The organism is Pseudoalteromonas sp. SR45-1 (assembly GCF_014163655.1).
GTDB lineage: Bacteria > Pseudomonadota > Gammaproteobacteria > Enterobacterales > Alteromonadaceae > Pseudoalteromonas > Pseudoalteromonas distincta.
Window position 1 is genome coordinate 230686 of record NZ_JACJDR010000003.1, and the last position, 57671, is coordinate 288356.

Consider the following 57671-nt stretch of genomic DNA (forward strand, 5'->3'; position numbering starts at 1 on the left):
GTAGCAGGGCGAATTTGGTTACGCTCTTGCACAAACAAAATGTTGTCGTCGGTTTCGGGGCTATTAACAAACTGGCGGAATCGTTTGGCAGCATCTGGGCTTTCAATCGCTTTTTTCCATTCACACGCATAGGTTTGTGTAATTAATTCCATTTGCGCTTCTAGCTCGTCGCAAATGCCTAAGCTGTCGTCAATTACTACGCTTTTAAGGTAGTCTAAACCGCCTTCAAGGTTTTCCATCCATACCGACGTACGCTGCAATTTGTCAGCCGTTTTAATGTAAAACATAATTACGCGGTCTATGTATTTAATTAGTGTTGGCGTGTCTAAATCGGTCGCAAATAAATCAGCATGGCGAGGGCGCATACCGCCATTACCACACACGTATAAGTTCCAGCCATTTTCGGTGGCTATAATGCCAATATCTTTACTTTGTGCTTCGGCGCATTCGCGGGTACAACCCGATACCGCCATTTTAAATTTATGCGGTGCGCGTAACCCTTTGTAGCGGTTTTCAATTTCTATTGCGTGTCCAACGCTATCTTGCACACCATAACGACACCACGTACTACCCACACACGATTTAACAGTTCTAAGAGACTTACCATAGGCATGACCGGTCTCAAATCCGGCTTCTATAAGTCGCTCCCAAATAACAGGAAGCTCTTCTAAACGCGCACCAAATAAATCGATACGCTGACCACCAGTGACTTTGCAGTACAGGTTAAAGTCTTTGGCTACTTGTCCAATTACAATGAGTTTGTCGGGTGTTATTTCGCCGCCAGCAATACGCGGTACCACAGAGTACGAACCATCTTTTTGCATATTTGCTAGGTACGTATCGTTAGTGTCTTGCAAACCAACATGAGCGGGCTCTAAAATAAAGTCGTTCCATGTTGAGGCTAAAATAGAGCCAATGGCAGGTTTACATATTTCACAGCCATGACCGCTGCCGTGTTTAGTTAGTAAGTCATCAAACGTTTTAATGCTTTCTACTTTTACCATGTGCAATAGTTCTTGGCGTGAATACGCAAAGTGCTCACATACATGGTTGATAACTTCAACACCACGACTTGCTAATTCGTTATCAACAACTGATTTTAGTAACGCAGCACAACCGCCACAGCCGCTTGCTGCTTTAGTGCATGATTTTACCGAGGCTAAATCGCATGAGCCGCGATCGATTGCACCTACAATGTCGCCTTTACTCACATTGTGACACGAACAAATAGTGGCGGTGTCGGGTAGGGCACTGCCAGATAACGACGACGCGCCGCCGCTATCTGGTAAAATTAAACACTCAGGGTTTTCTGGTAAGTCCATGTCGTTAAGTATGTACTGCAATAAAGTATCGTAGTCGCTGGTATCGCCAACTAGTACAGCGCCCAGTAATTTATCGCCTTTTTCACTTAGTATGATTTTTTTATAACAGCCGCGAATAGCGTCTTGGTATATAAGCTCTTTACAGTCAGGCGTTTTTGCATGAGCGTCGCCAATTGAGCCTACTTCTACGCCTAACAACTTAAGTTTAGTGCTCATGTCGGCACCTAAAAACTCAAGCTCGCCACCACTTAATTGGCTCGCTGCAACGCGCGCCATGTTGTAACCCGGTGCGACTAAGCCAAATAGTTTTTTGTCCCACAGGGCGCATTCCCCAATGGCTAAAATATCAGGATCAGATGTTTGGCATTGGTTATTAATAATAATACCGCCGCGCTCACCGAGTTCTAAATCAGCAATTTTGCCGAGTTGGTCATACGGGCGAATACCAGCAGAAAACAAAATTAGGTCTGTTTCTAAAAATGACTCATCCGAAAAATTTAATCTAAAGCGACTGGTTTCGCCTTTTACTATTTCACTGGTTGCCTTTGATGTGTGTACCGTTACGCCAAGTTCTTCTATTTTATTTTTTAGAAGCGTACCGCCTTGTCCATCAAGCTGAACAGCCATAAGCTGCGGTGCAAATTCAACTACGTGGGTATCAAGTCCTAGTTGCTTAATCGCATTTGCGGCTTCAAGCCCTAACAAACCACCGCCAATAACTACACCACTTTTACTTACAGCTGCACTGGCTTTTATTTGTTCTAAATCTTCTAATGTGCGATACACCAAACAATGGGGTTGGTCGTTACCTTTTATAGGCGGCACAAATGGGAACGAACCTGTAGCGAGTATAAGTTTGTCGTACGGGTATTGCTCACCGGTTAATGTGGTCACTATTTTTGCTGATCTATCAATGTCTTCAACCCATTGGCTGGTATGCACATTAATATTTAGTTGTTTATAGTTGTCGTGAGTGGTAAGTGCTAAATCGGCGGCTGTTTTGCCATCAAATACACTTGATAAATACACGCGATCGTATGCAAGATTTGCTTCTCCGCAAAGTACGGTAATGTCTGCGTTGGCATCGCTTTGGCGCATTTGCTCAACAAAGTGGTGTCCGACCATACCATTACCAATAATGAGTATTTTTTGCGAGGTTTGCATATGGCATTCCTTAAAGTGACGGTTTAAATACAAATAACAAAAAAGCCCGCCACAAATACGCATTAAGCATAATTGTGTGCGGGCTTCTTTGCCGATGGTTGCTAATAGCTATAGTGCCAACAACCTAAATTTTTGCCGTAAATAAAACTGGCTTGTTAATAGAGTGTTTGCAAAAACATAGCCAGTTTTTTAAGTTGTTGTTTAAATAGTATTTAATGTTTTTTTAGAGTGAATGAAAAACCCGTTTTGACATATGTTGGTGCGCGCCTAGCACTAAGAGGGTGCAAGTATTGTCATTGTATTGTGCATTATCAGTCTATAAAACACCCATTATCATTCATTGTGTATTGAGTTAAATTTAGCCCATAAAATACGCACACGAATTACAAGCAAAATGATAAACACAAATTCAATAGATGATTCCCCTTTTCACGAAGGCGAGTTGGCAATACAAGACAAACTCGGTAAACGAAAAATAATGGCAACATTTAGCAAACGTGGCGTGCGCTCATTTATGCCAGAGCAGCATAGTAAGTTTGTGGCTCAAAAGGTTACGTCGTTTATTCAGTTTTTATTTGAAAAGTTTGAAGCTAAGCCAAAAACAAAAAAGCCTAAAATTAGTTAAGTGATTTTAGGCTTTTTGGTGCAGGTTATTAAATTTATTTTAAAATAACCACAGGCACATCGCTGTTCTCGAGCATTTTAATGGTGTTACTGCCCACAAAAAACTGCCTTAGTTTAGAGTGCCCAAATGCACCCATTACAATTAGTTCTACATTATTTTGTTCTTTATATTGCATTAACGAGTCGAAAATATTGCCCTCTAAAAAGCTTGCCGACACTTCGAAGTCCATACTGATAAGCTTGTGCTGTGCATTAACAAATTTTTCTTCAAGGTCTTTTTCGTTGTTTTTAATACTCACTAAATGACAATGCAAACCATGTAACAAGCCGCCATCAATAACTTGTTGTAGCGCTTTGTCGGCTGTTTCGCGGCCGTCGTACGCAATCATAAATGATTTAGGTTGTTTAAATGTTTCAGGAATAAGCAAAATAGGTTGTGTTGCATTACGCACTAAGGTTTCTATATGTGAGCCCAGCACCGCAAAGCTATTACTATGTCCAGCACCATTTTGGCCAATAACAATAAGGCGTGTATCGTCTTTTAAGTCTATAACGGTATCGAGCAAATCACCGTGGCGCTTAATTAGTTCAAAATTAGTAACACCTGCCGATTTAGCATGCTCACTTACTGAATTTAATAATTCGTCAGCCATTTTTAAACTTACTTTGCAGCGTTGTTCGTCAAGCTTAGTCATTTCATCAAGAAGTGTTGACTGTGCACCAAGCCCAATACTACCAGAGTAGTCGCCGATATTAGTTTGCTGCGTTTTTTCAATTGTATACACAAAGCTAATTGGTTTATTTAGCTTTTTTGAAGCCCAAATAGCAGCATCGGTTACATTTTTAGTAATGGCTGAGCCATCTACATAGGTAATTATTTTAGTCATTGCATTCTCCTTAATGTCCGCCAAGTAGTTTTTCGACTTCTTCAGGGTTGTTATGCACACCAAATTTATCAATTACAGTTTCGGTTGCGCTATTCATACCAATAATACTAACCGTTGCGCCTTCACGCCTAAATTTAATAACCACCTTGTCGAGTGACGATACACCAGTTATATCCCAAAAATGTGCATGGGTTAAATCAATTACCACGTTAGAAACCGCATTTTTAAAATCGAACGATGCAATAAATTGCTCAGCTGAGGCAAAAAATACTTGGCCAACGACTTCATAGGTTATTTTATCGTTGCTTTCATCATGCTTGGTTTTAACCACCATAAAGCGACCAATTTTATTGGCAAAAAACAACGTAGCTAACAACACACCAACTAAAACGCCAATGGCTAGGTTATGCGTGGCAACAACCACAATAACGGTGGAAATCATCACAACATTTGATGAAAGCGGGTTCTTTCTTAAATCCTTAACAGATGTCCACGAAAACGTACCAATCGATACCATAATCATTACCGCAACTAATGCTGCCATAGGAATTAAACGCAGCCATTCATCTAAAAACACCACCATGATGATTAAAAATAAACCTGCAATAAAGGTAGAAAGCCTGCCGCGACCGCCCGATTTAACATTAATAATTGATTGCCCAATCATAGCGCAACCCGCCATACCACCAAATAAGCCTGCGCCAATATTAGCAATACCTTGGCCCTTACATTCTTTATTACGATCGCTCGTTGTATCAGTTAAGTCATCAACAATAGTGGCGGTCATCATTGACTCAAGTAAGCCCACAACAGCAAGACCAATTGAATACGGTAATACAATTTGCAGTGTTTCGAGTGTTAGCGGTACATCGGGCCATAAAAATATAGGTAGAGTGTCTGGCAGTTCGCCCATGTCGCCAACGGTTCTTATATCAAGACCCAAAAATATTGAAATCAGTGTAATAACAACAATACACACTAAAGGAGAGGGAAGTATTTTGCCAATAGTTGGAATATACGGAAATAAGTAAATAATACCTAAGCCCGCTGCGGTCATCGCATAAACATGCCAAGTAACATTAGTCAGCTCAGGTAACTGCGCCATAAATATTAAAATCGCCAGCGCGTTTACAAACCCTGTTACAACAGAGCGCGATACAAAGCGCATTAATTCACCGAGCTTTAAAAAGCCTGCAAATATTTGTAGTACACCAGTAAGTAAGGTGGCAACCAGTAAGTATTCCAAACCATGGTCTTTAACTAGCGTCACCATTAACAGTGCCATTGCACCGGTGGCCGCCGATATCATGCCAGGACGTCCGCCTACAAAGGCAATAATAACCGCAATACAAAATGAGGCGTATAAACCTACTTTTGGATCAACACCGGCAATAATAGAAAAGGCAATCGCTTCAGGTATTAGGGCAAGCGCCACAACAATACCAGCAAGCACATCGCCACGAACATTAGAGAGCCAATCTCTTTTTACGTGATCAAACATGTAATAAACCTAATTAGTTAGTTTCCCAAAGTATAGGGGAGTATTTTATTTAAATAACAGTGATTCTCGCGCAGGCGGCGATTAAGGTTGCACGTAACGTGCTGATGAAAAAGGGGAGTGGTTGCCTAGGGCGGCGTAAGTTTCAAGAAAAAAGCTCCTTTTGATTAGTTTATATTAATAATGTGGACGAATTATAAACATCACATATATATTAGCAATATGTTATTTGGCCTTAAAGACCAAACATTAATTTAATTATGCATTTGCTTATTTAAAACTCAAATGTAAAACCAAACTCTCTTAGTTTTTCGTATACGTTTATATCAAAACGGTACAAAGTAGCAGCTCGGTGAGCTACGTTGGTTTGTTTTTCTTTGCAGTTTATTAGTAAGTTCATTTTTTGGAACTTACGTCTAAAGTTAGGCTTATCGAGTGATTTATTTAAAATCGACTCGTAAATTCCTTGTAGCTCAAGCAAGGTAAACTTTTCAGGGAGCAGGCTAAAACCAATCGGCTCGTGCCTTACTTTATAGCGTAAGTAATCTAAGCCACTTTTTAAAATGTCGGCGTGGTCAAACATTAAAGGGAGAACGTTATTTACATCAAACCATTCACATTCTAAAGCATTGTCGCCGCTCACAAGATTGGTTTCTTCAAAGCGTACGAGCGAATAGTAAACAATGGTTATAATACGTCTAGCAGGGTAGCGGTCAACGTTACCAAACGCACCTAACTGATCTAAATAAAGGTTTTCAACACCAGTCGTACTTTTAACAACACGCAGAGCTGCTAACTAATGGTGACTTTGAAGCCGGTCTTGATTCATGGCAATCACGAGGCAGTGCTACTACTTCACTTGAAACAACCCAAGCTCACAGCGGGCAAAACCTATAATGTATCTGCGTGGGTTAAGTTATCTGACGATAACACAGCGGTATCGCCAGGAATTAAACTTACACTGCAAATTGAGCATGCGAGCACTGAATACCTCGAGCTAACCACTGTTACAAACGTAGTTGCAGGCGATTGGGTAAAGCTTTCGGGCACTTATACCCATTCAATAACAACCGAGGAAAGTGCGGCTTTACTTTATGTGGAGTCAAACGAACTGACTGCTGATTTTCATGCAGACGACGTATCGGTCATTTTGGTAGAACAATAAACCAAACTAAAAGTAATTAACCCCACATTTGATAGTCTGTATTTTTATACAGACTATCAAATGTGGGGTTTCATAAAAAGAAGTGCACTATGCTTTTATATAGTAATGAGTATCGCTTTAAAGCGACATATACCGTCATTATAAATACATTAGCACGATAACGCCGGTGCGTGAAAAGCTATATTAGTTTGACTCAAATGACGAAAGTTTCTTTTGAACGTTATTTCGCAATACATCGTCTATGTACTCATTAAATGCCTTATTACCGGTTATCACGGGGTTTCGTTGATCAGATTTACGATTTTTTAATGTATTAATTTGATTAATTAGATCATGTGAAAACGGGTGGTTTGAGATACTTCCATCAACATCGTTTTTGTTTGCAATTTTTTGAAAATAATTTAAAGAGTGCAAATAAGTTTGATTTGCTTCTTTAGTATCCGGTAAACCGGTACCTCCCCAAAGTGCAACTGTATGAGGTATGCCATTATCTGTAACAGGTATTATCAAAGACAACCCACCAGGCGTATGTCCTGGTGTAGCAAGTACAGTTAAATTAGTTTTACCTAAACTTATTTTTTCGCCATCGATAACTTGGGTGTAAGTGCTAGGTAATGGTATTTCGGTAGAAAAGTTACCGAAAGGATCAGTTAATACAGGTGCATTTGGATTATGGATGTAGTCCCACTCATTTTTTCTCATTAAAATTTTAGCGCCATAATGTGATTCAAAGTAGTGAGCGCCGCCATAATGGTCGCTGTGGCCGTGAGTAACTATTACGTATTTAATATCTTCAGGATTTAAGCCTAACTCTTTTAGTCCAGGAACAATCACATGTTTGGCATCGTGCGGAGTCCACATGGTATCGATTAAAATAATGCCCTCAGTTGTAGTGATAACAAAAGTGCCTACGCTGATATATCCTACAAAATAAAGGTTATCAAATAGCTGAGTGGGTTCAACAACAGTGGTATTGAACAAATCACTAGAGGTTAGCGAGGAAGGTAATTTATTTAATCTAGTACTTATTTTATCTTCACTCAATTTTGTAATATTACCGTTATTTGATGTTGTGCAGCCGCTCAGTAAGTAAGTTATTACTGTAATCGAGAAAATGCCTAAAAATGTTTTTTTCATATTTTACACCTTAGTTAATTAGGCATATTAAAAGCCCAAGTAATAAACTTTCGTACGCCGTTTATTTAATTATTAAATACAGGGTATGAACTCAAAATTAAAATTTAATGGATAAAACAACCTTAGCCTTTGTTTGTTTAGAGATCGAGTTTGTTATCTTTATCCTAAATGAGAGATGCGAAAGCATTAGTCATTTTGTAAATGAGGGTTTGAATAACGATAGAAGCGAATATATCGTTATTCATTGTATTTAAAATAGCTCTAGGTTACTTACTATCCTAGGCGTTTATATCATTGACTCGGTTAATTATGATATTAATTAAAAAAGCACATAAAATAACGGCAGGTATTGCATTGGCAACACTGTCGTAAACTACATGAAAAAATGTTGCACCAGCCATAATAACTAACAAACCACTTGCAGCTATAATGCTTAGTTTTTTTATCCAAATAGCAACAGCACCTGCAAGTTCACTTGCACCAATAAAATAGCCAAACCAAGCAGGTAAACCCATGAGTGCAAAAGATAAGTGCATTTGCTCAACTCCTGCTAGTTTTGCAGAGCCTGCAGCTATAAAGGCAAGTGTTGTTAATCCTAGTGATGTATACATAAAAATTCTTTTTACTTTTGTGCTCATGTTATTCCCAACTTTAATAAGAGTGATTTAAGCAGATGCTTAGCTTTTGACGTTAGAATAATCACAGTTCTTATTAATTAATATTGAATGTTTTTTTATAAGATATAAACTTTAGCTTTACATGTTTGGCGTAAATTATGAAATTAGAACAGCTTAGTATGTTTGTTACTGTTGCTCAGGTTGGATCATTGAGTGAAGCAAGTGCTCTTTTACACAAAACTCAACCAGCTATAAGCCAAGGTATTAAGCAACTAGAAAATACCCTTAACTTTGCCTTATTTAGTCGTAATGGTTATCGGTTAGAGCTTACCAGTGCAGGAAAAACTATGTTTCATAAGGCTATGAAATTGCTAGATGATGCAGCACAACTTAAACAAGTTGCACACCACATAGCACAGGGGAACGAGGTAAGTATAACGATTGCAATTGAAGCATCATTTAATTTAAAAGGTATTTTACCATTACTAAAAAATATGCAAAATCAGTTCCCTGAAACTCAAATAATAATCAGGCAAGAGTACATAACAGGTGCAATTGAAGCCTTACTTGATGGCTGTGCCGATCTGTGTATAACACCAACAATGGAATTTTCTGCACAAGAAGAGAAAATTGAAAAGCATTTGTTAAATAGCGGCTCATTAATCAATGTAGCTTCCCCTTTGTTGTTAAAGCGAAATCCAAACCTAAGGCAAGCCACTGATTTGTTGAACGAATACCAAATAATTGTGCAGGACTCAGGCACTGGTTCAAAAAACATAGAGTGGGGTGTACAGCAAGGTCAGCGACGATGGTATGTAAATGACTTTCCAACTAAAAAAATGCTTATCGAAAGTGCAATGGGTTGGGGCAAATTACCAGGTTATTTAGCTGATGAAGGTATTGCAAATAATACTCTGAAAATGCTGTCACTTAGTGATGTGCAAAATATAACGCCTCTAAAATATTACACTATTAAGAAAAGGGGAGAAGTGTTGGGACCTGTAGGAGAGGCCGTGTGGGAGCAATTTAAAAACTATCAGATATAACAATTACATATATGTGAAAAACGTATTTAAGTGTTTATATTGAGGTAATTTTGCAGCTTGTAAAATTAACGAAGGATTGGTTGTTGCATCAACCGGTTGTAGGGCTTTGATTGACTCTACATCGCCACTGTCGGCAACGACCGTGGTTACTTTTTTGAGTTGTTCTAACAAGTTCATAATGATGTACGCCTCGGCTTTAAAACCGAGGCGATGTCCTTATACGTAGCGGTTAACAATATTCTCAAGCAGCTCTTGTCGGCCAGAAACTTGCTTAGGATAGATGTCGTTTTCGTGTACTAACGCAGCAAGGCTCTCAAGTGATTGTTCACCTTTTAAAATGCTTTGGCCTAGGTCTTCTTTCCAACCTGCGTAACGTTTTTCTACAAAGTCAGAAAGCTCGCCGCCTTCAATCATTGCTGCTGCATTGAGTAATGCTTTTGCCATCGTATCCATACCACCAATGTGACCGATGAATAAATCATCGCGTTCACACGATTGACGACGAAGTTTAGTATCAAAGTTAAAGCCACCGGTTGTAAAACCGCCATTCTTTAAAATTTCGTAAACGACAAGTGTTCACTCAGCTACATCGTTAGGGAATTGATCTGTATCCCATCCGTTTTGCATATCACCACGGTTAGCATCAATACTACCCATAATACCTTTAGCGCAAGCAACGGCAATTTCGTGGTGGAAGCTATGACCTGCAAGTGTTGCGTGGTTTGCTTCAATGTTTACTTTAATTTCGTCTTGTAAGCCGTGCTTGTGTAAAAAGCCTGCAACCGTTGCTGTATCGTAATCGTACTGGTGCTTAGTTGGCTCTTGTGGTTTTGGCTCAATTAATAATGTGCCTTTAAAACCAATTTTTTTCTTGTGTTCTACAACCATTTTCAAAAAGCGTGCGTATTGCTCGCTTTCTTGCGCAAGGTCTGTATTTAGTAGTGTGTCGTAACCTTCACGACCACCCCAAAGTACGTAGTTTTCGCCGCCTAAACGATGCGTAATTTCCATTGCATGTTTAACTTGCGCTGCTGCATATGCATACGTATTAGGATTAGGGTTTGTTGCACCACCGGCACAAAAACGTTTGTTTGAGAACAAGTTAGCAGTACCCCACAGTGGCTTTACACCAGTGCGTTGCATTTCTTTTTAGATAATGTTAGCTATGTGCGTTACGTAATCGAGGCTTTCTTGTAGTGTTTTGCCTTCAGGGGCAATATCAACATCATGAAAAATATTTGTATTTAAGTTTTTACACGAAACCAAAGGCAAAGAGCTTGAACAAATGAAAGGGTAAATATTACCCCTTTAATAAGCGCCAAAACTATTGTAATAGTTTGGCGCTTATTTTATTTATTTTCATATCTACAATGAAAAAGAGTGCTTATATTCATTTTTATTTTTCTATAAAAGACTCCTAATAGATAAAGTTATATTTAGGAGTCATTAATTTTCTAACTTGCACCGCAATAGTACCTTACATAAATTATGCTGGCTAAGTGGCCTTAATAATAGTTACCCTATTTGTATGGTTGTTTTAGCAAATTTAAGAGGTTGTAATTTAGGTTTTGCAAAACAATAAGCAAATGTCAGTGGACCTACTCTGCCAATCAGCATAAGTAAAATTATTATTAGCTGGCTTGGCATACTTAAATTACTAGTAAAATCACGAGATAGCCCTACAGTGCTCAATGCCGAAATTACTTCAAAAGTAATATCTAAAAGAGACGCTTGCTCGATTTTACTCATAATCATGATGCTTAAAAAAGCCGTAAATAAGTATAAAATTACAACACTCAATGCTTTTATCACAAGTTTGTCGCTTAGCTCTCTGTTAAATATGGTTACCTGTGGTTTTTGGCGTAAATAACTATACATAGCAAGTAGTAAAATAACAAAAGTTCCTATTTTAATGCCGCTTGCTGTACTTACCGAACCGCCACCTATTACCATTAATAACAATGTAAGCAATGTCGAGTCGGAACTGAGCTGGCTAATAGGTAAAGTATTAAAGCCTGCAGTACGTGGTGTAACTGCTTGAAACCAAGCAGCAATTACTTGCTCGTTAATAGGTAGGTTGGCAAGTGTGGCTGGATTTGAATATTCAAATAAAAAAATAAGCAAAAATGCACTGCAATTTATTACAGCACTTGCAATTAATACAATACGTGTATTAGTTGCTAATTTATGCCAGCGACGTTGTTGATATATATCTATTAAAACGGTAAACCCTAAGCCACCGATTATAAATAATGCACTGATAATAAGATTAACAGATACATCACTTTTAAAAGCCATTAAGCTATTACTATCGAGTGCAAACCCGGCATTGTTAAAAGCCGAAATAGTATAAAATAGACTTTGATAGGCGCTACCCGCAATACCATAGTCATCTACCCAGCTAATAAAAAGTAAGCAAAATGCTATAGTCTGAATTATTAGCGAGTAAGTTATTACACATCTAGCTACATGGATCACTCCATTTAAATCGCTTGTATCGAATGCTTGGCTTGCAAGTAAACGTTGTTTTAATCCTAAGTTTTTACCAATACTTAAAAATGAAATAACGGCTACGGTCATAAAGCCGATTCCTCCAATTTGAATAAGTACCATAACAACACATTGCCCAAATGTGGTTAGCGCAGTACCTGTATCAATAACAACTAAGCCTGTAACTGTAACCGCAGAGGATGCAGTAAAAAAAGCTTGAATAAAGCTAAGCGATTCAACACTTGCAAAAGGTAATAGTAATAAGCAAGTGCCTAAAATAATGAGAGCAAAAAAACCAGCAGTTAAAATTAAAGGGGGGTTAACAGGCCTTTTGAAATTTTTTAAACGGCGATTAAATTGCTTTGGAAGTACGTGTGCTTGCCAGTTAATCATAAAGCTTTAAACCGTTTGGTGAGTTTTGTTAGGTAATGTTTAGAGCCCAGTAATACAAGGCTATCACCATGGCGTAACTCGGTGTCGAGTGTTAGGTCTGTATTAAAATTATCATCTCGGCGTAAGGTGAGCGGTTTTATATCTGAGTTACGGTCTTTTAAAAGCCAGCCAATATTGCGCCCTGATAAATGTAAATCTATGGCAAGCTCAACAATAAATGTAGATTGTGTAAGCGCAAAATACTGGTTAACCATAGGGTAGTTAAGTGCATGTGCTACTCTGATACCCATTTCTTCTTCGGGGTGAATAATACGGGATACGCCAAGTTTACTTAAAATTTGATGGTGACTTTTAGAGCACGCCTTAACCCATATTTGTTTAACACCAAGGTTTTTTAAATGCAGCACGCATAAAATACTCGCTTCTATGTTTTCACCAATTGCAACTAATACAGCTTGGCAGCTGGTTAAGTCGAGTCGAGCAAGCTGTGTTTCATCACTAGCATCTAAAATGACAGTGTAATTTAACTGATTAGCAAACGTGTTAATGGTGCTTTCGCTTATATCGGCTGCGCAAACGTGATGCCCCTGATTAGCAAGCTCAAGCGAGGCGGTAACACCAAAACTACCTAATCCAATTACTGCAAACTGTGCCATGTGTGTTCCTATTAAAAAATACGACATAGCAAAGACTATGGAATTTTAAAAAAGAGTCACCCCATATCAATTAAGCTTTATAAACATTTAACACTACAGCCAAAAATCTTTATAAAAACTTTATACACAACGTATTAAAAAGCAGTAACCTATAAAAAGAGAATTTTATGGGAGTGCACAAATGGGTATTAATAAATGGCTTAAGCCGCTTTTATTAACAACAATTGCGCCTATTTTTATTGTGCTGGCTATTTTTCCAGTTCGAGAGTGGCTAACGACCACCGACATTGTCATGTTGCAATTACTTTGGGTGGCATGGGTTGCGGTGCGTCAAAATGCAGCCTTAGCGGGGATTACAACGTTAGTTAGTGTGGCATGTACCGACTGGTTTTTTGTACTGCCGTACTTTACATTTCATATCGAAAAAATTGAATACTTAGTCACTTTTACTGTCATGCTTATAGTTGGCTTGATGATAAGCAAATTGGCGGGCGAGCTAAGTAAAAACGTTCGTGATACTCAGTTACATGCCAGCAATACACGATGTTTATATGAGTTAGCTAAGGCGCTTAATGGGCTTGATGATATAAACGCTCAGCGCCAAGTATTTACAATATCGATTAAAAACCATCTAGATATTACACTTCGTTGGAACAATAATACAATGGATAATGGAGAGTACTTTAATATCGAACAAAACACACAATGGGGCGGCTTTATTGCAGATGCCGAACTTAGTCCTGAAAACCGTGCATTTATAGATACGGCACTGTCTTTGTTGTTTCAGGTCCACGAAAACTCAAATCTTAGAAACCAGTCGGCATCGATGAAAGTACAAGCAGAGTTAGAACGTGCTAAAAATGCATTGCTGCGTAGTTTATCTCATGATCTACGCACGCCTTTGGCTACTATTATGGGCTCATCAAGCATGTTAGCTGACGAAAATATTGAGCTGAGTAAGGCATCAATTACAGAACAAGCAAAAAATATTTATGAGCAAAGTGAAATCTTAAATCAGCATTTTAATAAAGTGATGGAGCTTAGCCGGGTAAATAAAATAGGAGAGCAGCTAGCATGGCAAGCTATAAACGTACATACACTTATTACTGAGGCTAAAGCACGCAGGCAGCAGCAATTAAGTGGTTTTAACTTAGCGTTAGTCTTTGATAAAGCCACTTGTTGTATAGGTGATATAACACTTTTAGAAATCGCGCTTGCGAATATATTCGAAAACGCGGCACGTTACGGTGATGGAGCGGCGACAGTGGACTTTAATACTGAGCGAATTGCTAATATAACACACTATAAAATAGCCGTAAGCAATCTCATAGTTACTCATCCAAGCAGTTCGGATGAAGGAGTTGGGCTTGGTAGCGTAATTTGCGATGTAGTTGCTCAGTTTCATCAAGGCGAATTTGTATTAGCTATTGATGAGCTGACCCAAGTAGCCACAGCAATACTTAGCTGGAGTGCAAAGAATGATTAATGTATTGGTGCTAGAAGACTCACCTGCATTGCAAAGTTTTTTAAAAACATTACTAGGTGCCAGTGGCTATAACGTATCAATTAGTGCGAAAGGGCTTGATGGTTTTTCATTAATGAGTGAGCAAAGCTTTGACTTAGTGTTACTTGATTTGGGATTGCTTGATATGGATGGACAAGCTTGGTTACTTGAAGTACGACAATGGAGCCAAATACCAATATTAGTGCTTTCGGCTCGCGATGGCGAGGTGGAAAAGGTTACAGCCCTTGATAATGGGGCAAACGATTATATAACCAAACCTTTTAGTGCAAACGAACTTCTGGCAAGAATGCGTGTGCTACTAAGAGTAAATACACAGCCGAGTTTGGCACTGCAATGCGGTAGCATCATTATAGATCCGCATAAGCACACAGTTACGCTTAACAGTAGCGATGTAAAGCTCACTAATAAAGAATATAAAATTTTGCTTATGTTATTTCAAAATAAAGATAAAGTGCTTACTCATAATGCTATTTTAAGTCAGGTATGGGGGGAGCAATACATTAATAGACCTGAGTATATTCGTGTACATGTAGCGCAACTAAGACAAAAGCTTGAAGTAAACCCTGCAAGCCCTATTCATATCTTAACTGAGCCAGCGGTAGGTTATAGATTAGTTGGGTAGGCACTAAAAAATTATCGTCCTAAATTTAGCTATTTAGGACGATAAAGTTACACGTTTTCTAGTTTCGTTCCTTTGGTTTCTGTTACTAAGTAAATAACAAAAAGCACCGATATTAATGCGAAAAATGCATAGAGCGAATATGCGAGTACAAGCCCTCCAGCGGCTAGCAATATGGGAAAGGTAATAGTGACTAAAAAATTAGCCAGCCATTGAGCAAGCCCTGCAACTCCTAAGCCTAATCCTCTCATGCTATTTGGAAATATCTCGCCGAGCATTACCCACATTACGGGACTCCATTAAAGGTTAAAAAAGAATACATATAAGTTGGCCTTTACAAGAAAACCAAAGCAGCAAAATCTTGATTCCATACAAAAAATTAGTAATAACCGCTCATGGACATAGCCGAAGTTGATATAAAAGCTGAACATTCAGCTAACCCAATACAAAGCGAATTAAACCTGCTCTACAGAGTAGTGCTCTTTTTATTTCAGTGTGAGATACCCAAGTTAGTAATACTTATATAATGCGGCTTTTTCATGTGGCTGCATTAATCAATAAGCAATTGCTTAATAAGGCAACCTGCTTAATTCAGGAATTTAATATGAATACCTTAAAACGAATTCGCTTTATCATTGCAATGTTTATGAGCATAAGTATTTGTGCGAACGGGCAAGACTCAGCTGAACTTAATGAGCAAGCAAAAGCCACACATAATGTGATTGCAAAAACACAATTAGGGCTTGTTAAAGGGGGGTCTGTACTAGATACAAAAATGCCAGTTAATAAATTTTTGGGGATCCCTTATGCACAAGCACCTATTGCTAATTTACGCTGGCAGGGACCTAAAAGTGCGACTCAGTGGCGAGACGTGCTTGATGCAACTCAATATACCCCTGACTGTATGCAAACCACATTTCCTGGTGATTCGGCGCCCCTAAAAGGCTCATTGAGTGAAGACTGCCTTTACTTAAATATATGGGCACCAGCACAAGATATCACTCAAAAGCGCCCAGTTATGGTGTGGATACACGGTGGAGGCTTTGTCAATGGTGGTTCGTCAGCGGCTATTTATAGTGGTCAGTCGTTTGCCGAATCGGGCGTTGTATTTGTTAGTTTTAACTACAGGTTAGGGCGTTTTGGTTTCTTTGCTCATCCTGGGTTGAGTGAACAAAGCAAAAATACACCGCTTGGAAATTACGGCTTAATGGATCAAATCGCGGCCCTAAAATGGGTTAAAAATAACATTACCCATTTTGGTGGAGACGCTGATAATGTAACACTTTTTGGTGAGTCAGCTGGTGGTCGCTCGGTGAATTTTCATATGTTATCGCCCCAATCTAAAGGGCTTTTTCACAAAGCGATTGTGCAATCAGGGGGTGGTAGAAGTGATTCGACAGAGACGGTCGTATACTTAAATAAAAAAGGCACTAAAGGTAACCCTTCAGCTGAGGATGCTGGCATTCAATTTGCTAGAAGTGTGGGAATTAATACCAATGATATAAAAGCACTCGCAAAACTACGTGCTTTACCTGCAGAAAAGGTATTGAGCGGTTTGAATATGATGAACGCAAATACGCCTACTTACAGCGGGCCTATGATTGACTCATCTATTGTATTAACAAGTGACGAGGAGGGGTTTGCTCAAGCTCTACAAACAAAAGTTCCACTTTTTATTGGCAGTACGGATTTTGAGTGGGGATTTTTAAAAGACTACAATCCGAAAGGTGCTATTGCAATAGCCACAGAAACGCTCGAATCAGTGAACAATAAAGCTCAGTTTACTAAAGCGTATGCGCCATTTGTGCTAGCTAAAAATGGGGAGTTAAATTATCCACTGCTAGGCTCTATGATATTCGGTGATAAGCGTTTTGTAGAACCTGCGCGCTATATTGCAAGCAAAGCGAGTATGAGTGAACAGCCTACATGGCTTTATCGTTTTAATTACGTCCCTAGCCACTTAAAAGGCAAAGTTGATGGCGCATACCATGCCACTGAAATACCTTTTGTATTTAATACTCTTGCGCAAAATCCGTTAACATCGCAAAACGATTTTAAAATTGCCAGTGCAATGCACGCTGCATGGGTAAGGTTTGCTAAATACAGCAACCCGTCACCTAAGCAAGGCATTGCTTGGCCTAATTACAATGCTAAAGATAATAGAATAATTGAATTTAACGAGAACGGAAGTGAGGTAAAACAAGACCCACTTGAGAATCGCTTAAATGAGATAACCAATCTAATTAGCCAATAAACATTTATAGAGCCCGTATATATACGGGCTTTTATTGGCATAAATATTAAATTTTCATAACTAAAATTTATATTTTTAGAGCGTGTTGATATGTGTTTATTAAAAAATTAAACAAAGCATGTTTAGTGCATTTTAAGCATGATATTAGATTTTAATGTATTAACCATTTGGTCCGTCTGTTAGGCTGATTCAGTATGCTAAAAGCTGCATATGTGCCATTTAAATTAAACTCAAATACCACACAATAGCATTAAATCAAGGCGCAAACCCTGACCAAAGCGTTGCTGTTTACTTTTTAATTATTACGAAAAATTTCATTGATTCAGTAAAATTGCAGCTAGGTAAGCCGTATTTATTGGGTAGCAGACATGGCCTTAACGATTCAAATACATAGCTTATAGCTTAAAAGGAAAAGTTTAGGAGGCATATTATACAACTTGAATTCAATTGTTTTGATTCTGTGAAAGTTAAATTTCAGCAGCAAATCACCTCCAGATAAAATGTTGCCACTGAAATGTATGTTGCTTGGGTTAAATTTGTTACATATGGCAACCCATCACCTTATTTTACTCAAAATTTGCCACTACTTTCAGCGATAAAGAATGAAATTATTGAATTTAATCAGTTTTGGTAAGCTATCAAAAACGATCAGATAGTTAAGCGTTTAAACGATATAACTAAGTTAGTTAACTAATCGTATATATTAATAAATAAAGCCCATGTTACTAATATCATATGAGCTTATTATTTTAAGGGAACTTGTTTAAATTTTCTCGTATGGCATTCCCACATATTGGATTGCTATTACTTTTTTACCTTCTTCATAATTTAGATGAAAATCAAGGTCGGATGCCATGAATCGTTCAAGCGTTTTAGTCTCGTTTTCATTCATGTTGTCATCATCGTATTCATGCAGCATGTTTGACATCCACCATGAGAATCGCTCGGCGTGCCATACTCTTTTTAATGCTATTTCGGAGTATTTGGCTACCGCATCAGGTTCCTCACCATTGTATGTCTTATCTAGCAATTTGCTGAGGGTGGATACATCAGATGCTGCCAGATTAAGACCTTTAGCGCCTGTAGGTGGTACAATGTGAGCGGCATCGCCAACTAAAAATAAGCGTCCATCTTGCATTGGTTCACATACAAAGCTACGCAGAGGGGCAATACTTTTTTCAATGCTGGGGCCGGTAATCAGCATCTCAGCTACGTCTTCAGGTAAGCGTTTTTTAAGCTCAGTCCAAAATTCATCATCAGACCAATCTTCAATTTTATCAGTTAATGGCACCTGTAAATAATAACGTGAACGGGTTGAAGAGCGCATACTAGCTAAAGCAAAGCCTCGTTTAGTTTTACAGTAAATAAGCTCATCAGCAACGGGGGGAGTATCGCTAAGTAACCCAAGCCAGCCAAAAGGATAAATACGTTCAAATTCGTTACGTTTTTCTTTAGGGATAGATTGTCGAGAAACGCCATGAAAGCCATCGCATCCAGCAATATAATCACAGTCTAATTTATATTCAATACCATTTTGTGTAAACGTTACAAATGGGGAGTTTGAACTTTGCTCATGAATGGCAACATCACTAGACTCATAATAAGTCGTTGCCCCTATGTTTTGGCGCGCTTGCATTAAATCACGGGTAACTTCTGTTTGCCCGTAACACATAACGGTGCTGCCATTTGTAAGTGCCTTTATATCGATTCGATGACGTTGACCATAATGTGCTATTTCAAAGCCATCGTGAATGTGGCCTTCCTTTTTCATTCGCTCATCTACACCAGCTTCTGCTAGTAGACTCACTAATCCTTGTTCTAAAATACCTGCACGAATACGACCTAAAATATATTCGCCTGATGCGCGCTCTATAATTATGTTATCGATCCCCTTTTTAGCTAGAAGTTGACCGAGTAACAATCCAGAGGGCCCAGCGCCAATGATTGCTATTTTAGTTTTTAATGATTGCATTTTTATACTCGTTGAAAACATCGTGTTCTTTTATATTGCTCATTAGTTAATGTTTAAACCATTCACAATTGATGTCATCTGTTGTACTTTTGAGTCAAAGTTAATTTGAGTACACGTGCACATGAATAAAAAAATTCCATTTTATGACCTATACGGAGAGCCGTTTATTCGCCAAGAGCCAGGTGCTGTTCATGTTGAAGATATAGCTTATCGAAGCAGTGAGCTTAAATGGGAGATATCACCACATCGTCATAATAAGTTAGTTCAAATTGTAATTGTTTTTAATAACTCTTGGGCTGCGAGGTTAGATGAAAGAGAGTATCAACTGAATGGGGATTGGGGGGTAATTATTCCGGCTGGTGTTGTACATGGCTTTCATTTTAAACCACGCACACAAGGCTTTGTAATTTCAATAGACGACAGTTTTTTAGTAAGCAATTATGGTGAGACTAGCCTGAATCAATTGTTATTAAAGCCATTAACGGTTGAGTTTGAAAATGCAGCACGTTTAGTGCATTTAAAGCACTACATAGAGCTGCTAATGTATGAAATTAATTATAATGAATTAGGTGCGCCTATTGCCGTTGAGCAATTGCTAAAATTGATATTATTAAATATTTTTAGGCAAAAAAACACTACTCTTTTGGCAAGTAACGCCCGCAGTCGAGAAACAGAAATAGTCGTTAATTTTAGAAGCTTAATTGAGCTAAATTATACCTCACATATGACTATTCCTGACTACGCTGAGAAGCTACATATATCTACTTCAAAGTTAAACCGTATTTGTAAAAGTTTATTAAATGATTCTCCCAAAGCAATTGCTCATCAACGTCTGATCACTGAGGCAAAGCGACGTTTAATCTATACTACACAAACAATCGACGAAATAGCGCTTCATTTAGGATTTAAAGATAGCGCGTATTTTTGCCGTTTTTTTAAGTTAGCCACTAATACAACTCCAACATTATTCAAGCAACAGTCGAATATTAACTAGCTCGATTAAAGCATGCGCGTATTGTTTTTAATTATTGTTAAAAAACGCGATTGCATTTGGGTAGGCTGCCAGTCTTTTCGTATCGTCAGTCCTATACTACGATCAGTATCGGGCAGTGTCATCGGGCAGATAGCTAATATTCCTGTTTGTACTTCTATTTCAACTTGCTTGGCTGGTAACAAGGCCGCTCGAGAACTGTTTAATAAAATACCGCGCGCAGCAATTTGCGAGCTGCACTCTATTACATGGCTTGGTGGTGGTAAACCTCGGCTAACAAATATGTTACTAAAAACCTGCCACGCGGGTGTGCTTTTGTTAGGTGCTACCCAATCAAGTTGTTGGAGCTCTTTTGTTGATATTGTTTGGCGGCTTGCCAAAGGGTGTTGAGCATTTACTACAACACAAAGTTGATCTTTAAATAATGGAATTTGTTCAATATCATTATGTTGAGCAGGGATGCGTAATGCACCGACAATGATGTCAATTTCACCATGAAGTAAGTTAGCTAGCTGCTCTTGGTATGGACCATCTATAATACTTAGCTGGGCATCAGGAAATTCATTATTTAAAGCAATAATACTCAATGGCACAATAGCTGAGCGTGCCAATGGTAAGCTACCTACTTTTAGAGCACCATCCATTTGTCCATTAAACTCCCTCATTTCATAAATACCTTGGCGTAATTCAGAGAAAAACAGCTTTGCAAAACGATTTAGCAAGTTTGCCGTCCAAGTAGGTTCAATACCCACGGGTGAACGTACCGCGAGGTCCTTTTTACATAGTTGCTCTAAATCTTTGATGCTGCGGTGTAAGGTGGGTTGCGACAAATTAAGTTTATTGGCTGCAGCGGTGTAGTTTTTCATTTGTACTAAGTGTATGAGTGCTACTAATTGCTTTGAAGTGACAGAGCGATTAAAGGCATCTTGCTTATGTTTATTATTAAAAATAACCCTCGAAAATTCATCCAAATACTCAAATGCACGTTCAACCCGATTTAGAAAAAATATACCGCTTGGCGTCGGTGTCATCCCCGAGTGGGTCCGAATAAATAGGACTTGATTAAGTTCGTTTTCAAGTTTTTTAATGCCTTGGGTGAGTGCCGACTGGGTTAAGTGAACAGTATTAGCTGCCTTGCTTAACGACATTAAGTTCCTTATATACAAGGCGCTTAACAAATGTCTATTGTTAAAATTCATTTTTATTTAACTCACACATTAATATTTGATTACTACCACTATAGAAAAAACTAATGTCCTTTGACAGCTTTTTAAAGTTCTTTATATAGCTGACTTCAATATACTCATTGCATCAATAGCGTTTAATTATAAATAAGGTAAATAGTATGGCTGTGTGTATTACAGATATAGCGCGCCCTAATAAAGAGATATTAGAAAAATACCAAAATGCTGAAGTTGCAACGGTACATGAGGCACAAGGTCGCGTTGGCTTATTAGCCAGCTATATGAAGCCTATTTATCGCTCTGCTCGTATTGCTGGCAGTGCAGTAACATGTGAAGTGGCTCCTGGCGACAACTGGATGATTCATGTAGCTGTAGAGCAATGTCAGCCAGGTGATGTACTTGTTGTTACACCTACGAGCGGGTGTATTGACGGTTTTTTTGGTGACTTGTTGGCAACTTCATTACAAGCGCGAGGCGTTAAAGGTTTAATTATTGATGGTGGCGTACGCGATATCGCAACACTGACTGAAATGGGCTTCCCGGTTTGGTCTAAAGACGTTTATGCGCAAGGTACAGTTAAAGAAACCATTGCAAATGTCAATGTGCCAGTTGTGTGCGCAGGGGCTTATATAAAACCTGGAGACATCATTGTTGCTGATGATGATGGTGTTGTTGTTGTTGAACAAAGTCGTGGTGAAGAGGTTCATGAAAAAGTCCTGAAACGTGTTGCTAACGAAGAAGACAAGCGAAAGCGTTTAGCTTCGGGTGAGTTAGGTTTGGATATATATGCTATGCGCGAGCGTTTAGCAGCTAAAGGCTTAACTTATATAAAGCAAAGTGAGGATAAGTAAATGCACGCGGCTATTCCTTGCTCAATTATGCGCGGTGGTACCTCTAAAGGGCTTTATTTTTTAGCCAGTGATCTTCCGAGTGATTCCTCAAAGCGCGATGAATTACTGTTACACATAATGGGGTCGCCTGACACAAGGCAAATTGATGGTTTAGGTGGTGCGCATCCTCTCACCAGTAAAGTGGCTATTGTTGAAAAATCAATGCGAGCAAATACTGATGTGGATTACCTTTTTTTACAAGTTGTAGTTGATAAAGCGGTGGTGAGTGATACACAAAATTGTGGCAATTTACTCGCCGGTGTTGCGCCATTTGCAATTGAGCAGGGCTTAGTGAATGCAAAAGAAAAAACAACCGATGTACGAATTCATATGCTAAATACTGCAGCCTCAGCTGTGGCACGCGTTCAAACTCCTAATGGCAAAGTAAGCTATAAAGGGGAGGCCGTAATCGACGGTGTACCAGGTTCAGCAGCGCCTATCACGCTCGACTTTCTAGATATAGCGGGTGCCAATTGTGGTGCACTTTTTCCTACGGGTAATGCCATAGATGAAATTAATGGGTATTCAATAACCTGTATTGATAACGGCATGCCGGTGGTTATTTTAGATGCTAGCGAGTTTGGTTTAGTGGGTGATGAGTCGCCTAATACACTCGAAGATAATACCGATTTAAAGCAAAAGATTGAAGCTATTCGTTTAATCGCGGCTAAGATGATGAATTTAGGGGATGTAACTAATAAAACGATTCCAAAAATGTCTTTAGTAAGCCCTGCAAAAAATGGTGGGGTAATTAACACTCGAACATTTATACCCCACCGTGTTCATGAGGCCATTGGGGTGTTAGGCAGTGTAAGTGTAGCTAGTGCGTGTGTTTTAAAAGGTACAGTAGCCCATAGGTATGCTAACCAAAACTTTAGTGATGGGGAGTTTGATATCGTTGTTGAGCATCCAACGGGTCAGTTTACTGTTGAAATGCAGGTATCAGGTGTTACACAGCTGAGCACTTATAAAATACATCGCTCTGCGCTATTAAGAACCGCGCGGTTATTAATGGTCGGCTCCGCAATGGCTTGATCGACTACTAAAAGATAGTTTCAATAATACTCTCAGCAGGAGACACACAATGATAATAGACTGCCACGGACATTACACAACAGCGCCAGAGCCATTACAGCTTTTTAGAGAAGCGCAAATTAAAGCATTCAAAGAGGGAAAAGCGCTCCCAGACGTTCCCTATATTTCAGACGATGAAATTCGCGAAAGTATTGAAAAAAATCAGTTAAAATTACTTGATGAACGCGGCTTAGACATGACCATTTTTTCACCTCGTGCATCGGCTATGGCGCATCACGTAGGTAATGAGGAGGTATCAAAACAATGGACCTCAGCGTGTAATGATTTAATAGCAAGGGTTGTTGACTTATACCCTACGCGCTTTATAGGAGTGTGCCAATTACCACAATCGCCGGGAGTACCGATTGAAAATTCAGTTGTTGAGCTAGAGCGCTGTGTTAATGAATTAGGATTTGTTGGCTGTAATTTAAATCCTGACCCTTCTGGCGGTCATTGGACTTCAGCGCCGTTAACCGATCCGAGTTGGTTTCCACTTTATGAAAAAATGGTTGAGCTAGATGTTCCTGCAATGATCCATGTATCGGGCTCATGTAATCCAAATTTTCATGCTACAGGTGCGCACTATATGAATGCTGATACCACCGCATTTATGCAATTTTTGCAAGGTGATTTGTTTAAAGAATTTCCTGATTTAAGGTTTATTATACCTCATGGTGGTGGAGCTGTGCCTTATCATTGGGGGCGTTACCGAGGATTGGCTGATATGATGAAGCAGCCACCTTTAAATGAGCACGTAATGAAAAATGTGTATTTTGATACCTGCGTTTATCACCAACCGGGGATTGATTTATTAGTAGACGTTATTGATACTAAAAACATTTTATTTGGCTCTGAAATGATTGGTGCCGTGCGCGGTATTGATCCGCAAACAGGACACTATTTTGATGATACTAAACGTTACATTGACACATTAGAAATATCGGCAGCAGACAAAAAAGCGATTTTTGAAGAGAATGCGCGTCGCGTATACCCACGTTTAGACGCCAAACTAAAAGGGTTGGGTTTATGAGTCAATTTGTAATGGATGCCGATTGGCTTCATTGGCATCAATCGCCATCACAACCTAGCTTTGAGTTACCGAAAGGGGCTGTTGATGCGCATTGTCATGTATTCGGTCCTGGCAATGAGTTTGGTTTTGCACCCGAACGTAAATACACACCATGCGATGCATCAAAACAGCAGCTCTGGGATTTACGCGACTACTTAGGGTTTAGTCGAAATGTGATAGTGCAAGCAACCTGTCATGGAGCTGACAACAATGCGATGGTAGATGCGCTTTTAGCATCAAATGGTTTAGCACGTGGTGTTGCAACTATTAAAGAGGATATTAGCGAAGCTGAGCTTGATAAATTACATGCTGCAGGTGTACGCGGTGTACGTTTTAATTTTGTAAAGCGCCTAGTTGATGCTTTGCCATTTGACTCGTTAAAACGCATTGCAGAACGAATAGTTAAACGTGATTGGCACATTGTTATTTATTTTGAAAGCCAAGATTTACCCGAGCTTTATGATTTTTTCACTAGTTTACCAACGATATTAGTCGTTGACCATATGGGGCGCCCAGATGTTACTAAATCTGTTGAAGGCGAAGACTTTGCGTTGTTTTTACAGTTTATGCGTGAGAATGAAAATGTGTGGTCTAAAGTAAGTTGCCCTGAACGGATCTCTGCTGATGGTCCTGATAAAGGCTACCAAGACGTTGTTCCTTTTGCGCGTAAAGTCGTGGAAAGTTTTCCTGATCGTGTTTTATGGGGCACTGATTGGCCGCACCCAAATATGAAAAGCCACATGCCCGACGATGGTAAATTAGTGGACATGATTCCACTTTTTGCACCTACTGCTGAATTACAGAAAAAGTTATTAATTGATAATCCAATGCGTTTGTATTGGTCGAAATAAGGAATACATATGGCTATTAATAAACCTTACAAAGAGGTGCCAGGTACCATTATATTTGACGCCGATATGGCGCGTTTAGGTTTTCACTTAAATCAATTTTGCATGTCGTTGATGAAAGCGCCAAATCGGAAGAAATTTAAAGCAGGTGAGAAAGTCTACCTTGATGAGTGGCCAATGAGCGAAGCACAAAAAGAAGCGGTTATAGCACGTGATTACAACAGAATGATGAGCCTAGGCGGCAATATTTATTTTCTTGCAAAAATATTTTCTAGCGACGGTATTAGTTTTCAAGCCGCAGCATCAACGATGACGGGGATGACACAAGATGAATACGCGCAAATGATGCTATCAGGGGGTCGTGTACCCGACAGCAGTAATACATTAAAGAAAGGAAGTTAATCATGGCCAAAATAAATGCAGGTGTTGCTACATCACATGTTCCGGCTATTGGGGCTGCTATTGATAATGGCATAACAGATAATGAGTATTGGAAACCATTATTTGAGGGTTATGATTACGCTAAAGAGTGGATAAAAAAGCAAAAACCAGACGTTGTATTATTAGTATATAACGATCATGCAACCGCGTTTGACTCTAATTTAGTTCCTACCTTTGCGATTGCAACAGGTGAAGAGTTTAAACCAGCCGATGAAGGGTGGGGGCCACGTCCTGTACCCAATGTAAAAGGCTATCCTGAATTTGCATCACATATTGCTCAATCTGTTATTCAAGACGACTTTGACTTAACTGTTGTTAATACTCTAGATGTTGATCATGGCTTAACGGTCCCGTTATCGCTAATGTTTGGTCAGCCTGAAAATTGGCCGTGTAAAGTTATTCCTATTGCTGTCAATGTAGTACTTTATCCAACCCCATCTGGGCAGCGTTGTTACAATTTAGGTAAGGCCTTACGTAAAGCTGTAGAAAGCTTTGATGAAGACCTAAATGTACAAATTTGGGGGACGGGCGGCATGAGCCATCAATTACAGGGGCCACGTGCAGGTTTAATTAATAAAGAATTCGATAATGCCTTTTTAGATGGCATTGTTGATGATGCTGAAAACTTAGCCCTAAAACCTCATCTTGAATACATTAACCTTGCTGGCTCTGAAGGGATTGAGCTTATTATGTGGCTTGTAATGCGTGGTGCGCTTAATGATGAGGTTGAATTAAAGAAACGTCATTACCATGTACCCGCATCGAATACTGCTGTTGGTCATCTTGTTTTAGAAAATAAATAACCTGGAGAAATTTTATGAAAGTAATTGTTGTTGGACCAGGCGCATTTGGCATTAAGCACCTTGAAGGTATTAAAAATATCGACGGTGTTGAAGTGGTTGCACTCGTTGGTCGTACGCTAGAAAAAACTCAAAAAGTGGCTGATGACTACGCCATACCGCAAGTTTTTACAAGCTTAGACGATGCGCTTAAAATTGATGCCGATGCAGTGATTTTATGCACACCCACTCAGCAACACGCTGCGCAATCTATCCAATGTATGGAAGCGGGTAAGCATGTGCAAGTTGAAATCCCATTAGCAGATAGCTGGGAAGATTCATTAAAAGTAGTTGAGGTACAAAAGCGCACGGGGCTGACCTGTATGGTTGGGCATACTCGCCGCTTTAATCCATCTCATCAATGGGTTAATAATAAAATTTCGGCTAAAGAGTTTAATATTCAGCAAATGGATGTACAAACGTACTTTTTCCGTCGTAAAAATATTAATGCTAAAGGCGAGGCCCGGTCATGGACTGATCATCTTTTATGGCACCATGCTGCTCACACTGTTGATTTGTTTGCTTATCAAGCTGGCGCTAAAGTGGTTAAAGCTAATGCTATTCAGGGGCCAATTCACCCAGAGCTCGGTATTGCTTTAGATATGTCTATTCAATTATTAGCTGAAAATGGTGCAATTTGTACCCTATCATTATCGTTTAACAATGATGGTCCTTTAGGGACATTTTTTCGCTATATCGGTGACACAGGTACATATATAGCACGCTATGATGATTTAGTGGATGGCAAAGAAAATGCGATTGATGTCTCCGCTGTTGACGTATCTATGAATGGCATTGAGCTACAAGATAGAGAGTTTTTTACTGCTATAAAAGAAGGTCGCGAGCCTAATTCAAGTGTGGAGCAGGTACTTGATTGTTATCGGGTGCTTCACGACTTAGAGCAGCAATTAAATAATCAATAATTAATCGCAAAGGAGGGCGTATGAATAAGCGTAAAATTAATGGTCATAGCGTTAATCCAATTGGGTTGGGCTGTATGAACTTGAGCCATGCCTATGGGAGTCCTCCCTCAGATGAAGCTGCAATTAATTTATTACACGCAGCGATTGATTTAGGTGTTGAGCATTTTGATACTGCCGCTTTGTATGGATTTGGTAAAAATGAAGCCCTACTAGGTAAAGCTTTAGCTCCACACCGAGATAAAATTTTTTTGGCGAGCAAATGTGGTATGGCGGGCGTTAATGGCAAGCGTGTTATTGATGGGCGTCCACAAACGCTTCGATCAACAATAGAGGCGTCTTTAACTAGTCTAAATACAGAAGTTCTAGATTTATATTACTTACATCGTATGGATAAATCTGTGCCGATTGAGGAGAGTGTTGGCGAGCTCTCGCGCTTAGTTGGTGAAGGAAAAATTAAAGCAATTGGCTTATCTGAGGTATCAGCCGAGTCAATAATGCGAGCAAATAGCGTACATTCGATTGCAGCAGTGCAAACAGAGTATTCGTTATGGACGCGTAATCCTGAAATTGCAGTCCTCGAAACATGTAAGCATATAGGGGCTGCTTTTATTGCATTTTCACCATTAGCGAGAGGCTTCTTAACTGAGCAGGTTACCAGTCTAGAGGTACTAGTTGAAGGTGATATTAGACGTGGTATGCCACGCTTTAATGAACCTCATTTTAGCAAAAACAAGCAATTGTTAAGTGCATTAAAATCTATCGCACAAAGCACAAATTTAACACTGGCTCAATTGTGTTTAGCCTGGGTGCTTCATCAAGGTGAGCATGTTCATGTTATCCCTGGCACACAGAATAATGCACATTTAGCCGATAATGTAAGTGCTGAAAAAATTGTACTGTAAGCAGAGCAGTTAACGCAACTATCAGCTTTATTCTCACCGTTCTCAGTTAGTGGTCCGCGTTATCCTGAAGCAACTCAAGCGGAAATAGACACCGAAGAGTTTTAAATGTAGCAATTAAGGTTTTTCGTTTTGAGCTTATTACTAAATGATTTACTCACCCCGCTATATGCGGGGATTTTAATTGCATTCGCTTTTTTTGGATCATTTATTACCGCCGCATTTGGTGCAGGAGGCGGGTTATTACTACTTCTTACAATGGCCTCAATGCTGCCTATGTCCATTGTTATTCCTGTTCATGGCCTTGTTCAGTTAGGCTCTAATGCGACTCGTGCAATAGCAACGTATAGATACATTGACCTAGATATGTTGGCTTATTTTTCAGTAGGGGGGCTGTTTGGTGCTGTGCTATCGACTACTGTAGTAACACAAATAGCACTTGAGCCGATGAAAATTGTGTTGGCAATATTTATTTTTTATTTGTTGTGGGGTCCAAAGCCCAAATTTAGTGGCACATCACCAAGCGTGCGCCTTATTGCAGGGTTAAGTACTGCCTTTCTCTCTGTATTTGTTGGCGCTAGCGGCCCAATTGTAAGCAGTTATTTGTATACAAAAGAGTATGAAAAATTAAAATTTACGGCAACATTTTCAAGCTGTATGGCACTTCAGCATGTATTAAAAGCGGCGGTTTTTAGCGTTGTTGGATTTGCATTTTTTAATTGGCTGCCTTTAATTTTTTGTATGGTTATTAGTGGTGTGTTCGGAACGTTTATAGGTTTACATGTATTAAATAAGATTCCCACATCTAATTTTAAAAAGGTATTACGACTTATTTTGAGCTTTTTATCCCTGCATTTGATATGGCAAGGCGTCCGTTATTTTTATAATTAGTTGGGATAATATAAATAATACCCCCTCGCTGCCACTCATTTTCAGCGAAGGGGTATTAACAACCTAGTTAACCTAAAATCGGGTCAGTTATATTGCTTTAGCTAAAGCAATATGGGAGTCGCGCATAATTGCAGAGTGCTCAGCTTTGTCGCCTCCTTCTATTTCAATTTGAGCAAGTCGACCTGAGTTTTCAACAACAAGCTTACAACGCTCCCAACGACGCTCTTTAAAAGCGGTTAGTGCGTGTTCTAACTGAGCATGCTTAGTTAGTTCATCAGCCAGTACAATAGCGTCTTCAATACCTATACATGCACCAGACGCTAAATGAGGTGTCGTTGCATGTACTGCATCGCCAATAAGTACGATTCGGTTTTTATGCCATGCTTCTTTAACTAATAACCCTTCAAGTGGTCGGTAATCAATTTTAGAGTTTTCATTTAGGTGAGCATGTATTTCTTGTACTACCGGTGCTGGAAATTTGGCTACAAGTGCTTTTAATAAAGGTAAAAAGTCTTTTGGTTCAATATAATTATTTTCAATTTTATCCTCTGTAACAAACATATACATTTCGTTTTTCGACATAGGGTTAACCCCTACTTTAATATGTTCGCCTACCCACATTACCGTGTTATCGATGCCTTCAAGGCGAGGCAGTACGGCTCGCCATACACCTTGGCCTACAAATTTAGGCTTTTCAGCTTCAGGGAATGTGACTTGTCGTACTTTTGAGTACAAGCCATCAGCACCAATAATTAGGTCATATGTTTTTGTTGTGCCATCGGTAAAGGTTACTGTTGCCCCATTTTCGTCTTGTTCAATAGATGAAAATGTACAGCCAAGCCTAACATTGGCATTGGTTTGTTTCGTTTTATTTGCCAAAATTTGTGCAAGTGCTGGTCGCATTATAGCGCCCGCTTTTGGAATATTAGCATTAGCCATTAATGGCGTTGGTATATGGGCCAGGTGCAAACCATGTGGGGCATATATATCTAACCCTTCATGGGCACTGCCTTTTGCTAAAAACTCTTCTAAAATTCCAAGTTGTTGAAAAGCTCGAATTGTAGCTCCACCTAAACTGATCCCAGCCCCTTCTGCTCGCCAGTTAGGATCAATTTCTACCAAATCGACAGCTATATTTTTTTTCTCAAGTTCGATGGCTGCCGACATACCAGAGAAGCCACCACCAATTATTAATACATTAGAAATACACGGGTTCATTTTAGAACTCCTTTATTGTTGTTATATCCACCCAAATTTCATTGTGTTGGTGAATATCTAATTCAATGTTTGTTAAGGCCTGATTTTTACATGGCCCTTGTGTGCAAATACCAGTGCTAATTTCGAATAAAGCGCCGTGAGCAGCACAGACTATTTGATCACTTTTTGAATCTAAGTATTTATCTTTTTTCCAAGGTAATGTGGTATCACCGTAGTGAGGACAGATATCTTTATAGCCATAATACTCCCCATTTTTATGAACTATAAAGAGGCTGTCGCGCCCTTGATTAAGAGGGTCAAAGCCTTTAGCTTGACCCTCTGTAATATCGCTTTTATAGGCGATAAATACTTTACTCATGATTACTCTGGTTTACCGGGAGGTGGGCCCATTGGTGCCCACTTTTCGCGGTACTGAAGCAAGAAAGCTTGCGAATTATCAGCACCCGGCATTGCTTCTCGTGCAGTCCATTCATCATCGTGTAAATCCATATCAGCATCATATTCAATGTTGCAGCCAAACGGACTTTTGAAGTACCAAAACCAGTTTGATCCGAATATATGACGACCTGGCCCCCAAAAGCTTTGATAGCCTTTATTAACTAAGGCAGTACCTGCCTGAGAAACTTCTGTTGGTCCGCTCATATGAAAAGTGAAATGCTCAATACCTTGCATGTGTGGCGGGGTATTTATAAAAAATAATGTGTGGTGATCGTTGGTACCGGCAGGGCGCATAAAAGGACCTACATGGGTAAAACGATCCGTAGTAATAAAGCCTAAACGCTGTGCGTAAAAAGCTTCAGCTTTAACGGCATCCGGTACAAAATACACAACATGAGAAAGGCTACGAGGCTTTGCCTTGAAGTCTGTATTAATACCAATATTGTTTACAGCACGGTTGTTTTCACACCCTGGCGCGTTGACTTTTTCTGCTGGTAGATTCTCGAGCGATTGCCGTATGGTCACTTGAAAACCAATAACAAACCCTAAATCGTCAACAGATTCGATACTGCCATCGTCTAAAGTTATTACTGTTCGGTCTTTTTCAAGCTCTGTTTTTAAAGCATCTATTGTATGCTGATCTTTTACACCGTAAATTGTTTTACGCAGCATTGAACCAGTAGCAAGAGGATTCGGTAATGAGCTGTCATCTGCTTTTTTAATCTCAATACCTGTGCCATCAAGAGCAACAAATCGTGTTTCAGTTTTTTGTGTTAAGCCATAATCTAGTGCGAACTGCTTACAACTCTCGGTGTCTTCAACACCAAAAACAAGCGTATCGGGGCCAATAATATTCATGGTGTGATCCTTATTGTTTTTTTAATTCGTTAAATGTTTCAGCTACCCAATCAGCTATGTACTGACCCGCGTTTGAACTGTTGTCGAAGCTAGAGTGCTGTACACCACCTTCTCGTTCTGTAAAGATTTTTAGCTCACGCTTAGGGCTATTGACTAGTTGCTCAAAGGTGCGCTCGGCCCATTTAAGTGGAATTTGCGAATCTTTAGCGCCGTGAGTGACTAAAAATGGCACTTTAATTTTTTCAATTTGACCATCAAGGTGGACGTTTTCAGCAATTTCCATGAAATCATCCATATTTTTTGCACCCCAAACCCATTGCACATGTGCCCAGTAATGAGGTACGGGGAAGTCACCTTCTTTTTCTAAGCGACGTTTTTGAACGTCACGCCAATCGTGGTTTGCACCCCATACACAGCCTAGGGCAAGTCTCGGTTCATTCGCTACCGCACGAGGGCAGTAATAGCCACCTAAAGAGACACCTTCCATGCCAATTAGCTTGCTATCTACTTCATCATGTTGTTCTAACCAATCAACAACAACACTTGCCCAATGCTCAGTGTCAAAACGAGCATGGAAGTCTTGTAGCTTTAACGCTTCACCTGTACCTGGTTGATCTAAAACAAGTGATGAAACGCCACGTTCTGCTAACCATTGTGGTAAACCAACGCGATATTTCATTTCCTTTGATGAATCTAGGCCGTTTATTTGTATAAGAATAGGGGCAGGGCCTTTAACGCCTTTGGCTTTGACATAAAGAGCACTAAGGTGTTTGCCTTCATAAGGAATTTCCACGCGTTCACAGTTTTCGTGACCCAGTTCGATTGATTTTTGAAAAAGCGAAAGTGAACGTTTATACAGCTCTGTTCTTCCCGAGGCGCCATGTGCTTGAATGCGTTCACAGGTTATAAGGTAGGTTGCAGCGCGATTATATTTGTACCCTGCAGAAAGCAGTCTGCCGCGTTCTAGATCTTCTTCAGCAAGACCACATAGTTTATCGGCCATTTTAGCCCACGTGTCTCTAAATGCTTGAACGCCTTCTTTATCTGGTGATTTTGCAGCCTCTTGTAAAGGGCCACACATTTCTTCGATTTCGCCAATGCGAGCGCCCATTTCGATAGCTAAATTTACTGATAAATTCCATACATAATTCGTCGGGAAATACTTAAACATAATAACCTCTTAATAAATTAATGTGTTGTGCTCAACTACTTTTCTAGAAATGCGACAGCTCTGACAAAACCTGCTGAGGCATGTTTAATTTTGTAAGGAAAACATGAAACTAAAAAACCACTACTTGGTAGTGATGCTAAGTTTGCTAGCTTTTCCATTTGCCCATAACCAATGTCGCGACCCGCTTTATGGCCTTCCCAAATGATTGATGGGTCGCCGCTTTCTTCGAAACGTTGTTTAGTGAATTTAAAAGGAGCATCCCAGCTCCAAGCGTCGGTACCCACAACTTTTATACCGCGCTCTAAAAGATACAAGGTGGCTTCGCGGCCCATACCAACACCAGCATCAAGGTAACCAGGCTTACCGTAAACAGAGCCTGCACGGGTATTGACTAAAACGATGTCTAACGGCGATAAGGTGTGATTAATTCGGGCTAGCTCTTTTTCAACGTCTAGGGCAGTAATTACATAACCATCAGGGAAATCTCTAAAATCTAATTTAACACCGCGTTGAAAACACCACTCCAAGGGCAACTCATCAATACCAAAGGCTGGTTTTCCACCATCTGTGGTAGAGGCATAGTGCCATGGTGCGTCCATGTGAGTGCCACTATGTGTGGTGATCTCTAAACGTTCAGCCGCCCACGATTCATTCCCTGGGAGTTGATCTTTTTTTAAACCAGGGAACATTGATGACATTTCTGGCCAACCTTGTTGGTGGTCGGTATACTCGATTTTTGGTAATAATGGCGGTGGATCGGTATAGGGGTTATTCTCAAGCGTTACCGATAAATCGATTAATGTGTATTGTGATGGATTAAACATGTGTATTCTCCATTATGGCTTCTTGTTTTATATCTCCAAATATTGACTTGCCCTGCGAATCTAGTACTCGCATATGAACTGTTTCGCCAGATTGTAAAAAGTCTGTTTGTGGTTTGCCTGTGGCAATCATTTCCTTAGCACGTAGCTCTGAGATACAGGCTTGTCCTTTACTAATATCTGCGTTAGAAACAGTACCTGAGCCAAACACGGTGCCCGCTTTAATAGGGCGAGTTTTAGCGACATGGGCAATTAATTCATGAAAACCAAAAAACATCTCTGTGCCATCAGGCGCACCAAACCATTTGTCGTTACGGTAAACTTCTAGTGGCAGTGAAATACGACCATTACGCCAGTTTTCACCAAGCTCATCAGGGGTAATAGCAAATGGTGCGAAGCTGGTAGGGCCTTTAGCTTGTACAAAGCCAAAACCTGTTTTCATTTCTCTTGGCCCGAGTGCGCGATAGCTGATGTCGTTAAGCATGACTATTAGACGTATTTTCTCAAGTGCAAACTCTGGACTACTCCCCATTGGGATGTCACCGACCATCACGCCAAATTCGCCCTCAAAATCAAGACCAACTTCGTTACTTGGAGCTGCAATTTTATCATTAGCGCTAAGAAAGCTATCGCCAGCACCTTGATAAACAAGTGGATAAATATCAGCATCTTCGATTGGGTCCAGATGAAATGCTTGCTGCATCAACACGCCATGATTTAAAAAAAGTGAACCGTCTAACCATTGCCAACTACGTGGTAAAGGGGCCATTAATTGAGTGTTACACACTTTATTAATGCCTGTTAGCTCAAGTGCGTTAAGTGCCTCGTAGCGAAGTAAAAGCTTATCTTGTATAGCAGGCCATAATTCTAGTGCCTCTTGGAGCGTGCCGGCTAGGTCGCTAATGTCTACGTAGTCAGTTAGATCCTTTGAGACTAATACAAGCTGACCATCTGGTTTTGAATTATTAATTGTTGCAAATTTCATTGTGTGTCCGCAGATGTTGTTAAACTTTGGTTTAAGTCATATTAATACTTCATTTGCAATTGATGAAATTGAATGTTTAGATAGGTTGTATCAATAATTTTAATACTTAAAAATAATCAAAATTTAAAAATCAGCAGTGGGCCAATGTTATGAGATTTGAGCATTTAGATTTAAATTTACTGGTTGCATTAGATGTTTTACTAGAAGAAAAAAACATAACCAAAAGCGCTAAGAGACTGCATTTATCGCAGTCTGCTATGAGCAGTATTTTGGGTAGAGCACGTGCCTTTTTCGAGGATGACTTGTTGGTGCAAGTTGGTAAAACTATGCAACCGACCCCTTTTGCGCTTGAAGTTCAAGTACCAATTACTGAAGTACTGACAACCATTAGAGGCGGGATTATTGGTAAGCGATTTAATGATCCATTAAAAAGTGAACGTCATTTCAAAATTGTTGCATCGGATTATGTTATTCAAGTTCTGTTTTCTAGTATTTTAACCGAGCTTGCTACGTTAGCTCCATTATTGACGTTTGAGTTTTTATCGCCGTTTTCGCATGAAGTTAATATACTTACCAAAGGAGGAGCCGATTTATTTATAGCACCGGAATCGGTAATGCTTGATGGTTACCCTAGTTCATTACTTATGGTTGATGAACTTGCATGTGTAGTCGATATGGATAACAAGTTAGTTGCTGGTGATGTAATTTCAGCTGAACAAGTTGGCAGTATGGGGCATGTGTCGGTAGGTTTTGCACGAACAAGTCATTTAAGTATTGAAACATGGTTAACGGAGACGATGGGAGGAAGTCGAAAAGTTGATATTATTACAAATGACTTTTCTACTATGATTTATACTTTGAAGGGGACTCAACGCGTAGCTATTTTACCCAAAAAGTTTGCCAATATACACGCACAAAAGCATGGTTTAAAGGTCGTTTCATTTCCCTTTGATACACCCCTTTTAGTTGAATCAATGATGTGGCACCCTACACTTAATAACGACCCTATACACCGGTGGTTAAGAGAAAAAGTAATTTCTACTGCACAAAACTTATAAAAAAGTCGCCTTAATAGGCGACTTATAGTTTTATATAATTAGGTCAGTGCTTTAATTCATACCGATTCAAATCTTGAGCTATTGATATCGTCCCTTTGTATTCACCTTGCACTTGCTTGGTATAAAAGTCGATTTCCTCTGAAGTATCTAACCCTGGCGCCATATGAGTAATGACGAGTTTTTTTACGTCTGCTGCTTTAGCCAGCTCACCGACCTGCTGAGGAGATAAGTGATGCTTTGAAAGGTGCCTATGAATACCTTTAAATTTTTTCTCTGGCATACGAGGATTCGTTTTCTTAATTTGATTAACGGTATGATCAATATCCATCATCTCACTAACTAATAAATCAACGCCGTTTGCGAGTTTTTCTACGGCCTTACTAGGGCCCGTGTCACCAGTGTAAACAGCAGTATAACCATCATCCAGTGTAAACTTAAACGATAAAGCTTGAAACTTGTTCCATTCGTCACTGCCTTTTGGCCAGCTATAATGAGTGTTTCTAATTACATTTAGGGTAAAGTCATCAAATTTAATATCTGAGCCATCTTGAACCTCAATTACTTTAATATTGTTATTTGCAGGAGCTGGAACTTGACCAGGAACACCATAATGACCTAATGCACCGTAAGTCATGTATTTAAAAATACCATCAACGGTTTGCTGAGTACCTGGCGGGCCATATATAATAAGCTCATTATTAGCACTTGTTTGCCACCTTAAGCTAATAATTGCAGGCAAACCACCTGTGTGATCAAAGTGAAGGTGACTTAAAAATATAGCATCCACATCCTTTATATTAAGTCCTGCTTTTGCTAATTGCCCTGCAGTTCCATCACCCGCATCTACTAAATAGGTATTACCATTAACAAGCATCGCATTAGCTGGTTGAGAGTGTTTTGCATTAGGAATAGGGCCTGCCATCGTACCTAGAGTTATCCACTCATTTTTTGTTTCGCTTGCGTTACCGTTAAACGTAAATGCTAAACAGCCTATAGATAGAAATAAATTAAATAAAATACTACTTTTTTTCATTGTGTGTGCTCTCTTAATAGAAGTCATATTTAAATGTAATGCCGTATGTTCTTGGTTTTTCATAGGTTGATACCATGGTGTTGCCACCATTTGCAAATAACTGTGATGTTGCTTTTATCTCTTCGTCAGTTATGTTTCTTACATATGCGAGAATTGACCACTTATCATTTGCTGAAAATAATTGCATAGAAGTGTCTAAGGTAATAACATCTTCAGCACGCTGTGATGGTAAGAAGTCAAAGCCAACCCAACGTTCGTCGCGGTAACGAGCATCAAAAGACACCGATGCCGAATAACCATTATTAAACTCTAAGTAATGGTTAATACTTGCAGTTAAAGAAAGTGATGGCGAGTTTCTGCCTTCCTTACCTGAACAGTTGACATTATATGTGGGCTCCCCATCAGTCATGCTTATTACCGTTGTGTCACAACCAGTCACAACATTTACAGCTTCGTCTGGCGTTTTTTGAAGGTAACTAAACTCTTCAATCTCATTTTTTAGGTATTGAATATTACCTTTGATTCGTGTTGCTTCAGTCAGTTGATAAAGAATATCAACTTCAACGCCTTTAATACTTGATTGACCTATATTTTCAGTAAAGAATGCAGAATTACCATTACCATCAATACCAAAGTGACTTGCCTGTTGATCTTCATAATCCCAAATAAATGCCTCAGCATTGATTTGTAAATAATTATCTAAAAATCTATTTTTAGAACCAAATGTCCATGCATTTATATACTCAGGTAAAAACTCTTCACGACCTGCTGTTGGACTAAACCCTCCTGAACGATAGCCTGTTTCGTAACTAGTGTAGAGTAAATTACTATCAGCAATATCGTATTCTATTGCTGCTCGATACGTTATTTCGTCATTTTCTTGAACACGGTCAATTTGTGTTTGGTTAATGAAAAGCAAGTTTGCACGCAGGTTATCTGGCGCACCAGGAAACAACGGAATTTGGCCATACGGAACAGGACCTCGATTAGCTATAGGAGCTCCCTCTGGCAAATCCGCTGGATCAATAGATGCAATTGTTTCTGCAACAGTTGCACCAACAGGAATAACTGGCGCACCGTCACAATTAGGGATTTCTGGTCCGCCAGGGTAGGCTGGTAAATCTCTAATACATAAATTTAGAAATACATCCGCTTGTCCCTTAAATTCTTTTTTATCTTTGGTCCAACGCACAGCACCAACGAGTCTAAGATCATCAGAGATGTGATATTTACCATGAACAAAAAACGCGGTTGACTTTGTACTGGAGTTTTCAATATCTTGCGTTGATTGCAAGCTGTATTGGTTAAATGAGGCTAGACCATCAACTTTTTCATCAAAGTAAAAGCCACCCATAATTAAATCAAGCGCCCCTACGGTTGTAGAGAAACGAGCTTCTAAACTAGATTGCTGGTGGTTTTCTTGATTAATAGCTGCTTGGAAAGCGGGATTATTAAATAAAACGTCAACCGTATTCTCTCTATAAGCCGGAATAATTGTTAGATCACCCAATGATGTTGCAACGTTTAACTCTGCCGACACCCCCATATACTCGTTGTCTATATAAGGGTCATATAGGGGAGTGATAGAAGTAAATGCTGGCGAGGTTATTTGGCCTGTGTAGTATTCAACTGCATCTGGTGTACCTGGGCCTGTATGAGGAGCTGATACGTTATCTGGAGCAGGATTGAAGTTGTAACCTGGAATATTTTTTGGGTGGTTATTACTTCCTTGGAGTGGGAATCCGTAACTACCTTCAAATGAAGGTGAATTACCATTGCCTTTTGTTGTTGAGTAATCTGCAGTGACGGTAAGGTTTACATCTTCTGAAAATTCACCAAATAAACGTGCGCGGAATGCGGTATCATCTGTTGCCGCTGTACCATCATCGTTGTAGCCGTCATTTTTAGTTTTACCAATCGCAAAACGAGCTGCCCAGTCATCGCTTATTGGTAAATTGACAGCACCAGAAGCTGTTATTGTTCCATAGTTAGCAGCACCAATAGAAATATTGCCAAATGTCTCACCAAGTTCAGGTTTTGTTGAAATAACATTGATCGCACCCGCTGTTGCATTTCGGCCATAAAGAGTGCCCTGAGGTCCCTTTAAAACCTCTATACGTTCTACATCTAAAAATGATGCCGTTGTGGCTGTTGGGCGCCCTAAAAATACACCGTCTACGTTAAATGCTAAAGCAGCATCTGTGTATGCATTTACAGCAAAGTTACCAACGCCTCTGACAAAAAATACAGTATTAGAGCCGCCACCAGAGACAACATTGAGTGCAGGTGATATTTTATTAAGCCCTGTTGCATCGGTAACACCGATGCGTGATAGTTCTTTACCTGTTGCGGCATCAATAGGTACAGCCACATCTTGTAAACTTTCTGTTTTTCTAAGTGCTGTAACCGTTATTAACTCAATACCACTATCTGCTTTAGGTTCTGTAGTTTTTTCGGCAGTTTGAGCCGAAATAGCTAAAGGTGCTAAACATGCAGTCAGAATACATGAACGTAAATACGATTTGTTCATAGTTCTATCCTTATAATTGTGTGTGTAAAAGCGTTTTACTAATAACTTGTTAATACAAGTGACGAGATTGCGATGTGTGTGCAACGCAAAAGTAAAGATAAAGTAAAAACTGCATATCAAGTTAATTGATTTTTATGATTGAAGTTACCTATTTCATAGATACATGAGAGAACTAGGCACTCTAGCGAGGAAAGGTGATAAAAAAGGTAATTGCAATTAACTATTTATTTACGTGATACATTCTATCTAAATATTAAATTCTACAATTGGAAACTTTCAACACATAGTGGAGCCTTCGGGTTTGTATTTAATGACCCGACAACACACTAAGCAAAACACACAATAATTAAAGGAAGTTTTTATGAATACTATCTCGCCCACTGTGGCTTCTACTAAACACGGTATTATTTTAATTTTAGCGGCTATTATGCCTGTTATGGCAGTCATCTCCCTTGTTCCTGTGCTGCCTATGTTACTTGAAGAGTTTAAGCATATTAGTGGTTATGAGGTTTTAGTGCCTATTGCTATGACTATTCCTGCACTCTGTGTTGCTGTATTCTCTCCAATTGCGGGTTCTCTTTCTGATAAGTTTGGCAGGAAGTCGCTCCTTATTTTTGCTCTGTTAATATACAGCGCTGTTGGGGTATTACCTTATTTCTTGGAAAGTTTATCTCATATAATAGTATCTCGTATTTTTTTAGGTATTACAGAAGCGGTTATTATGACAATTGCTACCGCATTAATTGCTGACTACTTCATAGGAAAAGAAAGACAAAAATGGATTTCTATACAAATAGCGTCAGTGAGCTTAAGTGCTATTTTTCTCATTGCACTTGGCGGTATGTTGGGTGAAGTATTGGGTTCAAGAGGCCCATTTGTTTTATACTTACTTGCCTTGCCTGTTGCTTTGCTGGTTGCTTTAAACTTATTTGAACCTAAAGTAAGAGCAAATGAGGACAAACAACTCACGGGATTCCCTGTAAAAAAAGTACTGCCTCTATTATTTATAACACTATTTGTTGGTATTATTTTTTATTCTATGATTGTAAAACTAGGTGAAGTACTGTCGATTAGTCAGGCAGTGACGCCCGCTATTATTGGCGGAATAGGAGCTTTAGCAAATATAGGTGTTGCATTAGGTGCATTTTGTTACGGAAAAATTAAGCATATCTCAGGGCCACTTTTATTATGTGTTGGTTTTGGTTTAAGTGCCTTTGGTTACTTTGCAACAGCAGTGTCTTCTTCAATTGTAATTTCATCAATAGCTATTTTTATTGGTTGCTTGGGTTTTGGCTCTTTATTACCAACGACTTTAACATGGGTATTAAAGCTACTCCCTGAAAATGTACGTGGTAAAGGAACTGGGATGTGGACGGGTATGTTCTTTTTAGGTCAGTTTACAGCACCTATTGTTGTAACTTTACTTCAAAAAACATTGGACTCTTTGAGTGCTGTGCTTGTGCTAATTGCTATTTGTTGTGCAATTGCATCGCTGGTCGCTGCACTAAAAAGTAAAGGTGCAAGAGATTTAAAGTGTGATGATACAAATAAGGCACCTGTTTGAACATTCAATGGGCCTAAATTCAATCTCTTAACTCCAATGAATAGAGCTTAATTGTTTCAAGCATTGATTTAGCCGCGATAGATAAAGACGTGATAGGTTTAGAAATAACGCCTACACGTCTTGCAATAATAGGGGAATTTATTTCTCTGCATATTACGCCTGCTTCTAATGCTTGCTCTTTGCAAAGTGCAGGTACAACAGCCACTCCTAAATCATTACTCACCATCCTTATAACAGTCGCTAACTGGTGCGCATCAAATGCAGGGTTGAGTGCAATGTTATGCTGCGAGAGAGTGTCTTCAATTAGCCCTCTGACAGAAGAGGGACTTTGCAGAGTAATTAACTCAAACTTTAGTAGCTCCGACCAACTAATACTATGGCACTTAGCAAGCGGATGAAATTTAGGTAAAACCACAATAAATTGATCGTTATACAGCGGATGAAATACTAAGTCACCATTATGTTTAGGCTCAAATGAAATACCGAGTTCCACCAAGTCAGCATTTACCAAGTCAATAACCGTATCAGATAACACATCGTCCACTGAGAGTTTTATGTTTGGGTACTTTGTATGAAAACGCTTAATTATTTTTGGCAAAATTGAACTGGCAAAAGAGGGCATGGCTGCGATAGATGTATGCCCAAGATCCAGTGCAAATCGCTTTTTCATCTCTCGTTCTGCTGCGTCTATTTGGTTTAATAAGTTTTTAGCGACAGGTAAAAATGCTTTACCTTCTTGGGTGAGTACTAATGTACGTGTTGTGCGAGTTAATAATTTACCGCCCAAGCTCTCTTCTAAATTTTTGATACTTAAACTAAGCGCGGGTTGCGATAAGTGTAATTTAGCTGCGGCTTCTACAAAGCTTAAGCTGGAAGCCACCTGCGTAAATGCCTTCAATTGTTTTATATTCATTTATAAGAAAAACTAATTAATAAAACATAATTATAAAATTAACTATATCTTGCTTTGTTGTCAAACTAATAAACACATTCTTAATTTGGACTTAAACAATGGCTGGATTTAATAAAGTAGTAATTACGTATTCTCAAGCGCTTGAAGGACTTGAAGACGGTATGACCGTTTTAGCTGGTGGCTTTGGCTTATGTGGTATACCTGAAAATTTAATCAAGGAAATTAGTAATAAAGGCACAAAAGAGCTAACGGTCGTATCAAATAACTGTGGCGTTGATGACTTTGGTTTAGGGTTGCTGCTTGCAAAACGACAAATCAAAAAGATCATTGCCTCTTATGTTGGCGAAAATGCAGAGTTTGAGCGGCAAATGATGTCTGGTGAACTGGATGTTGAATTGACCCCTCAAGGCACATTAGCCGAAAAAATGCGTGCCGGTGGTGCCGGTATTCCTGCCTTTTTCACCGCAACGGGTTATGGAACTCCAGTTGCACAAGGAAAAGAAGAACGTAACTTTAATGGTAAAACTTACATCTTAGAAGAGTCGATTAAAGGTGATTTTGCCATTGTTAAAGCTTGGAAAGCTGATACATATGGTAATTTAGTTTATCGAAAAACAGCACGTAATTTTAATCCTTTAGTTGCAACAGCTGGCACAGTTACGGTTGTTGAAGTTGAAGAAATTGTTGAAGCAGGGCAATTAGATCCCGATGAAATTCATACCCCTGGGATATATGTGGATCGGGTTATTAAAGGTTCATTTGAAAAACGTATAGAACAACGCACAACTCGTGCTAAACAAGTTCAAGGAGTGTAACAATGGCTTTATCCCGAGAGCAATTAGCAATGCGTGTTGCGCAAGAACTACAAGATGGATACTACGTAAACTTAGGTATTGGTATTCCAACGCTTGTTGCTAACTATGTGCCTGAAGGCATTGAAGTGATGCTTCAATCAGAAAACGGATTGTTAGGTATGGGGCAATTTCCAACAGAAGATGAACTTGATGCTGATTTAATCAATGCAGGCAAACAAACGGTGACTATGGCAACCGGCGCCTCAATTTTTGATAGTGCAGAGTCGTTTGCCATGATCCGTGGCGGGCATGTTGATTTAACCGTATTAGGCGCTTTTGAAGTGGATGTGAATGGTAATATTGCGTCTTACATGATCCCCGGGAAGTTAATTAAAGGAATGGGAGGTGCTATGGACTTAGTGGCGGGTGCCGATAACATTATTGTCACTATGACCCATGCATCAAAGCATGGTGAATCAAAGTTATTAGCAAATTGTACACTGCCACTAACTGGTAAGGGCTGTATTAAAAAAGTGCTAACTGATCTCGCTTTTATGGAAATTAAAGACGGTAAATTTCATTTGTTAGAAAGGGCGCCGAATGTCTCGGTAGAAGATATTCAACGGTTAACAGCAGGTGAGCTTGTTATTCCTGAGCATGTACCCGAAATGGACTTGCCCGAGGTGGTAGCATGAAGGCTGTTATTGTTGCTGCAAAAAGAACCGCAATTGGTGGTTTTGGACAAAGTTTATCAAGCCTATCAGCTATTGAAATAGGTAGTCAGTTACTTAAAACCGTTCTTGATGAAACACCGCAAGTAAAGCCACACATTGAGGAGGTGATTTTAGGGCAGGTGCTAACAGCTGGTTGTGGCCAAAATCCAGCAAGGCAGACAGCACTTAATGCCGGACTACCTATTAATGTGTCTGCTTTTACTATTAATCACGTATGTGGCTCAGGACTAAAAGCGGTGCAATTGGCTGCGCAATCAGTTCTTTGCGGTGATGCTAAAATGGTGGTTGCTGGTGGGCAAGAAAGTATGTCTCAGGCGGCGCACGTATTACCCAATAATAGAGTACCTAAAAAATTAGGTGACTTATCTTTGGTTGATAGCCTGATAAAAGATGGTTTGTGGGATAGTCGCGAAAACATACATATGGGAATTACAGCTGAAAATATAGCTGAAAAATTTGCTGTTTCTAGAGCGGAACAAGATGAATTTGCAGTTCATTCACAGCAAAAAGCAGCAAATGCTATTAGCAGTGGTTTATTCAAAGATGAAATTGCCCCTATTTATATTGCAAAACGTGGAGGCGATATCAAGAGTTTTGATGTTGATGAATCAGTAAAAGCTGATACACAAATTATAAACCTTAGTAAGCTTAGGCCTGCGTTCAAAAAAGACGGTTCAGTTACTGCTGGAAATAGTTCGACTATTAACGACGGCGCAGCGATGGTGGTGGTTACTACAGACGAGTATGCAAAAAAGTTAAACTTACCTATTTTATCTGTGATTGAAGCTACCGCTTGCGAAGGTGTTGAGCCGCTTTACATGGGCACTGGCCCAATAGCGGCCACGCAGGCTGTGTGTAAAAAAGCGGGCTGGCAAGTGCATGAGATTGATTTAATTGAAGCTAATGAGGCATTTTCGGCTCAAGCTTTGTATGTAAATACTGCGCTGGGGCTAGATAGCAATAAAGTAAATGTTAACGGAGGGGCGGTTGCACTTGGTCATCCAATTGGAGCTTCAGGTTGTCGTATTTTAGTCTCGCTGATATATCAAATGCAGCGAGCTAATAAAACAAAAGGGTTAGCAACACTTTGTATTGGTGGTGGTATGGGCATTGCTATGTTGGTCTCGCGTGAGCGCACAAAGGCTTAATAAGTTTTAATATTTAAAGGCCTCCTTCATTAGCAAGCTTTATATCTTATAGAATATGGCTCCCTCAATATGTAAGAGTGAGTAACACTTCTGTGCATGTTATTTATTTGCGTGCGAAATAACTGTGAGTTTGTTTTTAAGCTCTGTTCGGTGATAGTTTCGATCGTAACCGAGTGTTGCTTGTGCATGCTCACGCATAATTCCTTCAGCACGAGCACCTTGGCGAGAAAGCATTGCATGAAATACGTGGTGATGTTGCTGATGTGCAAATGCAAAGCGTTTAAACTCTTTTTGCATATTATTTTTGTCGATGGCAAGCGCGCTTACCGAGGCAAATGGTAGGTGCTCATTTTTAGATAGTGCAGCCTGGATAGCCAAGTTACCCGACGCTTCAATAATTAGTAGATGAAAACGGCGGTTCATATCATGGTAGGTTGCTAAGTCATCTTCAGTTAGTTCGGCCCCTTCAAATAATAAATCACCACAAGCAAGAAGGGATTGTATTTCATGTTTTTGTTCTTCGTTAAGGCCGTTTTCAGCAGCTTGTCGAGCAGCTAGGCCCTCTAATACTCCTCTTACTTCAATAGCGCCTTCAATTTCAATTGGTGAAACTGAGCGGACTTCGTAGCCACGCCTAGGAAGTTTGGTCAACAAACCTTCTTGTTCAAGTGTTCTAAATGCAATTCTTACCGGCGTTCTTGAAACACCTAGACGTTCAGAAGTAGCAATTTCAACGAGCCTTTCTCCGGTTTTTAGTGCTCCAGTTAAAATCATTTGTCGCAATGTGGTTACTGCATTTTGGCCTGACTTAGTCATAAAAAATTACCTCAATTACTTTTTAAACTGGATCCAATTAGGAATCTACACTGCATATAGTCATTGAAATAGTGTGAATTTACAACTAAAGCGTGACTAAAAGTGCAAAAAAGAAAATTATATGGATCCAATTTACGCATGTTTGTTTTATTTATCTGGATTATTAGTTTATATTGGATCCAATGACAACAAAAACACAACAGGAGATCAAGGTATGGCTAAGCAGACCTTTATTAAAAATACATGGTATGTGGCGGCAATGAGTGATGAAATCAATCACAATAAACCACTCGGCCGAAAAGTGTGTGATCAAAGTATTGCTTTTTATCGTCATGCGGATGGAAAAGTAGCTGCGGTGCTAGATTTTTGTCCACACCGTGGCGCAGCTTTATCTTTAGGATATGTTGAGGACGGCTTGCTTGTATGCGGCTATCATGGTCTAAAAATGGGTGAGGACGGTAAAACAAAAAAAATGCCGCTGCAACGTGTGCAGAGATTTCCGTGTATGAAGTCATTTGCAGTTGAGGAGCGCTTTGGCTTTATCTGGGTTTGGCCTGGTGATAAAGAGGCTGCAAATACAGATCTTATCCCACACTTACCTTGGGCTGAAGATGATACTTGGGCCTATGGGGGGGGGTTGTATCATATAAAATGCGACTATCGTTTAATGATCGATAATCTAATGGACTTAACACATGAAACCTACGTTCATGCTAGTAGTATAGGCCAAAAAGAAATTGATGAGTCTCCGGTGCAAACTGAAGTAGAAGGCGATAAAGTTTTTTGTCGCCGTTATATGGAAAATATTATGGCACCGCCATTTTGGCGAACTGCTCTGGAGGGTAATGGGCTTGCATCGGATACACCAGTAGACCGTTGGCAAATTTGTCGCTTTATGCCGCCATCACATGTAATGATTGATGTGGGTGTAGCACATGCTGGTTATGGTGGTTTTGATGCACCAAAGAATAAAAAAGCGAGCAGTACAGTGGTTGATTTTATTACTCCTGAGACTGAAAATACGATGTGGTACTTTTGGGGGATGGCACGTAACTTTAATGCTCAAGACGTTACATTAACTGATAAAATTAGAGAAGGGCAAGGCAGTATTTTCCAAGAAGATTTAGAGGTATTAGAACGTCAGCAGCAAAATCTGAAGAGTTTCCCGCAATTTGATCTTTTAAAGCTTGATATAGATGCCGGTGGTGTTCAGTCGCGACGTATCATTGAGCGTTTAATCGATAAAGAAATAAATGCGAAAAATATATCTACAGACGAGCTACCGCTCCAATCAGTAACATTTTAACAAAGGGAATTAGGATGATTTCAGTTATTGTTAAAAATGTGGTCGTTGAAGCAAAGGCGGTTGTTAGGCTCGTACTTGGATGCGCTGACAATGAGGATTTGCCCCCATTTGAGGCAGGTGCACATATTGATATAAAGCTACCAAATGGTTTGCTTCGTCAATATTCTCTATGTCGGTTACAGTGCGACCCACGTTACTACGAAATTGCAGTATTAAAAGATCCTCAATCTCGTGGTGGATCAGCAGAGGTACATAGCCTACAAATAGGCGATAGAGTCGAAGTAAGTGAACCTAAAAATCACTTTTCATTGCTGAATCCAAAGAAAAATACATTACTGATTGCAGGTGGAATAGGGGTTACGCCATTATTAACGATGGCTCAAACATTACATAGTTTAGGGACACCTTTCGCATTTCACTATTGCGCTAAATCTTCTGAAACTGCAGCATTTGTTGAAGCATTAAAATTAGGGTCGTTTAGCGATAAAATAGCGTTTCACTTTAGCCAAGAATTGCAATCGGGTCGTATGGATGTAGAACAGGTGCTAAGTGAGCATATTCATGATACTGACTTGTATATATGTGGCCCTGCTGAGTTTATAACATATGTATTAAATCATGCTCGTTTGCTGGGTTGGTCTGAGGAGAGATTGCATCGAGAGTACTTCGCCGCACCAGTGGTTGCTGAAAATATTTCAGAAGACACGTCATTCACTATAAAAATTGCTAGCTCAGGTAAACAGTTTACTGTAGGCGAAGGGCAGTCTATCTCTCAAGTGCTAGAGGTTAATGGGATATTTATACCAGTTGCGTGTGAATCAGGAGTTTGTGGCACTTGCCAAACTGGTGTAGTGGAAGGCAATCCGGAACATCGCGATGTTTTTTTAACAGACAAAGAAAAAGCACAAGGCAAGTTGATTATGCCGTGTTGTTCAAGAGCAAAAACAGGGTCCATAACACTCGATTTATAAATACACTTACACGTATAAAACGATTTATAATTACTTTTATACGTGTAACCCGTATCAGCAACGCATAATTTAGGCTTTCCCACGAAATGCCGAGATACAGCTTGCTAGAATTACAAAGCCTAAAGACACGTTAAACGCGAGTGAAATTGTACTCATTAAAGCATGACTATGTTGCGCTGAAAACGTGCTGTCCCCTAAGTAATAATGCACAATTAAATTTATCAAGCTCATTCCAAATAAATTACCAATTGTTCGTGATAAATTCATGGAAGAAGAGGCTACGCCTAACTCATTCTTATCTACAGCACCCATAATTGCATTATTGTTAGGCGTTGAGAATAAGCCAAAGCCAATACCTAACAATAACAGTGAGCCACTAATGTATGTGATACTTGAGTCCATAGATAACAGTGATAGTAAAAAAAAGCTGACCATAACAATTATACAGCCAAATGTAGCTATTATGCGTGGCTGTAATTTATCTGAAAGTTTACCGGACAATGGTGCCATAATGGCCATAGAAACCGCTTGCAGTAACACGATTTGGCCAGCATGAGAAGGACTTAACCCTTTAATATACTGCAGATATAAGCTTAACAAAAAAGCCAATGAAAAATTACTGGCGTACATTAAAAACGATGTAGACAGCGATAAGCTAAATACTCTGCTTTCTAAGAACATTTGTACTCTGATTAGTGGTCGCCTGCTTTTACTTTGGTGAATAATAAATAATCCTAAGCTTATTACCGAAAGTAATGTTAAACCCCATCCAGTCATAGTGGGTAAATCACTGAGTCCTAATACTAAACATATTGCAAAGAGTGAGAAAAGCGCAGTACCCCACCAGTCAAACGAGGATTTTTTATCGTTTTTCCACTCACCATGTAAAAAAAGTTTAATAGCAAGTAGTAGCAGAAGGACAAGCGGAATTTGAGAGTAAAATACAGCCCGCCATCCCCATATTTCGGTGAGCCAACCGCCTATTGCAGGGGCTGCACTTAAGCCTATATACACACACGCTGCAGAGGTGCCCAGTGCCATGCCTCTTTTATTATTTGGCGTAATAGAAGTAATAATTGCAACACCAATACCAAAAATCATGGCACCTGCAGCGCCTTGTACAAAACGCCAAAAAAGTACCCATTCAATTGATGACGCAATAGCACACATCAGTGATGCTAGTGCATTTAGGCCTAAACCAAATGCATATACTCGTTTTCGACCATAGTTATCGGCTATTTTCCCGCAAGGCAGCATAAATATCACGCTACTAAGTAAGTAAAGGGTCGGCATCCAACCAATCATTTTAGCGCTTGCTTGTAAATCCTCGGCAAGATTTGGAATAGCTATGTTGACGCCGGCCATGCCGAGAGGTCCGATAATAGATCCGCTGCATACAATTATAAGCGCGATGTTAGTAATAGGGAGTTTAAACAAATATGATCCTTAAACGCATAGACTATAAAAATAATAAAAGGTGGTGTTTGAGAACATGGGTTTTTAATGCGTTTATTATTGCTAATAGCAACAGAGGTAGCAAGCTGGTCTACTAAGTATCTACGTAATTTTTAATTAGCGTATTTTTGGTCCAATATGATGAGGTATTACTTTGTAGGCCATTGAAAAAGTAATACCTCAGTTTGAGTTAATATAATTAAAACAAGCCTTTAAGCTTCACATAAGCGCTTAATTATTCGCCTAGCGTGATTTGCACCGGTATCAACATGGATATCAATCATAGGTTGCCCTTTAAAGTGCTTCATTGATTTGTGTTGCGCTTCAATAACCACTTTGTCTTCATTGAACGTGTAACGAGTTTGTTCTACTACTTTTTGTTTTACGTTTTCAATATCAGTTGTTGGGTTTGTTGATATAGTCCAAAAATAATGACATGTTTCTTCTGTCTCTGGAGTTATGCAATGTAAGCCACGCATATGAAAGCCGCCACGGTTAGGGTTAGTTACCGATTCACTGTTTGCGTCAATACCGCCAGTCCATATCCTTAAATGTGATGGATAGAATTCAATTTCTTGCCAGCGATCTATTTTATCTTTAAATGGATAAGCAGCTGTATATGTTGGTGGCGGGGTTGAATTTGGCATGTAACGTTTTACGGTCACTTTATCACCTATAGCTTCTACATCCATTTGTGCATGCATATGCGTTTTAGCGTCACCACCAATAGTTTTAAGGTGCACGTAACCTAGGTGGCTGAGATCGAGTAAGTTGTCATGTATGAGTTGAAATGGTGCTTGGTAGTGATATACATCACCATCGTAAACATATTTTTCGTCAGAATGATAAAGATAGCGAGGCGGGTCTTGAACAGGGGTTGAGCCTTGCTCTGAACCAAACCAAATCCAAATTAAATCATCATGCTCTTTAAGTGTAAAAGGCATTACTTTTGCTTTTCTTGGAACTTTTTTTTGCCCTGGTACTTCAAGACATTGGCCTTGGCCATTAAATAATAGACCATGATAACCGCATCTTAATCCTTCTTTTTCAAGTGTTCCCATCGATAAAGGCAGTTGGCGATGGCAACAACGATCTTCAAGTGCGCTAGCATGGCCTTGTGCATCTCTAAACAAAACGATAGGGGTGTTTAATAAAGTGCGCGCTAGTGGCTTATCTGTTAACTCTTTGCTTAGTGCTGCTAAATACCACATATTAAGAGGAAAGGGTGTTTTAGCGTCCGAATTAGTTTGTGTATGTGTGGTCATAAGTGTCTCGTGTAAAGTTTAGTATCTAAAATTTTCTCTATAAATCTAGAGTTAAAGAATCGCTTAACGCTCTTGAACAACAGGGTGTGAACCTATCGTTTTTTGCTTTCTCATCAGCAGTAAAGAATTCATCTCTGTGGTCGGGTATACCGCATGTCACAGAGGTAACGCATGTACCGCAAATTCCCATTTCGCATGATACGTCTAACTCAATACCTGCATCTTCCATTGCTTCTAAAGCGGTTTGCTCTGCAGAAACATCAATTTCTAAGCCTGAACGGCTCAAAATGAGCTTAAACGGAATATCTTCAGAACCTTCTGCTTTAGGTTCAGCTTTAAAATTTTCTTTGTGTAAGTACTCGTCTTTCCAGTTATTTGACTTTGCACTGTCAAAAATATATTCCATATAAGCTGCTGGGCCACAAGTGTATAAATGCGTATTCGTTTTAAATTCACCAATAAGTTCTTTTGCATCTTTTTTTGGCTGGGTTGAAAAGTGAAAAAATACCTTTTCAGAAAATGAACACTCTAGCAATTCTTGATAAAAAGCTGCCTCTACGGGGGATTTAGCATGATAATGAAGCTCAAAATCAACGCCGTTAATATCAAGCTCTCTTGCCATTGAGATTATTGGAGTAATGCCTATACCGCCTGCGAATAATAGTGCTTTATTATGAGTTGAATTGAGTGCAAAGAGGTTGCGAGGATCAGAAATTGATAATGTATCACCGACTTGCACATCAGAGTGAAGTGCAATTGAGCCTCCTCGTGAATTGGCATCTTTTAATACCGCTATTTTATAAAACTCATCGGATTGAGGGTGGCTGATAAGTGAGTACTGACGAGTTATTTTATCCTTAAGTACCACATCAATGTGGCTACCCGCATCAAATTTAGGTAAAGCTTGCCCATTTATAGGTATTAGCTCAAAACTGACAATATTAGGTGTTTCAACCTTTTTACTGCGCACGTTTACTGAAAACATAAAGTTCCTAATGTTTGTTACTTTATGTTTATAATGTTGAATTTTAGTTGAGGTGTCAACTATAATTTGAGTGTAGAGATTAACTTAATGTTAACGTTATGAATGTAAAACTCTTTGATCGTAATAAGCAATGATCATAAATAGTTTTAATCTCAAGATTTACCTAGTAAAATTTATTTATACCCTGAAAATTGGAAAAACCAATGCCTTCTAAACCCAAAGAACCTAGTGCTAAGCAGCTAGATCTTGAACGATATATACCTGCGCTTGTAAATTTTCTTTCTAATAAACTCTCAAGTGGTGCATCTGTATGCTATCGGAAAAACTTTAATGTAGGCGTTATTGAGTGGCGTGTATTAGCAATGCTCAAGGTGGAATCAAATATTTCTGCAAATCGCATCTGTCAGGTCATTGGTTTAGATAAAGCCGCTGTTAGTCGAGCTTTAAAACAATTACAAACGTTAGGCCATATTAGCTTTATAAAAAATGCTAAAGATGGTCGTTCATCATTAGCAAAGCTGACGGAAAAAGGTGAAAAGTTACATGATAAAATTCTCTATGTAGCTTTAGAGCGAGAAAGATTGTTATTACAAGGGGTTTCACAAAAAGAGCTTGATACACTTATTGAGGTATTGTTAAAACTAAATAAAAACATTAAGCAAGTAAATGAGTTTAAGGTAAGTAATACCACATAGGGATTCTTCCTCAAACTGTTGAAAGGTAATTGTTTAAATTTTTTGTTGCTCAATCTAAACTACTGTAAAGTTATACACTTGCTAAGAAGTGGTCTATTTTAACTGAAAATAAATGGCTGAAAATAAATGGCTGAAAATAAATGGCTGAAAATAGCTTTAGGCGTTCAGATATTTTTTTGGGAACAACTCGATGAAAAGCATAATATTTAGGACGGTTTTTTGGATTTGGCTCTAGTCAGTTCTAAATTTTGAATACAAAATAATAAAAACTTAGAATTTAAATTCAGCGTAAAAATTATATAGATAGATTATTTAGGTTTTTAACCGTTTGAAATGTATAGTTTAATTGGTACGACTGAGTGGATTCGAGTTACTGCCCCTTGGACCGGTGGTCAAGATTAGGTAGTGCTCTTTCCTTCAATTATACGTTTATTAATGTTGGTACGACTGAATGGATTCGAGTTACTGACCCTTGGACCGGGTGGTCAAGAGTAGGTAGTGCTTTTTCCTTCAGATGTACTTTTATTTATTTATTTTACTTAAATGTTGGTACGACTGAGTGGATTCGAACTGCTGACCTTTGGACCGGGTGATCAAGAGTAGGTAGTGCTTATTCTTCGGTATTTTTAGTTTTTTTTATTACTTTGAAGTGGTACGACTGAGTGGATTCGAACCACCGACCCCTACCATGTCAAGGTAGTGCTCTAACCAACTGAGCTACAGTCGTACAATTTTTGAGGTTTTACTTAAATGTTGGTACGACTGAGTGGATTAGAACTACTGACCTTTGGACCGGGTGATCAAGAGTAGGTAGTGCTTTTTCCTTCAATTATACTTTTTTAAATGTTGGTACGACTGAGTGGATTCGAACCACTGACCCTTGGACCGGGTGATCAAGAGTAGGTAGTGCTTTTTCCTTCAGATGTACTTTTATTTATTTTACTTAAATGTTGGTACGACTGAGTGGATTCGAACCACCGACCCCTACCATGTCAAGGTAGTGCTCTAACCAACTGAGCTACAGTCGTATTACTTTATTTAAGTAGCTGTTAATTGCTTAACAACGGCGGCTAATATATAGCGTGGCGGTTGGTGAATCAAGCAAGTTTGTTGTTTTTGAGTTTATTTGCCGTTTTTTTATTCATATTGGACTTATTTCGCACGTTTTATAAAAACCTTGCCACCAAACCACATGTTTTTTAGCTGAGCTTTTTAGTAAGTTCAGTAAGTTACTTGTCGAGCCCGTTTTGACTAAGTTATTAATTTGAGGACTTGAGATACTTTCGTTAAACCAAAGCTCATTATAAAGCGGTTGTAGTGCCTCTAGATAACCAGTTAATTGCGCTTGGTAGGGCTGAATATCTTTTAAATAAAATTTTTGAAATACGTTACTTATGATTTTTGCGTTTTTATTATTTTTACCCTCTGGACATAGGGTATTAAAGTTTAGTGTTTTTACAAGCTGTGTGGCGTTGTTGTTTAACACTACCTGTTTACGGGCTGATTGAATGAGTGCTTGGTTAAATTGAAATTTATTAAGCTGCTCGAGTGCACTAAAAATAGAATCGCTATTAATTTCACTAAACTCTTTAGCGTTTATTTGCTGCTTAATAAGTACAAGTTGTTTGAGCGCCTGCAAGGTATCACTGAAGCCAGCGGGATCGTTACTTAGCTCGTTTGATGTTAACAGCCATGTTTTATTAAGCTCTGGCTCTTTAAATAACATGGCGTTAAAAGAGTGCATTAGGTGTATTTGTTTGTAGTTTTTGGCTGCGAGTATTTTTGTGTAACTAGGGCTATTTTTATCAAGCGTATTTAAGCAAACCTGCGCACTTTTAATAAAGTTTATTTGATATTTTAATTGCCCAGCAGCGCTGGCTGTTTTTCCTAATTGGTTATTGTGCTCACTTATAAGCACGTTAAGCTTACATTGGCTAATGCCTGCAAGCTCAACAATACTCAGTGTTAAGTCACTTTGTGCTATTGGGGGAGGCTGCAGTAAAGGGAGTTGCTTGAGCGGCTTAGGCTGTGTTGGGCTTGCATTAACTGTGCTACTTAAGCGTTCAATATAAGTAGCGTTTACAGTACTTTGTGGTTTGTTGCAGCCTGTAAGCATTAAAAAACACATTACCAGCAAAGCAGCTGGTAATGATTTAAGGCTGAGTTTATTAGTTTTGATTGAGTGAATCACTGTTAACAAATTCATATTTTAGACGCTTTCTTACTGTTAGCATTAATAAAATAGCAGCGACACTAAGGCCTACTATTATTCCAACCCAAAAGCCATGCGGCCCCATAGCTGGCACAATTATGTCTGTTCTTGCCAATACGTAACCTAAACAAAAGCCGATTAACCAATACGATATAAACGTAATATACGATATAGGCGTGGTGTATTTTAACCCACGAAGCATGCCATTTGCAGCAACCTGTAATGCATCGGGTAACTGGTAGACACACGCTAGTATCATAATTGATGAAGCCAGAGCCATTACTGCGGGACTGTCGGTATAAAGTTGGCTAATTAAATCACGACCTGTAAAAGTCATAAGTGCCAAAAATAGTGCAATTACAATAGCTAATATATAACTAGTCGATACGGCAACTTTTAACTGCTGTAAATTATTTTGACCATATAGATTACCAATACGAATACTTATAGCGATAGAGAGGCTCAGTGGCATCATAAACAGCAATGTAGTTACACTCGCTGCTATTTGGTGCCCCGATACAGCCACTGCTCCTAAATGCGCAATAAATAGCGGTATACACGCAAATAAAGTGACTTCAAAAAAGGTGGCAAGTGAAATTGGTATACCTAGCTTAGTAATAATACCAATGGTAGTGAAATTAGGTTTTTCGAATGATGAAAGCAGGCCTCTAGCATCTACCTTTTTACTCATTTGGCAGTAAGTGACTTGTGCTATTGCCATAACAGTTAAAACAATTGCTGTGGCAATGCCACAGCCTGCGCCGCCATAAGCAGGAAAACCAAATAAGCCATTTATGAAAATATAATTTACTGGAATATTAACGGCTAAACCTAATAGGCTTATATAAAAGGCGGGTTTGGTCATCCCCATGCCCTCGGTAACGTTTCTGTATACTGTAAAAATTAAAAATCCAAACACACCCCATTTCACAAAATGGATGTAGTCAATGGCAAGGTTTGCAATAGCAGGCGTTGTATCGAGCTTTAAAATAATGGCATCTGCTAAATGGGCAATACCAAAACCTGTAAAGCTTAAAATAGCGGTTAAATAAAGCGCTTGTTGAAAATAGTGGCTAATGCCTTTGCGGTCATCGCTGCCCGAAAACTGCGCAATAATACCAGTAAGCGCTAATAAAATACCTTGCAGAGCAAGTAATAATGGGTTCCATATTCCTGTTGCAATAGAAAGTGCAGCTAAGTCAGTAGGGCTAACTTGGCCGGCCATAATTGTGTCGACTACCGACATTAAAATAAGTGTAACTTGTGCTAAAAAAACAGGTAAGGCTAGGGAAAGTAAACGCTTGGCTTCCCAATTGCAAAAGGTCATAAAAAAAGCTATTAAATAAAACAGGCGGCAATTGTAATCTATTGCGTTTCAAATAAAAATCACAGTAGTGAATGATTTTATGAGTTGATACGTTAAACTAGCACTTTGTAATAATTTTAAGTGATTTTATGTTTACAGGAATAGTGCAAACACAAGCAACAGTGGTCTCTAAAACTCAAGCTGATGGTGTGTTACGCTTAGTTGTATCGGTGAGCGATGAGTACGTTAAGCATTTAGATTTAGGCGCAAGTATTGCTATTAATGGCTGTTGTTTAACGGTTGTGCAAGTTGAGCTAAGTAATCATGATGTGGTGGCGCAAGTGCATTTTGATGTGATTGACGAAACCCTAAAGTTAACTAATTTAGGCCTGCTTGAGCTAGGTAGTTTAGTAAATTACGAACGCTCTGTTACGTTTGGTACTGAGCTAGGTGGGCATATAGTGTCTGGGCATATTCATTGTACGTCACAAATCTCTCAAATAGTGAAGCTTGAGAATAACTGCAAAATACAATTAAGCTTGCCAAAAGAGTGGCAAAAGTACGTGTTATATAAAGGCTTTGTTGCTATAAATGGCGCAAGCTTAACCGTAGGCGAAGTTGATGAACAAGGTTTTTGGATACACCTAATTCCGGAAACGCTCGCCATTACAAACATTGGTGCAGCGCAAGTGGGTGACAAGTTTAATATTGAAGTTGATCAGCAAACTTACACTATTGTAAATACGGTAGAGAACTACTTACGCCATCAGGCTTAAGTTAAAATATTTGTTCGTCGTCACTGTCTACGTGTAGCTCCAATTTATTGTTAGCATGGTCTATATGCATATTTAAATGAATAGGGTTACAACAGGCAGTGCAATCTTCTATATAGTCTTGATCGCCGCTGCTTGCGTCTAAGTCTAGATGTATGTGGTGTCCGCAGTGTGGGCACGTTATTCGTTGTGATAAAAAATCTTTCATAATCACTCCAGTTATAAATAATTAAGTTAGGTTCAACTTAATCGCTTACAGATGAACGTCTACTTACTCATTAAATATAGTGCTCAAATGCAGCTTATGACACTTATTTTATATCTTCAAATACCAGCTTTTCTATATGTTGTTTAGCTTCAGTAAGATAGTGACCGGCAAAGATGTTGGCATGATTTAAAATGGGGTATAGCTGGTATATTAACTTACGCTTCTCGTAATTTTGAGAAAGCGGGTAGTGCGCGTTATAGGCGCTATAAAAGTCTTTAGGCAGTGGGGCAAATAGTTCGCTCATTGCAATATCCACTTCCCGATCACCATAATAACAAGCCGGGTTAAATATTGTTGGTTCTGCTTTTAAAAATCCCATATTGCCACGCCAAAAATCGCCATGCAGTAATGAAGGTTGTACCTGATGGCTATGTAGTTGCTCTTTTACGGTATTAATTAAGCGTTCGGGCTCAATAAAGTTAATGCCTTTTTCAGCGAGTAGTTGTAACTGCCACCCTATACGTTCTTCGGCGTAAAATACATCCCACTTTTTGTGCCAGCGGTTTGGCTGTATGGTTGTGGCTAGGTAATTGTCTACATCAAAACCAAACATAGCTTGGTCATGTTTTTGATGCATTTTAGCGAGGTTACGCCCCATATTAGTCCACGTGTCGTGGGGTTGTTTATCTAAAACAAGCCATTGTAAAACAATAAACGAAAACTCTATATTTGCACCAGTTGTAATACATTCAGGTACTTTAAAATTACTATTTTGCGCCAAAAGCTTTAAGCCAACAAATTCACTTTCTAAACGCTCGAGCTCGCTTTTTAGTGCTATTTTAACGAAGTAGTTATGCGTACCATTGGTAATATGAAATAGTTTGTCGGTGTTTGTACTTTGTAATTGGCGTTTGTAGGTGTGCTTAAAGTCAAAATTAATGGCTTGGCTGATGTGCTCATTTACTGTTTTCCACATAACAATTGCTCGCCTTTTAA

52 protein-coding genes, 2 tRNA genes and 3 pseudogenes (1 of these 57 running past the window's edge) are annotated in these 57671 nt (G+C 39.2%); 25 read left to right on the top strand and 32 right to left on the bottom strand.

All coding sequences use genetic code 11. The annotated features are described in order from the left end of the window. Window positions 1-2486, bottom strand: the 5' portion of a protein-coding gene (gene nirB / locus H5089_RS05190) for a nitrite reductase large subunit NirB (RefSeq protein ID WP_182711645.1). 88 nt of this gene lie to the left of the window's left edge; the window shows 2486 of its 2574 coding nt (coding positions 1-2486); its start codon is at window positions 2484-2486; its stop codon lies off the left edge, out of view. 394 nt (window positions 2487-2880) lie between these two features. Between nirB and H5089_RS20240 the strand changes: the two genes are divergently transcribed. Continuing rightward, complete coding sequence (locus H5089_RS20240; protein ID WP_259396045.1) at window positions 2881-3111, top strand: hypothetical protein; 231 nt, start codon at window positions 2881-2883, stop codon at window positions 3109-3111. A gap of 34 nt (window positions 3112-3145) precedes the next feature. On the opposite strand, the gene H5089_RS05200 is transcribed toward H5089_RS20240, so the two are convergent. From H5089_RS05200 to H5089_RS20245, 3 genes are all read right to left on the bottom strand, one after another. Further along, window positions 3146-3997, bottom strand: a complete 852-nt coding sequence (locus H5089_RS05200; RefSeq protein WP_182711646.1) for a universal stress protein — start codon at window positions 3995-3997, stop codon at window positions 3146-3148. 10 nt (window positions 3998-4007) lie between these two features. After that, the gene (locus tag H5089_RS05205) at window positions 4008-5498 is read right to left on the bottom strand and encodes a SulP family inorganic anion transporter (protein WP_182711647.1); all 1491 of its coding nucleotides are present in this window, start codon (window positions 5496-5498) and stop codon (window positions 4008-4010) included. 271 nt (window positions 5499-5769) lie between these two features. Beyond that, window positions 5770-6138: an NrtR DNA-binding winged helix domain-containing protein gene (locus H5089_RS20245; protein WP_310735799.1), complete on the bottom strand. Its 369-nt coding sequence runs from the start codon at window positions 6136-6138 to the stop codon at window positions 5770-5772. 216 nt (window positions 6139-6354) lie between these two features. On the opposite strand from H5089_RS20245, the gene H5089_RS05215 reads away from it, so the two are divergent. Beyond that, window positions 6355-6660, top strand: a complete 306-nt coding sequence (locus tag H5089_RS05215; RefSeq protein WP_253947683.1) for a carbohydrate binding domain-containing protein — start codon at window positions 6355-6357, stop codon at window positions 6658-6660. Between the two features lie 183 nt (window positions 6661-6843). Here H5089_RS05215 and H5089_RS05220 read toward each other — a convergent pair whose 3' ends face one another. Both H5089_RS05220 and H5089_RS05225 read right to left on the bottom strand, forming a co-directional pair. Then, window positions 6844-7797 carry an MBL fold metallo-hydrolase gene (locus H5089_RS05220; RefSeq protein ID WP_024594959.1) on the bottom strand — a complete coding sequence of 318 codons (954 nt, stop codon included), beginning with the start codon at window positions 7795-7797 and terminating at the stop codon, window positions 6844-6846. 278 nt (window positions 7798-8075) lie between these two features. Further along, window positions 8076-8408, bottom strand: a complete 333-nt coding sequence (locus H5089_RS05225; protein WP_240915869.1) for a DoxX family protein — start codon at window positions 8406-8408, stop codon at window positions 8076-8078. 164 nt (window positions 8409-8572) lie between these two features. Between H5089_RS05225 and H5089_RS05230 the strand changes: the two genes are divergently transcribed. Beyond that, a complete protein-coding gene (locus H5089_RS05230) occupies window positions 8573-9460 on the top strand; it encodes a LysR family transcriptional regulator (RefSeq protein WP_182711648.1) in 888 nt (295 codons plus the stop codon). Between the two features lie 27 nt (window positions 9461-9487). Here the strand turns inward: H5089_RS05230 and H5089_RS05235 are convergent. From H5089_RS05235 to H5089_RS05250, 4 genes and pseudogenes are all read right to left on the bottom strand, one after another. Then, window positions 9488-9640: pseudogene (locus H5089_RS05235) on the bottom strand (transaldolase family protein); the annotation flags it as partial. 36 nt (window positions 9641-9676) lie between these two features. After that, window positions 9677-10693, bottom strand: a pseudogene (gene xylA, locus H5089_RS05240) (xylose isomerase); the annotation flags it as partial. A 282-nt stretch (window positions 10694-10975) separates the two neighbouring features. Further along, window positions 10976-12343 carry a TrkH family potassium uptake protein gene (locus tag H5089_RS05245; RefSeq protein ID WP_101163049.1) on the bottom strand — a complete coding sequence of 456 codons (1368 nt, stop codon included), beginning with the start codon at window positions 12341-12343 and terminating at the stop codon, window positions 10976-10978. After that, entirely contained in the window at window positions 12340-12999 is a 660-nt protein-coding gene (locus H5089_RS05250) for a TrkA family potassium uptake protein (protein ID WP_182672167.1), read from the bottom strand. The genes H5089_RS05245 and H5089_RS05250 overlap by 4 nt, the downstream gene beginning before the upstream one ends. A 181-nt stretch (window positions 13000-13180) precedes the next feature. On the opposite strand from H5089_RS05250, the gene H5089_RS05255 reads away from it, so the two are divergent. Together H5089_RS05255 and H5089_RS05260 are read left to right on the top strand one after the other, a co-directional pair. Next, complete coding sequence (locus H5089_RS05255; RefSeq protein WP_182711649.1) at window positions 13181-14485, top strand: DUF4118 domain-containing protein; 1305 nt, start codon at window positions 13181-13183, stop codon at window positions 14483-14485. Continuing rightward, entirely contained in the window at window positions 14478-15146 is a 669-nt protein-coding gene (locus H5089_RS05260; protein ID WP_154903778.1) for a response regulator, read from the top strand. Before H5089_RS05255 ends, H5089_RS05260 begins: the two co-directional genes overlap by 8 nt. Before the next feature lie 47 nt (window positions 15147-15193). Here the strand turns inward: H5089_RS05260 and H5089_RS05265 are convergent. After that, window positions 15194-15484 (bottom strand): annotated as a pseudogene (locus tag H5089_RS05265) (MFS transporter); the annotation flags it as partial. A gap of 263 nt (window positions 15485-15747) precedes the next feature. Here H5089_RS05265 and H5089_RS05270 point away from each other — a divergent pair. After that, window positions 15748-17397: a carboxylesterase/lipase family protein gene (locus tag H5089_RS05270; protein ID WP_182711650.1), complete on the top strand. Its 1650-nt coding sequence runs from the start codon at window positions 15748-15750 to the stop codon at window positions 17395-17397. Window positions 17398-18160: 763 nt separating this feature from the next. On the opposite strand, the gene pobA is transcribed toward H5089_RS05270, so the two are convergent. Then, window positions 18161-19369 carry a 4-hydroxybenzoate 3-monooxygenase gene (gene pobA / locus H5089_RS05275; RefSeq protein ID WP_182711651.1) on the bottom strand — a complete coding sequence of 403 codons (1209 nt, stop codon included), beginning with the start codon at window positions 19367-19369 and terminating at the stop codon, window positions 18161-18163. Between the two features lie 121 nt (window positions 19370-19490). On the opposite strand from pobA, the gene H5089_RS05280 reads away from it, so the two are divergent. Next, window positions 19491-20363, top strand: a complete 873-nt coding sequence (locus H5089_RS05280) for a helix-turn-helix domain-containing protein (protein ID WP_182711652.1) — start codon at window positions 19491-19493, stop codon at window positions 20361-20363. A gap of 5 nt (window positions 20364-20368) precedes the next feature. Here H5089_RS05280 and H5089_RS05285 read toward each other — a convergent pair whose 3' ends face one another. Further along, on the bottom strand, window positions 20369-21508 hold the full coding sequence (locus tag H5089_RS05285; RefSeq protein WP_259396046.1) for a LysR family transcriptional regulator: 1140 nt from the start codon (window positions 21506-21508) through the stop codon (window positions 20369-20371). 197 nt (window positions 21509-21705) lie between these two features. Between H5089_RS05285 and H5089_RS05290 the strand changes: the two genes are divergently transcribed. The 9 genes from H5089_RS05290 to H5089_RS05330 all read left to right on the top strand — a co-directional run bounded on the left by H5089_RS05290 (window position 21706) and on the right by H5089_RS05330 (window position 29418). Beyond that, on the top strand, window positions 21706-22395 hold the full coding sequence (locus H5089_RS05290) for a 4-carboxy-4-hydroxy-2-oxoadipate aldolase/oxaloacetate decarboxylase (RefSeq protein WP_154903784.1): 690 nt from the start codon (window positions 21706-21708) through the stop codon (window positions 22393-22395). Next, window positions 22396-23469, top strand: coding sequence for a 4-oxalomesaconate tautomerase (locus H5089_RS05295; protein ID WP_182711654.1), 1074 nt, complete (start codon window positions 22396-22398; stop codon window positions 23467-23469). Between the two features lie 49 nt (window positions 23470-23518). Then, window positions 23519-24538, top strand: coding sequence for an amidohydrolase family protein (locus H5089_RS05300; RefSeq protein WP_182711655.1), 1020 nt, complete (start codon window positions 23519-23521; stop codon window positions 24536-24538). Then, window positions 24535-25428, top strand: a complete 894-nt coding sequence (locus tag H5089_RS05305) for an amidohydrolase family protein (protein WP_182711656.1) — start codon at window positions 24535-24537, stop codon at window positions 25426-25428. Before H5089_RS05300 ends, H5089_RS05305 begins: the two co-directional genes overlap by 4 nt. A gap of 9 nt (window positions 25429-25437) precedes the next feature. After that, window positions 25438-25827, top strand: a complete 390-nt coding sequence (gene ligA / locus H5089_RS05310; RefSeq protein WP_182711657.1) for a protocatechuate 4,5-dioxygenase subunit alpha — start codon at window positions 25438-25440, stop codon at window positions 25825-25827. 2 nt (window positions 25828-25829) lie between these two features. Then, window positions 25830-26669 (top strand): class III extradiol dioxygenase subunit beta, encoded by an 840-nt coding sequence (locus tag H5089_RS05315; protein ID WP_182711658.1) that lies wholly within the window; start codon window positions 25830-25832, stop codon window positions 26667-26669. A gap of 14 nt (window positions 26670-26683) precedes the next feature. After that, the gene (locus H5089_RS05320; protein WP_182711659.1) at window positions 26684-27628 is read left to right on the top strand and encodes a Gfo/Idh/MocA family oxidoreductase; all 945 of its coding nucleotides are present in this window, start codon (window positions 26684-26686) and stop codon (window positions 27626-27628) included. 20 nt (window positions 27629-27648) lie between these two features. Continuing rightward, a complete protein-coding gene (locus tag H5089_RS05325; RefSeq protein ID WP_259396047.1) occupies window positions 27649-28530 on the top strand; it encodes an aldo/keto reductase in 882 nt (293 codons plus the stop codon). A 129-nt stretch (window positions 28531-28659) separates the two neighbouring features. Then, a complete protein-coding gene (locus H5089_RS05330) occupies window positions 28660-29418 on the top strand; it encodes a sulfite exporter TauE/SafE family protein (RefSeq protein ID WP_182711660.1) in 759 nt (252 codons plus the stop codon). An 87-nt stretch (window positions 29419-29505) separates the two neighbouring features. Here H5089_RS05330 and H5089_RS05335 read toward each other — a convergent pair whose 3' ends face one another. Genes H5089_RS05335 through H5089_RS05360 form a run of 6 tightly spaced genes read right to left on the bottom strand, consistent with a single transcriptional unit; the run spans window position 29506 to window position 34909 of the window. Then, the gene (locus tag H5089_RS05335) at window positions 29506-30636 is read right to left on the bottom strand and encodes an FAD-dependent oxidoreductase (RefSeq protein WP_182681167.1); all 1131 of its coding nucleotides are present in this window, start codon (window positions 30634-30636) and stop codon (window positions 29506-29508) included. 1 nt (window position 30637) lies between these two features. Beyond that, a complete protein-coding gene (locus tag H5089_RS05340; protein ID WP_182695759.1) occupies window positions 30638-30994 on the bottom strand; it encodes a Rieske (2Fe-2S) protein in 357 nt (118 codons plus the stop codon). Between the two features lie 2 nt (window positions 30995-30996). Next, window positions 30997-31932, bottom strand: a complete 936-nt coding sequence (locus H5089_RS05345) for a VOC family protein (RefSeq protein WP_182711661.1) — start codon at window positions 31930-31932, stop codon at window positions 30997-30999. Window positions 31933-31942: 10 nt separating this feature from the next. Continuing rightward, the gene (locus H5089_RS05350) at window positions 31943-33103 is read right to left on the bottom strand and encodes a S9 family peptidase (RefSeq protein WP_154902989.1); all 1161 of its coding nucleotides are present in this window, start codon (window positions 33101-33103) and stop codon (window positions 31943-31945) included. 35 nt (window positions 33104-33138) lie between these two features. Continuing rightward, entirely contained in the window at window positions 33139-33927 is a 789-nt protein-coding gene (locus tag H5089_RS05355) for a cyclase family protein (RefSeq protein WP_154902990.1), read from the bottom strand. Next, window positions 33920-34909: a fumarylacetoacetate hydrolase family protein gene (locus tag H5089_RS05360; RefSeq protein WP_182711662.1), complete on the bottom strand. Its 990-nt coding sequence runs from the start codon at window positions 34907-34909 to the stop codon at window positions 33920-33922. The genes H5089_RS05355 and H5089_RS05360 overlap by 8 nt, the downstream gene beginning before the upstream one ends. Window positions 34910-35058: 149 nt before the next feature. Here H5089_RS05360 and H5089_RS05365 point away from each other — a divergent pair, with 149 nt between their 5' ends. Beyond that, complete coding sequence (locus tag H5089_RS05365) at window positions 35059-35967, top strand: LysR family transcriptional regulator (RefSeq protein WP_154902992.1); 909 nt, start codon at window positions 35059-35061, stop codon at window positions 35965-35967. A 43-nt stretch (window positions 35968-36010) separates the two neighbouring features. Here the strand turns inward: H5089_RS05365 and H5089_RS05370 are convergent, their stop codons facing one another. Then, entirely contained in the window at window positions 36011-37000 is a 990-nt protein-coding gene (locus H5089_RS05370; protein WP_182711663.1) for an MBL fold metallo-hydrolase, read from the bottom strand. Between the two features lie 13 nt (window positions 37001-37013). After that, window positions 37014-39530 carry a TonB-dependent receptor gene (locus H5089_RS05375; RefSeq protein WP_182711664.1) on the bottom strand — a complete coding sequence of 839 codons (2517 nt, stop codon included), beginning with the start codon at window positions 39528-39530 and terminating at the stop codon, window positions 37014-37016. Between the two features lie 361 nt (window positions 39531-39891). Between H5089_RS05375 and H5089_RS05380 the strand changes: the two genes are divergently transcribed. Further along, window positions 39892-41094: an MFS transporter gene (locus H5089_RS05380; RefSeq protein WP_154902995.1), complete on the top strand. Its 1203-nt coding sequence runs from the start codon at window positions 39892-39894 to the stop codon at window positions 41092-41094. A 19-nt stretch (window positions 41095-41113) separates the two neighbouring features. Here H5089_RS05380 and H5089_RS05385 read toward each other — a convergent pair whose 3' ends face one another. Then, window positions 41114-42007, bottom strand: coding sequence for a LysR family transcriptional regulator (locus H5089_RS05385; protein ID WP_182711665.1), 894 nt, complete (start codon window positions 42005-42007; stop codon window positions 41114-41116). Window positions 42008-42105: 98 nt separating this feature from the next. On the opposite strand from H5089_RS05385, the gene H5089_RS05390 reads away from it, so the two are divergent. From H5089_RS05390 to H5089_RS05400, 3 genes are read left to right on the top strand one after another with little or no spacing between them, the layout of a single operon-like run. Continuing rightward, complete coding sequence (locus H5089_RS05390) at window positions 42106-42822, top strand: CoA transferase subunit A (protein WP_182711666.1); 717 nt, start codon at window positions 42106-42108, stop codon at window positions 42820-42822. A gap of 2 nt (window positions 42823-42824) precedes the next feature. Further along, a complete protein-coding gene (locus H5089_RS05395; protein ID WP_058429821.1) occupies window positions 42825-43496 on the top strand; it encodes a 3-oxoacid CoA-transferase subunit B in 672 nt (223 codons plus the stop codon). After that, entirely contained in the window at window positions 43493-44683 is a 1191-nt protein-coding gene (locus H5089_RS05400) for an acetyl-CoA C-acetyltransferase (protein WP_182711667.1), read from the top strand. The genes H5089_RS05395 and H5089_RS05400 overlap by 4 nt, the downstream gene beginning before the upstream one ends. A gap of 99 nt (window positions 44684-44782) precedes the next feature. Here the strand turns inward: H5089_RS05400 and H5089_RS05405 are convergent, their stop codons facing one another. Next, window positions 44783-45499, bottom strand: coding sequence for a GntR family transcriptional regulator (locus H5089_RS05405; protein WP_182695750.1), 717 nt, complete (start codon window positions 45497-45499; stop codon window positions 44783-44785). A gap of 214 nt (window positions 45500-45713) precedes the next feature. On the opposite strand from H5089_RS05405, the gene H5089_RS05410 reads away from it, so the two are divergent. Then, window positions 45714-46805: an aromatic ring-hydroxylating dioxygenase subunit alpha gene (locus H5089_RS05410; RefSeq protein ID WP_182711668.1), complete on the top strand. Its 1092-nt coding sequence runs from the start codon at window positions 45714-45716 to the stop codon at window positions 46803-46805. 14 nt (window positions 46806-46819) lie between these two features. Further along, window positions 46820-47776, top strand: a complete 957-nt coding sequence (locus H5089_RS05415; protein ID WP_182695749.1) for a PDR/VanB family oxidoreductase — start codon at window positions 46820-46822, stop codon at window positions 47774-47776. A 69-nt stretch (window positions 47777-47845) separates the two neighbouring features. Here the strand turns inward: H5089_RS05415 and H5089_RS05420 are convergent, their stop codons facing one another. The 3 genes from H5089_RS05420 to H5089_RS05430 form a co-directional block, all read right to left on the bottom strand. Beyond that, on the bottom strand, window positions 47846-49198 hold the full coding sequence (locus H5089_RS05420) for an MFS transporter (RefSeq protein WP_404936379.1): 1353 nt from the start codon (window positions 49196-49198) through the stop codon (window positions 47846-47848). Between the two features lie 245 nt (window positions 49199-49443). Beyond that, a complete protein-coding gene (locus H5089_RS05425) occupies window positions 49444-50496 on the bottom strand; it encodes an aromatic ring-hydroxylating dioxygenase subunit alpha (protein WP_182711670.1) in 1053 nt (350 codons plus the stop codon). Window positions 50497-50533: 37 nt separating this feature from the next. Then, window positions 50534-51481 (bottom strand): PDR/VanB family oxidoreductase, encoded by a 948-nt coding sequence (locus H5089_RS05430; RefSeq protein ID WP_182711671.1) that lies wholly within the window; start codon window positions 51479-51481, stop codon window positions 50534-50536. Window positions 51482-51672: 191 nt separating this feature from the next. Between H5089_RS05430 and H5089_RS05435 the strand changes: the two genes are divergently transcribed. Beyond that, a complete protein-coding gene (locus H5089_RS05435; protein ID WP_220486909.1) occupies window positions 51673-52176 on the top strand; it encodes a MarR family winged helix-turn-helix transcriptional regulator in 504 nt (167 codons plus the stop codon). 650 nt (window positions 52177-52826) lie between these two features. Here the strand turns inward: H5089_RS05435 and H5089_RS05440 are convergent. The 4 genes from H5089_RS05440 to H5089_RS05455 form a co-directional block, all read right to left on the bottom strand. Beyond that, a tRNA-Val gene (locus tag H5089_RS05440) sits at window positions 52827-52903 on the bottom strand. A gap of 224 nt (window positions 52904-53127) precedes the next feature. Then, window positions 53128-53204: transfer RNA gene (locus H5089_RS05445), tRNA-Val, on the bottom strand. 113 nt (window positions 53205-53317) lie between these two features. Beyond that, the gene (locus H5089_RS05450) at window positions 53318-54382 is read right to left on the bottom strand and encodes a DUF3080 family protein (protein WP_182711672.1); all 1065 of its coding nucleotides are present in this window, start codon (window positions 54380-54382) and stop codon (window positions 53318-53320) included. Further along, window positions 54345-55715, bottom strand: coding sequence for an MATE family efflux transporter (locus tag H5089_RS05455; protein WP_182711673.1), 1371 nt, complete (start codon window positions 55713-55715; stop codon window positions 54345-54347). Before H5089_RS05455 ends, H5089_RS05450 begins: the two co-directional genes overlap by 38 nt. A 128-nt stretch (window positions 55716-55843) precedes the next feature. On the opposite strand from H5089_RS05455, the gene H5089_RS05460 reads away from it, so the two are divergent. Further along, on the top strand, window positions 55844-56470 hold the full coding sequence (locus tag H5089_RS05460; RefSeq protein ID WP_024603969.1) for a riboflavin synthase: 627 nt from the start codon (window positions 55844-55846) through the stop codon (window positions 56468-56470). A 1-nt stretch (window position 56471) separates the two neighbouring features. On the opposite strand, the gene H5089_RS05465 is transcribed toward H5089_RS05460, so the two are convergent. Continuing rightward, window positions 56472-56675: a CPXCG motif-containing cysteine-rich protein gene (locus tag H5089_RS05465; RefSeq protein ID WP_002962509.1), complete on the bottom strand. Its 204-nt coding sequence runs from the start codon at window positions 56673-56675 to the stop codon at window positions 56472-56474. A gap of 103 nt (window positions 56676-56778) precedes the next feature. Next, the gene (locus tag H5089_RS05470) at window positions 56779-57651 is read right to left on the bottom strand and encodes a fructosamine kinase family protein (RefSeq protein ID WP_182711674.1); all 873 of its coding nucleotides are present in this window, start codon (window positions 57649-57651) and stop codon (window positions 56779-56781) included. Window positions 57652-57671: the final 20 nt, after the last annotated feature.

Bases quoted from the DNA above. Each gene is read 5' to 3' on its own strand.
- H5089_RS20240 (WP_259396045.1), top strand. From the start codon at position 2,881: ATGATAAACACAAATTCAATAGATGATTCCCCTTTTCACGAAGGCGAG.
- H5089_RS05200 (WP_182711646.1), bottom strand. From the start codon at position 3,997: ATGACTAAAATAATTACCTATGTAGATGGCTCAGCCATTACTAAAAAT.
- H5089_RS05205 (WP_182711647.1), bottom strand. From the start codon at position 5,498: ATGTTTGATCACGTAAAAAGAGATTGGCTCTCTAATGTTCGTGGCGAT.
- H5089_RS05220 (WP_024594959.1), bottom strand. From the start codon at position 7,797: ATGAAAAAAACATTTTTAGGCATTTTCTCGATTACAGTAATAACTTAC.
- H5089_RS05225 (WP_240915869.1), bottom strand. From the start codon at position 8,408: ATGTATACATCACTAGGATTAACAACACTTGCCTTTATAGCTGCAGGC.
- H5089_RS05230 (WP_182711648.1), top strand. From the start codon at position 8,573: ATGAAATTAGAACAGCTTAGTATGTTTGTTACTGTTGCTCAGGTTGGA.
- H5089_RS05245 (WP_101163049.1), bottom strand. From the start codon at position 12,343: ATGATTAACTGGCAAGCACACGTACTTCCAAAGCAATTTAATCGCCGT.
- H5089_RS05250 (WP_182672167.1), bottom strand. From the start codon at position 12,999: ATGGCACAGTTTGCAGTAATTGGATTAGGTAGTTTTGGTGTTACCGCC.
- H5089_RS05255 (WP_182711649.1), top strand. From the start codon at position 13,181: ATGGGTATTAATAAATGGCTTAAGCCGCTTTTATTAACAACAATTGCG.
- H5089_RS05260 (WP_154903778.1), top strand. From the start codon at position 14,478: ATGATTAATGTATTGGTGCTAGAAGACTCACCTGCATTGCAAAGTTTT.
- H5089_RS05270 (WP_182711650.1), top strand. From the start codon at position 15,748: ATGAATACCTTAAAACGAATTCGCTTTATCATTGCAATGTTTATGAGC.
- pobA (WP_182711651.1), bottom strand. From the start codon at position 19,369: ATGCAATCATTAAAAACTAAAATAGCAATCATTGGCGCTGGGCCCTCT.
- H5089_RS05280 (WP_182711652.1), top strand. From the start codon at position 19,491: ATGAATAAAAAAATTCCATTTTATGACCTATACGGAGAGCCGTTTATT.
- H5089_RS05285 (WP_259396046.1), bottom strand. From the start codon at position 21,508: ATGTCGTTAAGCAAGGCAGCTAATACTGTTCACTTAACCCAGTCGGCA.
- H5089_RS05290 (WP_154903784.1), top strand. From the start codon at position 21,706: ATGGCTGTGTGTATTACAGATATAGCGCGCCCTAATAAAGAGATATTA.
- H5089_RS05295 (WP_182711654.1), top strand. From the start codon at position 22,396: ATGCACGCGGCTATTCCTTGCTCAATTATGCGCGGTGGTACCTCTAAA.
- H5089_RS05300 (WP_182711655.1), top strand. From the start codon at position 23,519: ATGATAATAGACTGCCACGGACATTACACAACAGCGCCAGAGCCATTA.
- H5089_RS05305 (WP_182711656.1), top strand. From the start codon at position 24,535: ATGAGTCAATTTGTAATGGATGCCGATTGGCTTCATTGGCATCAATCG.
- ligA (WP_182711657.1), top strand. From the start codon at position 25,438: ATGGCTATTAATAAACCTTACAAAGAGGTGCCAGGTACCATTATATTT.
- H5089_RS05315 (WP_182711658.1), top strand. From the start codon at position 25,830: ATGGCCAAAATAAATGCAGGTGTTGCTACATCACATGTTCCGGCTATT.
- H5089_RS05320 (WP_182711659.1), top strand. From the start codon at position 26,684: ATGAAAGTAATTGTTGTTGGACCAGGCGCATTTGGCATTAAGCACCTT.
- H5089_RS05325 (WP_259396047.1), top strand. From the start codon at position 27,649: ATGAATAAGCGTAAAATTAATGGTCATAGCGTTAATCCAATTGGGTTG.
- H5089_RS05335 (WP_182681167.1), bottom strand. From the start codon at position 30,636: ATGAACCCGTGTATTTCTAATGTATTAATAATTGGTGGTGGCTTCTCT.
- H5089_RS05340 (WP_182695759.1), bottom strand. From the start codon at position 30,994: ATGAGTAAAGTATTTATCGCCTATAAAAGCGATATTACAGAGGGTCAA.
- H5089_RS05345 (WP_182711661.1), bottom strand. From the start codon at position 31,932: ATGAATATTATTGGCCCCGATACGCTTGTTTTTGGTGTTGAAGACACC.
- H5089_RS05350 (WP_154902989.1), bottom strand. From the start codon at position 33,103: ATGTTTAAGTATTTCCCGACGAATTATGTATGGAATTTATCAGTAAAT.
- H5089_RS05355 (WP_154902990.1), bottom strand. From the start codon at position 33,927: ATGTTTAATCCATCACAATACACATTAATCGATTTATCGGTAACGCTT.
- H5089_RS05360 (WP_182711662.1), bottom strand. From the start codon at position 34,909: ATGAAATTTGCAACAATTAATAATTCAAAACCAGATGGTCAGCTTGTA.
- H5089_RS05365 (WP_154902992.1), top strand. From the start codon at position 35,059: ATGAGATTTGAGCATTTAGATTTAAATTTACTGGTTGCATTAGATGTT.
- H5089_RS05370 (WP_182711663.1), bottom strand. From the start codon at position 37,000: ATGAAAAAAAGTAGTATTTTATTTAATTTATTTCTATCTATAGGCTGT.
- H5089_RS05375 (WP_182711664.1), bottom strand. From the start codon at position 39,530: ATGAACAAATCGTATTTACGTTCATGTATTCTGACTGCATGTTTAGCA.
- H5089_RS05380 (WP_154902995.1), top strand. From the start codon at position 39,892: ATGAATACTATCTCGCCCACTGTGGCTTCTACTAAACACGGTATTATT.
- H5089_RS05385 (WP_182711665.1), bottom strand. From the start codon at position 42,007: ATGAATATAAAACAATTGAAGGCATTTACGCAGGTGGCTTCCAGCTTA.
- H5089_RS05390 (WP_182711666.1), top strand. From the start codon at position 42,106: ATGGCTGGATTTAATAAAGTAGTAATTACGTATTCTCAAGCGCTTGAA.
- H5089_RS05395 (WP_058429821.1), top strand. From the start codon at position 42,825: ATGGCTTTATCCCGAGAGCAATTAGCAATGCGTGTTGCGCAAGAACTA.
- H5089_RS05400 (WP_182711667.1), top strand. From the start codon at position 43,493: ATGAAGGCTGTTATTGTTGCTGCAAAAAGAACCGCAATTGGTGGTTTT.
- H5089_RS05405 (WP_182695750.1), bottom strand. From the start codon at position 45,499: ATGACTAAGTCAGGCCAAAATGCAGTAACCACATTGCGACAAATGATT.
- H5089_RS05410 (WP_182711668.1), top strand. From the start codon at position 45,714: ATGGCTAAGCAGACCTTTATTAAAAATACATGGTATGTGGCGGCAATG.
- H5089_RS05415 (WP_182695749.1), top strand. From the start codon at position 46,820: ATGATTTCAGTTATTGTTAAAAATGTGGTCGTTGAAGCAAAGGCGGTT.
- H5089_RS05425 (WP_182711670.1), bottom strand. From the start codon at position 50,496: ATGACCACACATACACAAACTAATTCGGACGCTAAAACACCCTTTCCT.
- H5089_RS05430 (WP_182711671.1), bottom strand. From the start codon at position 51,481: ATGTTTTCAGTAAACGTGCGCAGTAAAAAGGTTGAAACACCTAATATT.
- H5089_RS05450 (WP_182711672.1), bottom strand. From the start codon at position 54,382: ATGAATTTGTTAACAGTGATTCACTCAATCAAAACTAATAAACTCAGC.
- H5089_RS05455 (WP_182711673.1), bottom strand. From the start codon at position 55,715: ATGACCTTTTGCAATTGGGAAGCCAAGCGTTTACTTTCCCTAGCCTTA.
- H5089_RS05460 (WP_024603969.1), top strand. From the start codon at position 55,844: ATGTTTACAGGAATAGTGCAAACACAAGCAACAGTGGTCTCTAAAACT.
- H5089_RS05465 (WP_002962509.1), bottom strand. From the start codon at position 56,675: ATGAAAGATTTTTTATCACAACGAATAACGTGCCCACACTGCGGACAC.
- H5089_RS05470 (WP_182711674.1), bottom strand. From the start codon at position 57,651: ATGTGGAAAACAGTAAATGAGCACATCAGCCAAGCCATTAATTTTGAC.